Source organism: Synechococcus sp. MU1651 (genome assembly GCF_023630635.1).
In the GTDB taxonomy this organism is placed as follows: domain Bacteria; phylum Cyanobacteriota; class Cyanobacteriia; order PCC-6307; family Cyanobiaceae; genus Parasynechococcus.
This window is the reverse complement of the sequence record NZ_JAKUHJ010000007.1, coordinates 1-55,693: the sequence shown is the minus strand read 5'-3', so window position 1 is coordinate 55,693 and position 55,693 is coordinate 1. Positions and strand designations below refer to the sequence as shown.

The 55,693-nt window shown below is 59.7% G+C and carries 61 protein-coding genes and 1 tRNA gene (1 of these 62 cut by a window edge); 35 read left to right on the top strand and 27 right to left on the bottom strand.

All coding sequences use genetic code 11. The features are described 5' to 3' along the window. Window positions 1-628: the 3' portion of a 3-methyl-2-oxobutanoate hydroxymethyltransferase gene (panB, locus tag NCN05_RS07600; RefSeq protein ID WP_250397615.1), read on the top strand. 188 nt of this gene lie to the left of the window's left edge; only the last 628 of its 816 coding nucleotides appear in the window; the start codon falls outside the window, past its left edge; the stop codon is at window positions 626-628. Here panB and hemW read toward each other — a convergent pair. Next, window positions 540-1,745: a radical SAM family heme chaperone HemW gene (hemW, locus tag NCN05_RS07595; protein WP_250397614.1), complete on the bottom strand. Its 1,206-nt coding sequence runs from the start codon at window positions 1,743-1,745 to the stop codon at window positions 540-542. The two genes, panB and hemW, sit on opposite strands and share 89 nt — an antisense overlap. Window positions 1,746-1,784: 39 nt before the next feature. Here hemW and NCN05_RS07590 point away from each other — a divergent pair, with 39 nt between their 5' ends. The 5 genes from NCN05_RS07590 (at window position 1,785) to cbiB (ending at window position 6,488) form a co-directional block, all read left to right on the top strand. Then, window positions 1,785-2,942 carry a PIN/TRAM domain-containing protein gene (locus NCN05_RS07590; RefSeq protein WP_250397613.1) on the top strand — a complete coding sequence of 386 codons (1,158 nt, stop codon included), beginning with the start codon at window positions 1,785-1,787 and terminating at the stop codon, window positions 2,940-2,942. 24 nt (window positions 2,943-2,966) lie between these two features. Continuing rightward, window positions 2,967-3,635 carry an ATP-dependent Clp protease proteolytic subunit gene (locus NCN05_RS07585; protein WP_114988632.1) on the top strand — a complete coding sequence of 223 codons (669 nt, stop codon included), beginning with the start codon at window positions 2,967-2,969 and terminating at the stop codon, window positions 3,633-3,635. 53 nt (window positions 3,636-3,688) lie between these two features. Next, entirely contained in the window at window positions 3,689-4,291 is a 603-nt protein-coding gene (locus NCN05_RS07580; protein ID WP_226425644.1) for an ATP-dependent Clp protease proteolytic subunit, read from the top strand. Between the two features lie 62 nt (window positions 4,292-4,353). Beyond that, window positions 4,354-5,349: a ketol-acid reductoisomerase gene (ilvC, locus tag NCN05_RS07575; RefSeq protein ID WP_114988451.1), complete on the top strand. Its 996-nt coding sequence runs from the start codon at window positions 4,354-4,356 to the stop codon at window positions 5,347-5,349. Window positions 5,350-5,468: 119 nt separating this feature from the next. Beyond that, window positions 5,469-6,488: an adenosylcobinamide-phosphate synthase CbiB gene (gene cbiB, locus NCN05_RS07570; RefSeq protein WP_250397612.1), complete on the top strand. Its 1,020-nt coding sequence runs from the start codon at window positions 5,469-5,471 to the stop codon at window positions 6,486-6,488. A 7-nt stretch (window positions 6,489-6,495) separates the two neighbouring features. Here cbiB and NCN05_RS07565 read toward each other — a convergent pair whose 3' ends face one another. Both NCN05_RS07565 and NCN05_RS07560 read right to left on the bottom strand, forming a co-directional pair. Continuing rightward, window positions 6,496-7,254, bottom strand: coding sequence for an undecaprenyl-phosphate galactose phosphotransferase family protein (locus tag NCN05_RS07565; RefSeq protein WP_250397611.1), 759 nt, complete (start codon window positions 7,252-7,254; stop codon window positions 6,496-6,498). A 31-nt stretch (window positions 7,255-7,285) separates the two neighbouring features. Next, window positions 7,286-8,515, bottom strand: coding sequence for a glycosyltransferase (locus NCN05_RS07560; RefSeq protein WP_250397610.1), 1,230 nt, complete (start codon window positions 8,513-8,515; stop codon window positions 7,286-7,288). A gap of 64 nt (window positions 8,516-8,579) precedes the next feature. On the opposite strand from NCN05_RS07560, the gene NCN05_RS07555 reads away from it, so the two are divergent. Together NCN05_RS07555 and NCN05_RS07550 are read left to right on the top strand one after the other, a co-directional pair. Continuing rightward, window positions 8,580-8,849, top strand: coding sequence for a DUF8674 family protein (locus NCN05_RS07555; RefSeq protein WP_502988808.1), 270 nt, complete (start codon window positions 8,580-8,582; stop codon window positions 8,847-8,849). Between the two features lie 161 nt (window positions 8,850-9,010). Then, window positions 9,011-9,559, top strand: a complete 549-nt coding sequence (locus NCN05_RS07550) for a DEAD/DEAH box helicase family protein (protein WP_250397608.1) — start codon at window positions 9,011-9,013, stop codon at window positions 9,557-9,559. A gap of 64 nt (window positions 9,560-9,623) precedes the next feature. On the opposite strand, the gene NCN05_RS07545 is transcribed toward NCN05_RS07550, so the two are convergent. The 6 genes from NCN05_RS07545 to hisF all read right to left on the bottom strand — a co-directional run bounded on the left by NCN05_RS07545 (window position 9,624) and on the right by hisF (window position 14,469). Next, window positions 9,624-9,710: transfer RNA gene (locus tag NCN05_RS07545), tRNA-Ser, on the bottom strand. 25 nt (window positions 9,711-9,735) lie between these two features. Beyond that, on the bottom strand, window positions 9,736-11,631 hold the full coding sequence (locus NCN05_RS07540; protein ID WP_284500443.1) for a ComEC/Rec2 family competence protein: 1,896 nt from the start codon (window positions 11,629-11,631) through the stop codon (window positions 9,736-9,738). 6 nt (window positions 11,632-11,637) lie between these two features. After that, on the bottom strand, window positions 11,638-12,528 hold the full coding sequence (gene glyQ, locus NCN05_RS07535; RefSeq protein WP_250397606.1) for a glycine--tRNA ligase subunit alpha: 891 nt from the start codon (window positions 12,526-12,528) through the stop codon (window positions 11,638-11,640). A gap of 42 nt (window positions 12,529-12,570) precedes the next feature. Then, window positions 12,571-12,921 (bottom strand): hypothetical protein, encoded by a 351-nt coding sequence (locus NCN05_RS07530; RefSeq protein WP_250397605.1) that lies wholly within the window; start codon window positions 12,919-12,921, stop codon window positions 12,571-12,573. A gap of 79 nt (window positions 12,922-13,000) precedes the next feature. After that, window positions 13,001-13,702 (bottom strand): bifunctional demethylmenaquinone methyltransferase/2-methoxy-6-polyprenyl-1,4-benzoquinol methylase UbiE, encoded by a 702-nt coding sequence (ubiE, locus tag NCN05_RS07525; protein WP_250397604.1) that lies wholly within the window; start codon window positions 13,700-13,702, stop codon window positions 13,001-13,003. After that, entirely contained in the window at window positions 13,699-14,469 is a 771-nt protein-coding gene (gene hisF, locus NCN05_RS07520; protein ID WP_186509032.1) for an imidazole glycerol phosphate synthase subunit HisF, read from the bottom strand. Before hisF ends, ubiE begins: the two co-directional genes overlap by 4 nt. 56 nt (window positions 14,470-14,525) lie before the next feature. On the opposite strand from hisF, the gene petP reads away from it, so the two are divergent. Genes petP through NCN05_RS07505 form a run of 3 tightly spaced genes read left to right on the top strand, consistent with a single transcriptional unit; the run spans window position 14,526 to window position 17,745 of the window. Further along, window positions 14,526-14,741 (top strand): cytochrome b6f subunit PetP, encoded by a 216-nt coding sequence (gene petP / locus NCN05_RS07515; protein WP_114988478.1) that lies wholly within the window; start codon window positions 14,526-14,528, stop codon window positions 14,739-14,741. 11 nt (window positions 14,742-14,752) lie between these two features. Next, window positions 14,753-15,706, top strand: coding sequence for a chlorophyll synthase ChlG (gene chlG / locus NCN05_RS07510; RefSeq protein WP_250397603.1), 954 nt, complete (start codon window positions 14,753-14,755; stop codon window positions 15,704-15,706). Next, the gene (locus tag NCN05_RS07505; RefSeq protein WP_250397602.1) at window positions 15,703-17,745 is read left to right on the top strand and encodes a transglycosylase domain-containing protein; all 2,043 of its coding nucleotides are present in this window, start codon (window positions 15,703-15,705) and stop codon (window positions 17,743-17,745) included. Before chlG ends, NCN05_RS07505 begins: the two co-directional genes overlap by 4 nt. A gap of 9 nt (window positions 17,746-17,754) precedes the next feature. Here NCN05_RS07505 and NCN05_RS07500 read toward each other — a convergent pair whose 3' ends face one another. Both NCN05_RS07500 and NCN05_RS07495 read right to left on the bottom strand, forming a co-directional pair. Then, window positions 17,755-19,092, bottom strand: a complete 1,338-nt coding sequence (locus tag NCN05_RS07500; protein WP_250397601.1) for a 16S rRNA (cytosine(967)-C(5))-methyltransferase — start codon at window positions 19,090-19,092, stop codon at window positions 17,755-17,757. 3 nt (window positions 19,093-19,095) lie between these two features. Beyond that, window positions 19,096-19,464 carry an MGMT family protein gene (locus NCN05_RS07495; RefSeq protein ID WP_250397631.1) on the bottom strand — a complete coding sequence of 123 codons (369 nt, stop codon included), beginning with the start codon at window positions 19,462-19,464 and terminating at the stop codon, window positions 19,096-19,098. A 95-nt stretch (window positions 19,465-19,559) separates the two neighbouring features. Here NCN05_RS07495 and trmH point away from each other — a divergent pair, with 95 nt between their 5' ends. Together trmH and NCN05_RS07485 are read left to right on the top strand one after the other, a co-directional pair. After that, complete coding sequence (gene trmH / locus NCN05_RS07490; protein WP_250397600.1) at window positions 19,560-20,249, top strand: tRNA (guanosine(18)-2'-O)-methyltransferase TrmH; 690 nt, start codon at window positions 19,560-19,562, stop codon at window positions 20,247-20,249. A gap of 63 nt (window positions 20,250-20,312) precedes the next feature. Then, window positions 20,313-20,486 carry a hypothetical protein gene (locus NCN05_RS07485; RefSeq protein WP_250397599.1) on the top strand — a complete coding sequence of 58 codons (174 nt, stop codon included), beginning with the start codon at window positions 20,313-20,315 and terminating at the stop codon, window positions 20,484-20,486. A 2-nt stretch (window positions 20,487-20,488) separates the two neighbouring features. Here the strand turns inward: NCN05_RS07485 and NCN05_RS07480 are convergent, their stop codons facing one another. Further along, window positions 20,489-20,704 (bottom strand): hypothetical protein, encoded by a 216-nt coding sequence (locus tag NCN05_RS07480; protein ID WP_114988483.1) that lies wholly within the window; start codon window positions 20,702-20,704, stop codon window positions 20,489-20,491. Between the two features lie 19 nt (window positions 20,705-20,723). Continuing rightward, window positions 20,724-21,596, bottom strand: a complete 873-nt coding sequence (locus tag NCN05_RS07475) for an ABC transporter permease (protein WP_250397598.1) — start codon at window positions 21,594-21,596, stop codon at window positions 20,724-20,726. 29 nt (window positions 21,597-21,625) lie between these two features. Between NCN05_RS07475 and NCN05_RS07470 the strand changes: the two genes are divergently transcribed. The 9 genes from NCN05_RS07470 to NCN05_RS07430 all read left to right on the top strand — a co-directional run bounded on the left by NCN05_RS07470 (window position 21,626) and on the right by NCN05_RS07430 (window position 32,740). Next, window positions 21,626-21,916, top strand: coding sequence for a hypothetical protein (locus NCN05_RS07470; protein ID WP_250397597.1), 291 nt, complete (start codon window positions 21,626-21,628; stop codon window positions 21,914-21,916). 332 nt (window positions 21,917-22,248) lie between these two features. After that, complete coding sequence (locus NCN05_RS07465) at window positions 22,249-22,875, top strand: type IV pilin protein (RefSeq protein ID WP_250397596.1); 627 nt, start codon at window positions 22,249-22,251, stop codon at window positions 22,873-22,875. Window positions 22,876-22,943: 68 nt separating this feature from the next. Then, a complete protein-coding gene (locus tag NCN05_RS07460) occupies window positions 22,944-24,584 on the top strand; it encodes a DUF7305 domain-containing protein (protein ID WP_250397595.1) in 1,641 nt (546 codons plus the stop codon). Between the two features lie 3 nt (window positions 24,585-24,587). Further along, a complete protein-coding gene (locus NCN05_RS07455; protein ID WP_250397594.1) occupies window positions 24,588-25,190 on the top strand; it encodes a type II secretion system protein in 603 nt (200 codons plus the stop codon). Then, window positions 25,191-26,891 carry a prepilin-type N-terminal cleavage/methylation domain-containing protein gene (locus NCN05_RS12525; protein WP_284500435.1) on the top strand — a complete coding sequence of 567 codons (1,701 nt, stop codon included), beginning with the start codon at window positions 25,191-25,193 and terminating at the stop codon, window positions 26,889-26,891. A gap of 145 nt (window positions 26,892-27,036) precedes the next feature. Beyond that, window positions 27,037-27,693, top strand: a complete 657-nt coding sequence (locus NCN05_RS07445) for a hypothetical protein (protein ID WP_250397593.1) — start codon at window positions 27,037-27,039, stop codon at window positions 27,691-27,693. Between the two features lie 40 nt (window positions 27,694-27,733). Beyond that, window positions 27,734-28,708, top strand: coding sequence for a cyclic nucleotide-binding domain-containing protein (locus NCN05_RS07440; protein WP_250397592.1), 975 nt, complete (start codon window positions 27,734-27,736; stop codon window positions 28,706-28,708). Beyond that, entirely contained in the window at window positions 28,705-30,612 is a 1,908-nt protein-coding gene (locus NCN05_RS07435; RefSeq protein ID WP_250397591.1) for an ATP-binding cassette domain-containing protein, read from the top strand. The genes NCN05_RS07440 and NCN05_RS07435 overlap by 4 nt, the downstream gene beginning before the upstream one ends. Before the next feature lie 4 nt (window positions 30,613-30,616). Further along, on the top strand, window positions 30,617-32,740 hold the full coding sequence (locus NCN05_RS07430) for an ATP-binding cassette domain-containing protein (protein WP_250397590.1): 2,124 nt from the start codon (window positions 30,617-30,619) through the stop codon (window positions 32,738-32,740). 34 nt (window positions 32,741-32,774) lie between these two features. Here the strand turns inward: NCN05_RS07430 and lepA are convergent, their stop codons facing one another. After that, window positions 32,775-34,595: a translation elongation factor 4 gene (gene lepA / locus NCN05_RS07425; RefSeq protein ID WP_250397589.1), complete on the bottom strand. Its 1,821-nt coding sequence runs from the start codon at window positions 34,593-34,595 to the stop codon at window positions 32,775-32,777. Window positions 34,596-34,666: 71 nt separating this feature from the next. On the opposite strand from lepA, the gene NCN05_RS07420 reads away from it, so the two are divergent. Beyond that, the gene (locus tag NCN05_RS07420; protein WP_136987605.1) at window positions 34,667-34,987 is read left to right on the top strand and encodes a DMT family transporter; all 321 of its coding nucleotides are present in this window, start codon (window positions 34,667-34,669) and stop codon (window positions 34,985-34,987) included. Window positions 34,988-34,990: 3 nt separating this feature from the next. Here the strand turns inward: NCN05_RS07420 and NCN05_RS07415 are convergent, their stop codons facing one another. Beyond that, window positions 34,991-36,499, bottom strand: a complete 1,509-nt coding sequence (locus NCN05_RS07415; RefSeq protein WP_250397630.1) for a malate:quinone oxidoreductase — start codon at window positions 36,497-36,499, stop codon at window positions 34,991-34,993. Between the two features lie 80 nt (window positions 36,500-36,579). On the opposite strand from NCN05_RS07415, the gene NCN05_RS07410 reads away from it, so the two are divergent. The 5 genes from NCN05_RS07410 to NCN05_RS07390 all read left to right on the top strand — a co-directional run bounded on the left by NCN05_RS07410 (window position 36,580) and on the right by NCN05_RS07390 (window position 38,559). Further along, window positions 36,580-36,825: a NifU family protein gene (locus NCN05_RS07410; RefSeq protein ID WP_011128549.1), complete on the top strand. Its 246-nt coding sequence runs from the start codon at window positions 36,580-36,582 to the stop codon at window positions 36,823-36,825. Further along, window positions 36,822-37,124, top strand: coding sequence for a gamma-glutamylcyclotransferase family protein (locus tag NCN05_RS07405; protein WP_284500439.1), 303 nt, complete (start codon window positions 36,822-36,824; stop codon window positions 37,122-37,124). Before NCN05_RS07410 ends, NCN05_RS07405 begins: the two co-directional genes overlap by 4 nt. A gap of 104 nt (window positions 37,125-37,228) precedes the next feature. After that, window positions 37,229-37,951, top strand: coding sequence for a GAF domain-containing protein (locus NCN05_RS07400; protein ID WP_250397587.1), 723 nt, complete (start codon window positions 37,229-37,231; stop codon window positions 37,949-37,951). Between the two features lie 83 nt (window positions 37,952-38,034). Next, complete coding sequence (locus NCN05_RS07395; protein WP_250397586.1) at window positions 38,035-38,268, top strand: hypothetical protein; 234 nt, start codon at window positions 38,035-38,037, stop codon at window positions 38,266-38,268. A 126-nt stretch (window positions 38,269-38,394) separates the two neighbouring features. Then, window positions 38,395-38,559 (top strand): hypothetical protein, encoded by a 165-nt coding sequence (locus tag NCN05_RS07390; protein ID WP_250397585.1) that lies wholly within the window; start codon window positions 38,395-38,397, stop codon window positions 38,557-38,559. 539 nt (window positions 38,560-39,098) lie between these two features. Here NCN05_RS07390 and NCN05_RS07385 read toward each other — a convergent pair. Continuing rightward, entirely contained in the window at window positions 39,099-40,259 is a 1,161-nt protein-coding gene (locus NCN05_RS07385; RefSeq protein WP_250397584.1) for a hypothetical protein, read from the bottom strand. Between the two features lie 202 nt (window positions 40,260-40,461). Here NCN05_RS07385 and NCN05_RS07380 point away from each other — a divergent pair, with 202 nt between their 5' ends. Continuing rightward, window positions 40,462-41,616, top strand: a complete 1,155-nt coding sequence (locus tag NCN05_RS07380; RefSeq protein ID WP_250397583.1) for an aminotransferase class V-fold PLP-dependent enzyme — start codon at window positions 40,462-40,464, stop codon at window positions 41,614-41,616. Between the two features lie 34 nt (window positions 41,617-41,650). On the opposite strand, the gene NCN05_RS07375 is transcribed toward NCN05_RS07380, so the two are convergent. The 3 genes from NCN05_RS07375 to yidD are packed head-to-tail and all read right to left on the bottom strand — an operon-like array spanning window position 41,651 to window position 43,743. Then, window positions 41,651-43,156, bottom strand: a complete 1,506-nt coding sequence (locus tag NCN05_RS07375) for a UDP-N-acetylmuramoyl-L-alanyl-D-glutamate--2,6-diaminopimelate ligase (RefSeq protein WP_250397582.1) — start codon at window positions 43,154-43,156, stop codon at window positions 41,651-41,653. A 36-nt stretch (window positions 43,157-43,192) separates the two neighbouring features. Then, window positions 43,193-43,465, bottom strand: coding sequence for a glutaredoxin family protein (locus NCN05_RS07370; protein ID WP_250397581.1), 273 nt, complete (start codon window positions 43,463-43,465; stop codon window positions 43,193-43,195). Next, window positions 43,465-43,743 (bottom strand): membrane protein insertion efficiency factor YidD, encoded by a 279-nt coding sequence (gene yidD / locus NCN05_RS07365; protein WP_250397580.1) that lies wholly within the window; start codon window positions 43,741-43,743, stop codon window positions 43,465-43,467. The genes NCN05_RS07370 and yidD overlap by 1 nt, the downstream gene beginning before the upstream one ends. Before the next feature lie 76 nt (window positions 43,744-43,819). Here yidD and rpsD point away from each other — a divergent pair, with 76 nt between their 5' ends. Then, on the top strand, window positions 43,820-44,428 hold the full coding sequence (rpsD, locus tag NCN05_RS07360; RefSeq protein ID WP_011363781.1) for a 30S ribosomal protein S4: 609 nt from the start codon (window positions 43,820-43,822) through the stop codon (window positions 44,426-44,428). Between the two features lie 61 nt (window positions 44,429-44,489). Further along, window positions 44,490-45,110 (top strand): DUF4079 domain-containing protein, encoded by a 621-nt coding sequence (locus tag NCN05_RS07355; RefSeq protein ID WP_250397579.1) that lies wholly within the window; start codon window positions 44,490-44,492, stop codon window positions 45,108-45,110. On the opposite strand, the gene NCN05_RS07350 is transcribed toward NCN05_RS07355, so the two are convergent. Next, window positions 45,107-45,673 (bottom strand): Maf family protein, encoded by a 567-nt coding sequence (locus NCN05_RS07350; RefSeq protein ID WP_250397578.1) that lies wholly within the window; start codon window positions 45,671-45,673, stop codon window positions 45,107-45,109. The genes NCN05_RS07355 and NCN05_RS07350 overlap by 4 nt on opposite strands. Here NCN05_RS07350 and NCN05_RS07345 point away from each other — a divergent pair. Genes NCN05_RS07345 through NCN05_RS07330 form a run of 4 tightly spaced genes read left to right on the top strand, consistent with a single transcriptional unit; the run spans window position 45,672 to window position 49,067 of the window. Then, entirely contained in the window at window positions 45,672-46,115 is a 444-nt protein-coding gene (locus tag NCN05_RS07345) for an Npun_F0494 family protein (protein WP_115132843.1), read from the top strand. The genes NCN05_RS07350 and NCN05_RS07345 overlap by 2 nt on opposite strands. A gap of 23 nt (window positions 46,116-46,138) precedes the next feature. Then, complete coding sequence (locus NCN05_RS07340; RefSeq protein ID WP_250397629.1) at window positions 46,139-47,608, top strand: cobyric acid synthase; 1,470 nt, start codon at window positions 46,139-46,141, stop codon at window positions 47,606-47,608. Next, the gene (locus NCN05_RS07335; protein WP_115008710.1) at window positions 47,605-47,844 is read left to right on the top strand and encodes a 2Fe-2S iron-sulfur cluster binding domain-containing protein; all 240 of its coding nucleotides are present in this window, start codon (window positions 47,605-47,607) and stop codon (window positions 47,842-47,844) included. The genes NCN05_RS07340 and NCN05_RS07335 overlap by 4 nt, the downstream gene beginning before the upstream one ends. After that, entirely contained in the window at window positions 47,841-49,067 is a 1,227-nt protein-coding gene (locus NCN05_RS07330; RefSeq protein ID WP_250397577.1) for a chloride channel protein, read from the top strand. The genes NCN05_RS07335 and NCN05_RS07330 overlap by 4 nt, the downstream gene beginning before the upstream one ends. Here the strand turns inward: NCN05_RS07330 and cbbX are convergent. The 7 genes from cbbX to NCN05_RS07290 all read right to left on the bottom strand — a co-directional run bounded on the left by cbbX (window position 49,021) and on the right by NCN05_RS07290 (window position 55,645). Further along, a complete protein-coding gene (cbbX, locus tag NCN05_RS07325) occupies window positions 49,021-49,926 on the bottom strand; it encodes a CbbX protein (protein ID WP_115008708.1) in 906 nt (301 codons plus the stop codon). The two genes, NCN05_RS07330 and cbbX, sit on opposite strands and share 47 nt — an antisense overlap. Further along, on the bottom strand, window positions 49,910-50,161 hold the full coding sequence (locus NCN05_RS07320; protein ID WP_115008707.1) for a 4a-hydroxytetrahydrobiopterin dehydratase: 252 nt from the start codon (window positions 50,159-50,161) through the stop codon (window positions 49,910-49,912). The genes cbbX and NCN05_RS07320 overlap by 17 nt, the downstream gene beginning before the upstream one ends. A 34-nt stretch (window positions 50,162-50,195) precedes the next feature. Beyond that, a complete protein-coding gene (locus tag NCN05_RS07315) occupies window positions 50,196-51,335 on the bottom strand; it encodes a CO2 hydration protein (protein ID WP_115132847.1) in 1,140 nt (379 codons plus the stop codon). Further along, entirely contained in the window at window positions 51,332-52,822 is a 1,491-nt protein-coding gene (locus tag NCN05_RS07310; RefSeq protein WP_115008705.1) for an NADH-quinone oxidoreductase subunit M, read from the bottom strand. Before NCN05_RS07310 ends, NCN05_RS07315 begins: the two co-directional genes overlap by 4 nt. Window positions 52,823-52,832: 10 nt before the next feature. Next, window positions 52,833-54,677: an NAD(P)H-quinone oxidoreductase subunit F gene (locus tag NCN05_RS07305; RefSeq protein ID WP_115161380.1), complete on the bottom strand. Its 1,845-nt coding sequence runs from the start codon at window positions 54,675-54,677 to the stop codon at window positions 52,833-52,835. 111 nt (window positions 54,678-54,788) lie between these two features. Then, complete coding sequence (gene csoS1, locus NCN05_RS12520; RefSeq protein ID WP_284500434.1) at window positions 54,789-55,340, bottom strand: alpha-carboxysome major shell protein CsoS1; 552 nt, start codon at window positions 55,338-55,340, stop codon at window positions 54,789-54,791. Between the two features lie 53 nt (window positions 55,341-55,393). Then, window positions 55,394-55,645 (bottom strand): carboxysome peptide B, encoded by a 252-nt coding sequence (locus NCN05_RS07290; RefSeq protein WP_011363752.1) that lies wholly within the window; start codon window positions 55,643-55,645, stop codon window positions 55,394-55,396. Window positions 55,646-55,693 lie beyond the last annotated feature (48 nt).

Here is a 55,693-nt window from a genome sequence, read left to right as displayed (position 1 = left end):
CCATCACACCCAGGCAGTCGCCCGGGGATTGACGGCCATGCCGGCCGATCAGCCCCTGCTGGTCTGTGACCTGCCCTTTCTCAGCTACCAGTGCGGCGAAGACCGCGCCGTGGCTGCCGCAGGGCGTTTGTTGAAGGAGTCCAGCGCAGCGGCGGTGAAATTGGAGGGGGCGGAACCCGAGGTTGTCGCCGTAATCGACCGTCTTGTGCGCATGGGCATTCCCGTGATGGGGCATCTGGGCCTCACCCCCCAGGCCGTGCATCGCCTGGGGTACAGGCGCCAGGCCACGGACGCCATCAGCCAGGAACGCCTGGTTGATCAGGCGCGCACCCTCGAGCAGAAGGGCTGCTTCTCCCTGGTGCTGGAACATGTTCCTGCCGAGCTGGCGTGCCGGGTGCAGCAGGCGCTGACCATCCCGGTGATCGGCATCGGGGCAGGTGACGGCTGCGACGGCCAGGTGCGCGTCACCGCAGACCTGCTGGGACTCACCGCCAAACAACCTCCCTTCAGCCCAGCGCTGGTGGATGGCCGCCACCTGTTCATCGACGCGTTGAAGGGTTGGGTCCAGCAGACCCGGAACAACACTCTTCCCACCACAGAATCACCTCAATTAGCACCTGATTGCTGAGGGCCATGCCCTCAGGGTCGGTGAGGCACCAACGGCCTGCCCGCTGCTGCAGCCATCCACGCTCAACGAACGGTTGCCAGCGACGCACAAGGGCATCGGCATCAAGACCTTGAAGGGTCACCCCTTCCCGGCGCCGCAGACCCACCAGCAATTGATCATCCAGGGGGAGTCCAGCCACGGCGACTGATTCCTCAGGAGGATGATCCAGCCATTCCGCGTAGGCGGCGCGGGTGCGGGGTCGCGCCAAACGCACCCCCCAGGGTGCTGATGTCGCTCCCATGCCAAAGCCCCACCAACCGGCACCGCTCCAGTACACCCGGTTGTGACGGGAGGCATGGCCCGGACGGGCGTGGTTGGAAATCTCGTAGCGGCTGAGTCCAGCAGCCGCCAGCCGTTGCGTGGTCCGCTCCATCAAGGCAACGGCTAGGTCGTCCTCCGGCAGCTGCAACAGGCCAAGCGTTCGTTGGCGATCAAACACCGTGCCTGGCTCCACCGAGAGGTCGTAAATCGAGAGATGGGGAGCCTGACTGGCAATGGCCTGATCCAACTGCGCATCCCACCCGACCAGGGTCTGGCCCGGGAGGTTCTGGATGAGATCGAGACTCCAGGACCGAAGCGCGCCATCGCGCCAGGCCTGAACCAGCCAGTCGATCGCCGCATGGAGGTCGCTCTGGCGATGCCGACGCCCCAGCTGCTCGAGCACCGCATCATCAAAGCTCTGCCCCCCCAGGCTGATGCGGTTCACGCCATGGGCCAAAACGGAGGCCAACTGCGCGGCATCAAAGGTGGCCGGATCCATTTCCAGGGTGATTTCCGCACCGGGTTGCAACCCGAACTTCTCCGCCAGCGCATCCAGCAATCCACCGATCTGATCCGGGCACAACAGCGATGGCGTTCCCCCGCCGACATACACCGTGGACAAGGGAGGACCCCCTGGGGCAGAGGCGATTTCCCGATGCAGCAGGCTCAGGTATTCACGGATCGAGCGACTGCCAGGCCCATCCTCGGCGCGGGCCTGATCCCCCAGGGGAACCACGGCGAAATCGCAGTAGTAACAGCGCCGGTGGCAGAAGGGAATGTGGAGGTAGGCGCTGCGGGGCGGGATGGGATAAGGCATGCTTCTGGCATCCGGATCGAGCTGCCACGACCTGAACCCATGGTGGATCCGCTCATCCTGCTTCTGTTTGTTGTTTCCGGTGCGGCTGCCGGGTGGATGGGGATTCACTTGCTGCCCGACGGCCTGGTGAGTGCAACCACCAATGCTGAACAGTTGCGTCTCCAGCTCAGCGGAGCTGGCGGTGGCATTGGCTTGATCGCAGGCCTGGTGTTCAAAAAGCTGCGGGTGCGCCTGATGCAACAGGTGCGCACCATGCCCACCGATCTGCTGGTTAGCCGGGCTGTCGGCCTGATCCTGGGGTTGCTGGTGGCCAACCTGCTGCTGCTGCCTGTTCTGCTGCTTCCGTTCTCCGGAGGAATTGTTCTGCTCAAACCCCTTCTGGCGGTGGTGAGCAATGTCTTTTTTGGAATTCTCGGAAGCAACCTGGCTGAAGTTCACGGCCGCACGCTGCTGCGCCTGTTCAATCCCGCGAGCACGGAGGCGCTGCTGGTGGCTGATGGGGTGCTGACCCCCGCCACGGCCAAGATCCTGGACACCAGCGTGATCATCGATGGCCGGATCCGCGGCATGCTCGCCTGCGGATTGCTGGAAGGGCAGGTGATCGTTGCCGAATCGGTGATCGATGAGATGCAGCAGCTGTCGGATTCCACCAACATCGAAAAGCGGGCCAAGGGCCGACGTGGCCTGAAGCTTCTGAAGGATCTGCGGGAAACCTACGGGCGGCGGTTGGTGATCAACAGCACCCGTTACGACGGCAAGGGAACGGACGACCGATTGCTGCAGTTGGCATCCGACACTGGCGGCACGCTGGTGACCGCAGACTTCAACCTGGCGCAGGTGGCCCAGGTCAAAGACCTGAAGGTGATGAACCTGAGTGAGCTGGTGATCGCGTTGCGGCCTGAAGTGCAACCCGGCGACGAGCTCAAACTCAAGATCGTGCGAGAGGGCAAGGAGGACAGCCAGGGTGTCGGCTACCTCGATGACGGAACGATGGTGGTGGTCAACGAGGCGAAATCGCTGATCGGCCAACGCAAACCTGTGGTGGTGACCGGTGCCCTGCAAACCCCAACCGGCCGCATGGTGTTTGCGCGGTTGGACGAGAACGATGCATCAACCGACACCAAGACTTCAACCAAATCGAAAAGTCAGGGAAAACCGGCCAAAACCAGCAACCGCAAGCCCGCTGACCCCGGCTAGGCTCGCCCCACCGCGATGGTGGAGATGACAACTTCGGCCCCGTACTACGGCGACAGCGCCGTGATGCGCACACCACCTCCAGACCTTCCCTCACTCCTGCTCAAGGAGCGGATCGTCTACCTGGGTTTGCCCCTGTTCTCTGACGACGACGCCAAACGTCAGATGGGCATCGATGTGACTGAGCTGATCATTGCTCAGCTGCTTTATCTGGAGTTCGACAACCCAGAGAAGCCTATTTACTTCTACATCAACTCCACTGGCACCAGCTGGTACTCGGGTGATGCGATCGGTTTCGAAACCGAAGCCTTCGCCATCTGCGACACCCTCCGCTATGTGAAGCCTCCGGTGCACACCATCTGCATCGGCCAGGCCATGGGCACCGCGGCAGTGATTCTTTCGGCAGGGACCAAAGGTCAACGGGCCGCACTGCCTCACTCCTCCATCGTTCTGCACCAGCCCCGCAGCGGCGCCCGCGGCCAGGCCACGGACATCCAGATCCGGGCCAAGGAAGTGCTGCACAACAAGCAGGCGATGCTCGAGATCCTCTCCACCAACACAGGTCGTTCTGTGGAGGAGCTGAGCAAGGACTCCGACCGGATGAGTTACCTCACCCCGCAACAAGCCGTTGAGTACGGACTGATCGACCGCGTGCTTAGCAGCCGCAAGGACCTGCCTGGCAATCCCCCCGTCTGACCGACGGCATCAGACCCAACCCTCCTGCCCTTCCTTCATCAACGTTCTGAACCATGCCGATCGGTACCCCCAGCGTTCCCTACCGCCTGCCCGGCAGCCAGATGGAGCGCTGGGTCGACATCTACACCCGTCTCGGGGTGGAGCGGATCCTCTTCCTTGGCTCTGAGGTCAATGACAGCATCGCCAACAGCCTGGTGGCCCAGATGCTCTATCTGGACTCGGAAGACAGCAGCAAGCCGATCTACCTATACATCAACTCCCCCGGCGGCTCCGTCACGGCTGGACTGGCGATCTACGACACCATCCAGTACGTCAAGAGCGAGGTGGTGACCATCTGCGTTGGCCTTGCTGCATCCATGGGTGCCTTCCTTCTCGCGGCTGGCACCAAAGGCAAGCGGGTCGCCCTGCCCCACAGCCGGATCATGATTCACCAGCCCCTTGGCGGCACCAGCCGTCGCCAGGCCAGTGACATCGAGATCGAAGCACGGGAGATCCTGCGGATGAAGGAGATGCTCAACCGCTCCCTGGCCGACATGAGTGGCCAGAGCTTCGAGAAGATCGAGAAGGACACCGACCGGGACTACTTCCTCAGCGCCGAAGAAGCCAAGGAATACGGCCTGATCGACCGCGTCATCTCCCATCCGAACGAGGCCTGAACCGAACGGGGCAGGCCGCTGCGTAAGCTCGTCCACTGCAGTGTTCCGCAAGCCCGCCCCGGATGGCCCAGCTCTTTTACGACTCCGACGCCGATCTCGGTCTGCTGAACGGCAAGACCGTGGCCATCATTGGTTATGGCTCCCAGGGTCATGCCCACGCTCTGAACCTGAAGGATTCAGGCGTGAACGTGGTGGTGGGCCTCTATGACGGCAGCCGCTCCGCCGAGAAAGCCAAGGCGGACGGCCTTGAGGTGCTGAGCGTGGCCGATGCCTCAGCCAAGGCCGACTGGATCATGGTCTTGCTGCCCGACGAATTCCAGAAGGACGTCTACGAGAAGGAAATCGCACCCCACCTGAGTGCAGGCAAGGTGCTCAGCTTCGCCCACGGCTTCAACATCCGTTTCGAGCTGATCAAGCCTCCCGCCGATGTGGATGTGGTGATGATCGCCCCGAAGGGCCCTGGCCACACCGTGCGTTGGGAGTACCAGAACGGCCAGGGCGTGCCCGCCTTGTTCGCCATCGAACAGGACGCCTCCGGCAACGCCCGCGGCATGGCGATGGCCTATGCCAAGGGAATCGGTGGCACCCGTGCCGGCATTCTGGAGACCAACTTCAAGGAAGAGACCGAAACCGACCTGTTCGGTGAGCAGGCTGTGCTGTGTGGCGGTCTGTCTGAACTCGTGAAGGCTGGTTTCGAAACCCTGGTGGAAGCGGGCTACCAGCCCGAACTGGCTTACTTCGAGTGCCTGCACGAGGTGAAGCTGATCGTGGATCTGATGGTGAAGGGAGGACTGACCTCCATGCGCGATTCGATCTCCAACACCGCGGAGTACGGCGACTACGTCAGCGGTCCCCGTCTGATCACCGCCGACACCAAGGCCGAGATGAAGCGCGTTCTGGCAGACATCCAGGACGGCACCTTCGCCAGGAACTTCGTGGCCGAATGCGAAGCCGGCAAGCCAGAGATGAAGAAGGTGCGCGACCGTGATTCCCAGCATCCGATCGAGAAAGTGGGCAAAGGCCTGCGCTCGATGTTCAGCTGGCTGAAGGACGCCTGATCCAGCGCAAGCGCTGAACAGCAGGTGGCATCAAACACCATCACTCAGCTCACCCCCCGCTCTGTTGCCCTAACGGCGCAGAGCGGGGATTTTTGTTGGTTTCTGGCCACGCCCCTCCCATGAGCTCAGAAGCGATGGGAGGCCTGCTGGTGATTGGGGCAGCACTGCTGGATCAGTTGATCGGTGACCCGCGCCGGTGGCTCCACCCCGTGGTGGTGATGGGATGGAGCATTCAGCAGTTGCGCCATTGGATCGAGCCATGGGCGGGGGACCATCCGATCAAGCTGCGGATCGGGGGAGGCCTGATCAGCCTGATCGTGGTGCTTGGCAGCGTTCTGACGGGCTGGTGCCTGGAGCGGCTGCTATGGCTTCCCTCCCCATGGGGATGGCTCAGCATTCCAGTACTGACCCTGAGCCTCGCCAGCGCCCTGGCGGCTCGCAGCCTCAAGGACAGTGTGCTCGCCGTGGTGGATGCACTGCCCTCAGCAGCGGAGGGGGATCTCGAACCAGCCCGCCGGAACTTGAGCTGGATCGTTGGACGCGACGTTCAGAGTCTGGATCGCACGGGACTGCTCAGGGCCGCAGCTGAAACAGCCTCAGAAAATGCTGTGGATGGCGTGTTCGCACCACTGTTCTGGATGGGGATCGGTTCCCTGCTGTGGATGGTCTTGCCCTCTGGCCCTGGTCCGCTGGCGCTGGCCTGGGGCTTCAAGGCCAGCAGCACGCTGGATTCCATGCTCGGGTACCGCAGCGGCAGGCTGCGCTGGTTGGGGACAGCCGGCGCTCGCCTCGATGATCTGCTCACCTGGCTGCCCTGCCGTCTGGTCATGCTGACGCTGCCCCTGGTCTGCCCACCCTGGAGACAATGGGCGCAACGGGTGCAGGCGGCAGAGCGGGATGGCTCTGCGGATCCATCCCCCAATGCAGGTCGTTCAGAAGCGATCTACGCCCACTGCATCGGCATCCAACTTGGGGGCGAGAACAGGTATGGAGAGCGCTTGGTGCAGAAACCTGTGCTTGGGACCGACCAACCAAAGGCAAACGAGCTTTCGGTCAGAGCTGTTCTGAAGGCATCAAGCCGACTGGAGATCGTCTGGCTCAGTGGTCTTGGGATCATCCAATGGACCATGAGCCGCTGAACACAAGTCAGTAAGCACCGCGATCCATCGGCAGGAGCAACACACCAAATGTGCGCAGGATGATGGCAAAGTCCAGGCCGAACGAACGACCACGGGCATAGGCCAGATCAAGCTTGACCCTTTTCTTGTAACTCAAGTTATTTCTGCCACTCACTTGCCAAAGGCCGGTCAACCCAGGGCGGACTGAGGCAACTTCATCCATGTAAGGGCCATAACGAACGAGTTCTTTCTCGACGATTGGGCGTGGACCGACCACGCTCATTTCCCCACGAAGAACATTCAAGAACTGTGGCAGCTCATCAAGACTCGAGCGGCGCAGGAAACGACCCAGGGGAGTGATTCGGGGATCACGTTTCAATTTGAAGTCGCGCTCGAACTCAGCACGCAGCGAGGAATCTGCCTCCAGAACACGCGCAAGAACGGCATCCGCATCGGCCCGCATGGTGCGGAACTTGATACATCCAAAACGCTGGTAGTTCCGGCCCACCCGACGCTGAACGTAAAACACAGGCCCCGGTGAACTGAGCTTCACCAATCCCGCCAGAAGCAGCAACAACGGAGAACCGATGCTGAGTACGGCGAGAGAAAAAACAATGTCTCCGCTGCGCTTAAAGACTCGGCCCCAACGGTTCTGATGGCGAATCAGCGTGCCGGTCGACAGATCCGATGGCGGAGCTGAAATCAGCGCAAGGTGAGGCTTGTACTTGCCACGGCGAGCTGCACGCCCTGCGGACTGAATCAAGGATGGCCGGGAGGCCGAGGTCAAAGGCTCAACTTGGGACTCACCACACTCAACGTCACAGGTGCAGCCCTGACATCTCCGTAGGGTCACTCGCTGCAACGGCACAGCCCCGCTGATGGTCGCTCCAGGCTGCTCGCAGAGCCGATTCAAAACGCGCCGCAAAGGCTTCCGGCCTGAAGCGCTCGGCCCACGCACGAATGGCCTCTGCATCCAGAGAACGCCAAATGCGTTCTTGTTCAAACCACTCCACGGCCTGCACCAACGACTCGACACTTTGTTCAGGGAACAGCACCCCAGTGGGCTCAGGAATCCCTGCAGCCGCACAGCGCACCGTGTCCAACAAACCACCCCGCCCCAACCCAATCACCGGAGCTCCGGACGCCATTGCTTCCACCGGAGCAATGCCGAAGTCCTCCAGGCCGGCGTAGACAAATGCCCGACAACGGGCCATGAGCTCTTCCACCTGCTGCTGGGACTGACGGCCGAGCAAGGTGACCGTGGGACCAGCCAGAGCTTCCAATCGCGCCTTCTCCGGACCATCACCCACCACAAGCAGGGGGAGACCCAAGCGGTTGAAAGCTTCCACCACAAGATCCACCCGCTTGTAGGGAACCAAACGGCACAGGCAGAGGTAGACGTCGTCTCGATCGGCATTCCAGCGAAAGCGCTCCACCTCCACTGGGGGATGGATCACGCTGGCCTCCTGCCCCCAGTACTTGCGGATTCGACGCGCCGTGAAACGGGAGTTGGCAATGAGGTGATCGACCCGCTGAGCACTGAGTTGGTCCCATTGCCGCAGAGCATGCAACTGCCAGCGAATCAAAGGACCCAAACCACGCCGAGCCAGCGCCGAACGCTGCAGGTAAGCGTGCATCTGGTCCCAGGCGTACCGCACGGGTGTGTGTACATAACTGATGTGCAGCTGGTCCGGAGCCGTCAGCACACCCTTGGCGACCAGATGGCTGCTGCTGATCACCAGCTCAGCTGCGCCGAGATCGATCTGTTCGATGGCAAAGGGCAGCAGCGGCAGGTACTGCTGAACATGGCTGCGCCCCCACGGCAGGCACTGAATCGGGCTGGTGAGGACGTTTCGTCCATGCAACCAACTGCCCGGCCGTCGAGATTCGGCATCGATCAGGGCCGCCATCTGCGGCTCGCAGCCGAGGCTGCGCAGCAGGGAATCAAGCTCTTGAACAACCTGCTCTGCCCCACCGACAGAACGAGGCGAGAACCACTCATGAACCAGAGCGATGCGCTGCGGGAGGTGATCCGAAGCCGAGGACATCCCTCTGGATTAAGCGAACGCTACGAAGTCTCTCAGCTCATTGCAGGAGCAGGCCAAGATCACGATGCTGGTGCTCATGTCCAGCACGAACATCACCATCAACATCCTCCTGGAGGAGGCGTTGAATGAACCGGACATCGGCACAACGAGCCGATTCCGTTGGCATGCCACAGCGGTGGGGATAGCGGCACTCTGGATTGACAGCGCTCCGCCATCAACACCGCCTTTTGAGGACGCACTCAAAGAAGGCCTCAATGTGGGGCTCGACCTAAGCCGAGAGGAACGAGAATTTCATCAAGTGGAACAGGGACTGGTGCTTTTGTTCCACTCCTGAGCAGTTCAAAATAAGCACCGAAAGAACCTGGAGAGAAACCCTGCTGTAGCGCTCGAAAAGATACGCACAGGGATTGAACTCCTCCGGCATGCAAGATTGCCTCGGGCGACGCGACAAGCGACGAAATGAGGGGGAGCAACAAGGGCCGTCGGGCTCGCCACGTGATTGTGATCGCGGGCGCATCTGGCTCCGGCAAGACGGAGCTGAAAAAACTGAGCCGGACACCTCTCGATGCATTCACCTTGAGCGTCCTCAACCATCTGGGCTGTGATCCGAATCAACGCCTGAAACGCTCCACAGTTGAACGAATGCAGCGGCTCATGGATCCAGCCAATTACAAAAAACGGAAAACTCGAAAGCTGCAACACTGCCTGCTGCTTCACATCGATCTAACGAGCATCAACCACAACAACAATTTGAAGCTGTTGCGGGAGATCTCGAAACGAACCAAACGGATCGATGTAATCACCCTTTACACCTCACCGAAAGAATGGCGACAACGCATCTTTGATCGGCTCCACACGGAGAATGAACCATCAATGAAAGCAGCGCTGATTGCTCTTTCAGCAAAAGTTAGCAACAGGATTTCTGATTTTCTATATCACAGGGAATACAGAAATTGGCTCGCAGAAGCTACAAACTACAAAATGCGAAGTTGCTGTCTGATCAATACATTCAACGAATCTTTCCTGCAGTCAATACCCAACTAACAAAAGCTCGATACAGATACTGAGCTCAGATTGTCCTAGCGGTCAGCATTGGTTGATTCAAAAACGGAGAGGGTGGGATTCGAACCCACGAGGGTGTTACCCCTACACGATTTCGAGTCGTGCGCGATCAACCGGACTCTGCCACCTCTCCACACGCCCTCAGGCGTCCCCGCAGTTTAAAGGCCGACGACCCGGGAACCCGCTCCATGCTCCAGAAGCCAGCGACGCTGTGGTTTGGAAGGTTTGAAGCCCAGCCATATTCCGGTAAAAACCTGCTGGGGAGCTGATCGCTGCTGATCCTGCAGTGTCCACAAGGCCTGAGGGCTAGGAAACAACTGCCAGCGCTGACGCCCCACCCGCATCACCAGTGCTCCAGAGCGCTGCTGCAGGCGTTGCACCGACAAGCCAGTGCTCCGCAACACCTGCCCAATGGCGATGGGAGACCGACCTTGCTGGGGAGCCTCAACGCGGTGGGCCAGCGCTTGCCAGCAGGCCAGCACGTCTGTGGCCACAGGATCCAAAAGCAGCACCCAGTCCAGACGGGCGTGGCCGTGCACAGCGGCGAGCTTCTTGGCCATCCGGCAACTGCGCGCATCGCCATGGGTGCTCACCAGAGCGGCACGCCCACGATGGCGAGCCAGCAACCAGTGACGATCAAACCGCTCCACCGTCACCAAACCATCGCCCAACTGCACGAGGCCGTGGACGAGCATGGCGGTTGCCAGGGGGATCAACGACCAGCAGCGGCGACAGGGCCCTGCCCCCAGCAACCAAGGCAGCAAGCCCAGCACCAGCAGGGCAATCACCCACATCTGGGGACGTCCGGTGAGCAGTTGAGCCCCAGGCCAGTGGCTGATCCAGCTGGCCATGGTGATCACCAGGCCCGCCAACTGATGAACAGGCCACAGCAGCAGGGGCAGCACAGCCGTAGGCCCCACGAGAACCAACAGTGCCGAGAGCATGGCCAGCAGAGTGAGCGGCGCCAGCAGCGGGGCAACAAGAAGATTCGCAACCAGGGCGTACAACGGCATGGCACCGAAATGGAGCAACTGCAGCGGCAGCGTCCAGAGCAAGGCCGCCACAGGGATGGACAACGCTGCTGCCAGGCCCTGGCAGCGATCCGGCAACCACGCTTGAACAGCCTTCTCGAGGCGAGGAGCCGTAAGGATCAGCCCAGCTGTGGCCGCCGCACTGAGTTGAAAACCAATCGATAAAGCCCAGGCCGGGCACAACAGCAACATGCCGCTGAGCGTCAACAACAACACACCGACGGGACGGCTGTGATGACCTGCCTCACGAATCAGCAAGGCCATCGCAGCCATCAGCACCGCCCGCACCACCGATGGCTGGGCTCCGGCAAGGCAGAGAAACAGCAGCAGCGCCGTGGCCGCCAGGGGAAGCCGCAGGCCAGGAGGCCAGCGGCGGGCCAGCATCAGCACACTGCCGAGCAGTACGGAGAGGTGAAAACCCGATGCCGCCAGGGCATGGGACAAGCCGGCCATGCGGAACGCCGCTCGGATGTCTTCCGGGAGCTGCACCTGGGCGCTGCCCAGCACCAGAGCAGCCAGGAAACCGCCCCGCCCCGGCCCCACGGCCTGTTGCAGCCGTTGAGCAACATCGCGCCGCAGATCAGCCAACGGCGTCCATGGACGCTGCAGCACTTCGATGCTCTCGACACGCAGCTGACTCCAACTGCCTTGGCGGGCTAGACGTTCTGCCGATCCCGGCAACAGCGGGTGTACCGCTGGCAGCGGACGCCTCAACACCCCCGTGGCCTGGACACGCCAGCCCTGGAGCAGGGGTGCAGGGCACTCAGGCAACTGCAGCTCGGTTCGCCCGTCGACCCGACGAGCATCGATCCGATACAGCTCCAACAGACCGGAACACCCCGAGGGAAAACGGCGCACATCGGCAAGCAAGCGCCCGCTGATCGCCACGGCCGCCGGTGGCGTCTGGATCAGGCGAGATGGATCGGATCGGCTCGGCGTCGGCGCCCCCCACAACACCCCTCGAAGCACAAGGAGCGCCAGGAGACAGAGGGCAATGGCATCAGCAGAACGACGTCGACGCAGAAACCATCAGGCCGCTGTCTCGAGAGTTCCCCCTTTCATGAGCGGGAAACCAAGGGCCTCCCGTTCCGCCAGCCAGGCCTCGGCCACCTTGCGGGCCAGGTTGCGGATCCGACCGATGGTGGCGGTGCGCTCCGTCACGGAAATCACGCCACGTGCCTCCAGCAGGTTGAAGGTGTGGCTGCACTTCAGAACGAAATCCAAGGCCGGTGCCGGCAGCTGCTTCTCGATCAGATCTGCCGCTTCCGCTTCATAGATGGCGAACAACTGCTTGAGCCGCTCGGGATTGGAGGCCTCAAAGTTGAAGTGGCACTGCCCCTTTTCAAACGGCAGCCAGATCTCGCCATAACTGCGCTCGCTATTCCAGCTGAGGTCCCAGATGCTTTCCACGTCTTGGAGATACATCGCCAGCCGCTCGAGCCCGTAGGTGATCTCAATCGAAACGGGCTTGCAATCGATGCCGCCGCATTGCTGGAAATAGGTGAACTGGGTCACCTCCATGCCGTCGAGCCACACTTCCCAGCCCACGCCCCAGGCGCCGAGGGTTGGGGACTCCCAGTTGTCTTCGACGAAACGGATGTCGTGGTCAGCGGCCTTGATGCCCAACGCCTCCAATGACGCCAGGTAGGTCTCCTGGATGCCATCTGGGGATGGCTTGATCAGCACCTGGTACTGAAAATAGTGCTGGGCCCGGTTGGGGTTGTCGCCATAACGGCCATCGGTGGGGCGACGGCAGGGTTCGGGATAGGCCACGGCCCAGGGCTCCGGGCCAATGGCCCGGAGCACCGTGTGGGGGCTCATGGTGCCGGCACCCTTTTCGGTGTCGTAGGGCTGCAGCAACAGACATCCCTGGTCTGCCCAGAACCGGTTGAGCGTGCTGATGATGTCCTGAAAATGCACTGGGCCGGGGCGTCCTGGGTTCCGATTCTGCCCAGTGGCCGGTCAGCCCTCCAAAGCCAGGCAACGGTGCAGGTGCGCGATGGCGTGATGGCGATGCGGATTGTTGCCGCTGGGACCAATCATTCCGAGCCAGAAACTGCCATCCCCCTGAAAGACCAGGACTGGCTTTGCACCGCCCTTGCCATGGCAATCCAGCAAGGACATGCAGAGCTTTTCAGCCACCTCCGGTCCTTTGGGGCGCTGGCGCAGGCGACGCAACAGTGGATCCACCTGCGAGAAGGAGACGAAACAGGTGCGGTCGGAGTCGGTGATCAGGATCAGGCCATCCAGCCACTGCACTTCCTGAAGCAGCTCTTCAATGCGGGGCAGCAGCTTCGGCAGCGGAAACGCCAAACCGGAACCTCCCCTTAACGTTCTCTTCAGCTTTCCTACGTCAGCAGCGGGGCGTGTCGCAAGCGACGCAGGCGAAGATTCATGCCCTAAGGATCAAAACGCCCATCTGCCCGGCCACGAGCGAGCGGTGGTTCGCTTCGGCAAATCCCGCCTGCCGTGCCAGCCGCTCCTGTTCAGGCCCCGCAGGAAAGCGCTTAAGGCTTTTCTCCAGGTAGGCGTATTCCTCCCGTAAGCCCACAGAGGCGGCAGCGGGCACCACCAGGCGACGCAGATAGAAGCGCTGAAAGGCAGCCGCCGCGCCGCTTTGGGGCAGACGATTGAAATCCAGCACCCCGGCACGCCCGCCGGGCTTCAACAGCCGGCGAAGTTCCTTTAGCCCCTGAAGGGGGTCCGCCAGATTGCGCAATCCGTAGGCCATCACCGCACCATCCACGCAGGCAGTGGGCAAGCCGGTTTGCAGAGCATCCCCCTGCTGGAAGGTCACCGGCAACCAGGGCTGCTGGCGCTGGCGCTGGCGGGCGCGCTCCAGAGGAGCAGCGGCGGCATCGAGACCAGTAACAGCACCAGCGGGGCGAACACATCGCCCCAGTTCCAAGGCCAGGTCCCCCGTTCCGCAGCACAGATCCAGCCAATGCTCGCCAGCCATCGGCTTGAGGGCGCGCACTAATTGACGTTTCCACTGGCGATGCAACCCGAAACTGAGCACATCGTTGAGGCGGTCGTAGCGGGGAGCGACAGCGTCAAACAGCTGTTCCACCGCCGCGGGATCACCAGGCTTCATGGACGGATCGTCAGGCCACGGGAAAGCAGATCTTGCTTGATCTGTTCCACGGTGAGAACTCCGTCATGCAGCAACGAGGCCAGCAAAGCTGCGGAAGCATGGCCTCCCTCGGGGCCCACGTCCAACGCCTCAGCGATGTGATCCAGGCAACCCGCACCACCGGAGGCGATCACCGGGATGGGGACCGCATCGGCCACGGCCCTGGTCAGGGCGAGGTCGTAACCAGCCTGGGTGCCATCACCATCCATCGAGGTGAGCAGGATCTCTCCAGCCCCGAGGCCAGCCACCCGCTGGGCCCACTCCACAACATCGAGGCCCGTGTTCTCGCGGCCTCCCTTCACGTACACATCCCAGCCGCCGGCATCGCGACGACGGGCATCAATGGCCACGACGATGCACTGGCAACCGAACTGATCGGCCCCCTCTCGCACCAGCTCAGGCCGCCGCACCGCCGAAGAGTTGAGGCTCACCTTGTCGGCACCGGCCCGCAACAACTCGGTAATTCCCTCAACGGTGCTGATGCCGCCGCCAACCGTGAAAGGAATCGTGACCGATTCAGCTGTGCGACGCACCATGTCGATCAGGGTGCCGCGCCCCTCATGGCTGGCTGCGATGTCGAGGAAAACGAGTTCATCCGCCCCTGCCCGGCTGTAACGGCAAGCCAGCTCCACTGGATCGCCGGCATCGCGCAGGCCAACGAAATTGACACCTTTCACCACCCGTCCTCGGGCGACATCCAGGCAGGGAATCAGACGCAGAGCAACCATCGATTCGGCGCAAAAGCGACTGTTAAGGTTGCGCCACTCTCCAAGCCTCGCAGGCCATGTCCCAGGCTGACGCCATCTCGATCGGCTCCAAGGTTCGCGTGACCCGCGTGCGTGATCGCATTCCCCAGGCCATGGTTGACCTTCTCAAGAAGGACGCCAACGGCACGGTGAAGGATTTCCGCACCGTCGACGGCAAAGGAATCGGTGTGGTTGTTGAGCTCAGCGATGGCTCCACCAGCTGGTTCTTCGAAGACGAAATTGCCGCAGCCTGAGGACTGTCTCTGTGAGCGACGCGCGTCAGCTGCTTGGGATGAAGGGTGCCTCGGGCACCACCAACATCTGGAAGCTGCGGCTGCAGCTGATGAAACCGGTCACCTGGATCCCCCTGATCTGGGGGGTGATCTGTGGTGCCGCAGCCAGCGGCAACTACGAGTGGCGTGTGGACCACGTGCTCGCAGCCTTCGCCTGCATGTTGATGAGCGGCCCCTTGCTGGCGGGCTTTACTCAGACCATCAACGACTACTACGACCGCGAGATTGACGCGATCAACGAGCCGTATCGGCCGATCCCATCAGGCGCAATTCCCCTGGGCCAGGTGAAGCTGCAGATCTGGGTGCTGCTGATCGCCGGTTTGGGCGTGTCCTACGGACTCGACCGCTGGGCCGGCCACACCACCCCCGTGGTGTTTCTGCTGGCGTTGGGTGGCTCGTTTGTGAGCTACATCTATTCAGCACCTCCGCTGAAGCTGAAGCAGAACGGTTGGCTGGGGAACTACGCCCTCGGCGCCAGCTACATCGCCCTGCCCTGGTGGGCCGGCCAGGCCCTGTTTGGGCAGTTGACCTGGGGCACTGCACTGCTCACCCTGGCCTACAGCCTTGCGGGTCTTGGCATTGCTGTCGTCAACGACTTCAAGAGCGTTGAGGGCGACCGTGAACTCGGGCTTCAGTCGTTGCCGGTGGTGTTCGGCATCAAACGCGCCAGTTGGATCAGCGCCGCGATGATCGATGTGTTTCAGCTGGCGATGGTTGCCGTCTTGATCGGGATCGGCCAGCATTTCGCAGCGGTTCTGCTGGTTCTCTTGATCGTTCCCCAGATCACTTTCCAGGACATCTGGCTGCTGAGAGACCCCGTGGCCTTTGACGTGAAATATCAGGCCAGTGCCCAGCCCTTTCTGGTGCTCGGCATGTTGGTGACCGCTCTGGCCGTGGGCCATAGCCCCTTGACCCAGGTGATGTGAACCGTTCCCGCCTGCACTGGGCACTGATCGCTGGCACAGCAGCTGCAGTGGGCGTGGGCGCTGCTCTAAGCATGCGCGCCCTGACGGAACTGGTGGATGCCACCCTCCCGGATGCCCGGGGGATTGCCAGTTTCAATCGGCCGGGAACGATCACCCTGCTCTCCACCAACGGCAAGGTGATCCAGAAGCTGGGGCCAGCGACGCGGGAGAAGGTGAAACCCGGTGCGATGCCGCCAACGGTGGCTGAGGCTTTCATCGCCGCCGAAGACCGTCGTTTCTATCAGCACGACGGTGTGGATGGCTGGGGCATCGCCAGGGCCATCGTCACCAATGTCCGCCAAGGCGCTGTTCGGGAAGGGGCAAGCACCATCACCCAGCAGCTGGCTCGAACCGTCTTTTTGAGCCAAGACCGCACGATCACCCGCAAACTCAAGGAAGCGGCTCTGGCCATGAAGCTGGAGCGCCAGCTGAGCAAGCAGCAGATCCTCGAGCAGTACCTCAACTACGTCTACCTGGGCTCCGGCGCCTATGGCGTTGCCGATGCGGCCTGGATCTACTTCTCCAAAACCCCGGAGCAGCTCACGGTTCCTGAAGCAGCCATGATCGCTGGGCTGCCCCCGGCGCCATCGTTTTATTCACCCCTGGTGAATCCGGATCTGGCCAAAGAGCGGCGCTCGATCGTTCTTGATCGCATGGCCCAGGCCGGATTCATCTCTGCTAGCGAGGCAGAGCGCGGTCGCACCAGCCCTCTTGGACTGAAGCCCGCAACACCCAAGTACTTCAACAGTTCAGCGCCTTACTTCACCACCTGGATTGCCCAGGAGCTGCCCAAATTCCTGACGCCCGAACAACTGGAAGTGGGCGGGGTCAAGGTGCGCACCAGCCTGAATCTCGACTGGCAGAAGAAAGCTCAACAGGTAATTCGAGCCAATGCCCCCTTCAACACCGAGGGCGCGATGGTTTCGATCGATCCCGGCAACGGACTGGTGCGGGTGATGGTGGGCGGCAAGGATTTCTCCAAGAGCCAGTTCAACCGCACCATCCTGGCGCTGCGCTCTCCGGGCTCCACCTTCAAGCTGTTTCCCTACGCCGCGGCCATTGATCGGGGATTGAAGCCCGAAACCAAAGTGTTCGATGCCCAGCGGTGCTGGAACGGCTACTGCCCCAAAAACTTTGGCAATAAGTACTACGGCAACATCTCCCTGGCCGATGCCCTGAAGAACTCACTCAACACGGTGGCGGTTCAACTGCAGGACATCGTTGGATTTGATGCCGTCATTGAAGTTGCCAACAACTTCAACATCGGCACCGAGCGACCTCTCGGCAAGTACTACCCCATGGCCATCGGGGCCTACGAGCAAACCATCCTCGACATGACCGCCGCCTATGCCGGCATGGCCAACCGCGGCGTGTTCTTCACACCCAGCCCCTTTGAGGAAATCCGTGGACCGAAGAATGAGCTTCTCTGGAGCAGGCGCCTGAGCGACAACCGAGGCAAGCGGGCGATTGATAGTGATGTGGCAGACACCATGAACTGGATGCTGCAGCGGGTGGTGACCGGCGGAACCGGCATCGCCGCCAAACTCGACGATCGACAGGTGGCCGGCAAAACGGGAACGTCAGAGAACACCCGTGATCTCTGGTTCATCGGCTCGATTCCTCAGCTCACAACGGGCGTCTGGTTCGGATACGACGACGACCGCGCCACCAAGAGCACCAGCGGTGAGGCGGCATGGGCTTGGAAGCAATTCATGATCCAGATCAAGGACGAGATCCCCGTCCGCAACTTCCCCGACAAACCCAAGCTGAAACGCGAAGTGCGCTTGGCTGTTGACCCGAAAACGATCGCCAAACCACCGAAGACCAAACCAGGGCAGGAGAAGGGGAATGGCAGCGGCGATCCTGATGGAGCTCAACCGACGGAGCTGCCCGCGCTCACTCCCTTGACGCCTCCGCCTCGCCAGACCCCCTATCTCTGGAGAAACAGCACGCCAGGCAGAAGCGTCGATCGACAAGGACGTCGCTGGAACCGGGATTGATCCAAGGCCTTAAGCCCGCTTCAGCACAGCCGAATAGAAGCCATCTCCTCCTCTTGCTTGATCCGGCCAGAGCTGGCTCTCCTGCTCCAGGCAGAGCGATGGATGTCGCTTCAACAACGCCTGGATCTGTTTCTGATTTTCATCGGGATGAATGGTGCAGGTGGCGTACACCAACACGCCTCGAGGAGCCAACAACGGCAAAAGTCCGTCCAGGAGAGCCTGTTGTTGGGGCAAAAGGCCACGAATGGATTGGGGCGTCACCCGCCAACGGGCGTCGGGGTGACGGGCCAGGGTTCCCAGCCCCGAGCAGGGGGCATCAATCAAAATGCGCTGGAAGGATTCACGCCAGTGGGGGCGCTGCTCCAAAAGATTGGAGGCATCCGCAGCCAGAGCATTAATGGAAGCGAGGCCCAGCCGGGCGGCATTGGCCGCAACGCGCTTGAGCCGTCCGGCTGAACGGTCCACAGCCCAGATCTCCGCCTGATCTCCCACCAACTCCGCCACATGGGTGGCTTTTCCCCCCGGAGCAGCGCAGGCATCCAGGATGCGATCTCCCGGCTTGGGATCGAGCAGAGGTGCAATCCACTGCGCCGAACAATCCTGCACACACCAATGGCCCTCGGCATAACCCGGCCAGTGGCGCAGATCGCCGCTGTGGCCTGAGATGCGCAGGCCGTCAGGACAACCAACGATGGACTCACTGTTGATGCCAGACGCGGCCAGATCCTGCTGCACCTGCGAGGGGCTCGAGCGCAACCGGTTCACCCGCAGATCCAGATCCGGCACCCGGTTGCAGGCGCTGGCCACCGCCGCGGCCCCTTCAGCCCCGCGCCACTCGATCAACAACTGGGTGAACCAATCCGGCAGGGAATGGGCCTGGGCCAGCTGAGCCGGCTGATCGTTGGGCAGTGGCAGGGTTTCGCCGGCCTCACGCGCCCGCAGCGCCGCCCGCAGAACCCCATTCACCACAGGGGCCAGCCGGGCCAATCCCTTGCTGGTTTTGGCCAATTCCACAGCGGTGTTCACCGCTGCTGAATCTGGAATCCGCTCCATCAACAGCAGTTGATAGAGCCCCACATGCAACAGCCAGCGCAACTTGGGCGGTTGCTTCTCGGCCGGCACCTTGCCCAGCCGATCCAGCCAGGCATCGAGAGTGCGCCGTTGGCGGATCGCCCCATAGGCCAGCTCGGTCACCAATCCCCGATCCGAAGGCTTGAGGTCCCGCTCCCGCAGCACCCGCTCCAGCGCAACATCGGCATAGGCCCCAGCCGCAACCGCCTGCAACACATCCCAGGCGAGACGGCGCGGCAGCAGTCCAATCGGAGCCGAATCAGACAAGAGCGACACGAATCAATCCCCAGCATGGGCGTCCGGGTGCCAGAGGAACTGACGCAGCGGCAAGCGTCCTTCCTCATCCACCGGAATGCCCTCAGCCAGCAGAAGATCACGCTGGATCCAGTCACTGCCCTCACGGCTGAGGCTCATCGAAATCCGGCCCTGAGCGTTCACCACGCGGTGCCAGGGAACGCTGGACGGGAGCTTGAGCCGGCGCAAGGCCCAACCCACCTGACGCGCACAACCAAAGGCACCGATCAAATCAGCGATCTGGCCGTAGGTTGCCAAGCGACCGTGGGGGATGCGGGCCACCTGGCTCCAGACACGCTGATCAAACGTGCCGCCGGAGACGTACGGTTCAACGGAGGGATCCTCGGGCGGGATCTGAATGGCGACGGAAGCGCTGACTTCTTGATTGTCGTTCCAGACCCCAAAGCATGGAAGGACCCCACCTGTTGCTCTCTCCCGACTGACCGCCCATGCCCCTGCTGCCGCGACGGTTTGAGCGGCTGAAATCCGTGCTCAACCACCGCATGGCGGATCTCACGGTGCTACTCGAACACGTGGAGAAACCGCACAACCTCTCCGCCATCCTGCGCAGCTGTGATGCCGTCGGGGCGCTGGAGGCCCACGCGGTGAGTTTTGACGGGCGACCACGCACCTTCAACAGCACGGCCCAGGGCAGTCAGAAATGGGTGCCTCTGCACGACCATCCCGACACCGAAACAGCCATCCGCCATCTCAAAGCGAAAGGATTCCGACTCTACGGAACCCATCTCGGGGTGGATGCCAAGGACTACCGGGAGTGCGACTTCACCGGGCCCACCGCCTTCGTGCTCGGGGCCGAGAAATGGGGGCTGACCGATCAAGCCCGGGACCTGATGGATGAAGCGCTGTTCATCCCGATGCGAGGCATGGTTCAGTCCCTGAACGTGTCAGTGGCCACCGCAACCCTGCTGTTTGAAGCGCTGCGCCAACGCCAGGTGGCCGGACTGGCTCCAACCCAGGGCGAAGGCTTGAAGCCAGAGCAATACCAGCAGTTGCTGTTGGAGTGGTCCTACCCCGAGGTGGCCCGCTGGTGCCGGGAGCAGGAACGGCCTTACCCCGCCTTGAGTGAGGAGGGGGAGCTGATGGAGGAGTTGCCGCGAACTGTGAAGCTGCGCTGCTGATCCAACGGAAGACTTGTATCTGCTTGAACCCTGGGCCATAACCAAAGCAGCGGATTGTCAGCAATGGACAACAAACAGCTGCACCAGTACGCGGTCACCTATCACTGCGGCAACGAATGGGGCGAAGAAATGCTCCAATCCGACGATCTCAGCCATGCCGTGGAAGCGGCCCACGCCATCTTCCCCAGCTCCTGCCGGATTTCGATCCGTGAGGTGAAGGCACAGAAACCAGCCTGAATTCAGCGCGGTCGCCGCGGCACTCCAGGCAACTGAACCGCGGCGATTAACACCGCCGTTTCCAGCAGCAGATTTCGGCTGACCAGCACCACCACCAACATCAAGGTGGTGGCCAGGATCCGCTCGAGCAAGGCGATCACGTCATCGGTGCTGTCGCAGCTCTTTTTCCAGAGCAGCGCGGCCATGCTCAGCAACAGCAAGCTGATCCACCAGGCCATCACACCCGTGCCGATGGGGTCAGTCTGACGCGGGCCGGGCTTCTGCGCCGCTCACCCAGGCCTCGATGCCTTCGCCGAGGAAGGACAGCCCCAGCACCAGCACAAACATCGCCAGGCCAGGGAACAGCGCAGTCCACCACACCCCTGTGGGCACTGCGGCAAGAGCCAGGTTGAGATCACCACCCCATTCAGGCACGGTCTCCGGCAGACCCAGGCCGAGAAATCCCAATCCACCCAACACCAGCACTGCATCAGCGGCATTGAGGGTGAGCAGCACCGGCACGGAGGTGATCACATTGCGGAACAGGTAGCGCCGCAGGATCCAGAGCGGCCCCGCCCCGAGGCTCTGGGCCGCCTCCACAAACAGCTCGCTCTTCACCTGGGCGGTTTGATTGCGCACCACACGGAAATACTGCGGCACGTACACCACACATAGGGCGGCGGCGGCATTGGGAATGCCCTTGCCCAGCAGAAAGGCCAACACCACCGAAAGCAACAACACCGGCAGCGTGTAGAGCGTGTCCATCAGCAGGACCATCAGGCGATCGACAGCGCCGCCGAAATAACCACTCACCATGCCCAGGGGCACACCAACCAGCAGGGCCACACCCACCGCAAGCAACACCACCTGAAGCGCCACTCCACTGCCGGCCATGGTGCGCACACACACATCCCGGCCGAGCCGGTCGGTGCCGCACCAATGGGTCCAGCTGGGAGCGGAGTAGATCGGATTCTCCAGGCCGGCATTGGCGTCCGGAAGGACGCCAGCACTTACCAAGAACGGCGTGATCAAGGCCACCAGCAGGTAAATCCCCACAATCACCAGGCCCCAGAGGGCCATGCGGGTGGAGAGGCTGCGGGTCACGGGCAGGTTGGCCTCAGGCAGATGCATTGTCTCCCGAACCGCGGAAGAATGAAGCCATGGCGCCCCGATACCGCTGGCGACAACAGCTGCTGGGCAGCCTGCAAGGCCGGCTGCAGCTGGCTCCCTATTTGATGGTCTTCCTCGGCTTCACCGGGGCCTCATCGGTGGGCCTGTTGATCGATCAGCGCAATCTGCTGGCCAACGACCAGCAGTTGGCCCGCCAAAGCATCGAGCTCTACGACAAAGCCATCCTTGGCATGCAAAACGACCCAGCCCAGTTTAAAAGGCAGTTGCTGTTCCACTCCAGCGCCAATATCACAACTCTGATGGAAGAAAAGAAAAATTAAATCAACCAGAGGCTCAACAAACAGGGGAGCCAATAACGCCTTTAAATACAGCCAAATCCAGGAATGGAGCTTATAACAAGATTATATATTTAAATTACAAATACACACACAAAAAAGCAAGGCTTGTTTGGCAATTATGTACGCGCACTAAACGTATTTTCACAAAGCCTTCAAACGCCTGGACAAGCAAGGGGTGCAAGGAAACCACTCAAGAAAATCAACTCGAAAAGATTTAATCAAAAATTAACAAGCAAGATTGTCGAAACGCAGAAGCACAGCCAATATAAGAACTGAAAATTCTCCTCCAAATCACGGAAACACCGAGGTCAACCATGGCAAAGCTCAACGGGCGGCTAATCCTCCAGCTGCTAAAGCGCAAGTCAAAGTCAAACCTACTGAGCCGAGGCTTCACACTTGTGGAGCTAATGGTCGTGATCGTGATTGTTGGCATCCTTTCAGGCATTGCACTACCCAGCTTCCTTAGCCAACAAAATAAAGCTAAATTAACCGAGGCAAGCACAAAGCTTTCGGCAATCCTGAAAGCAGCTCACGCTGAGTACCAGTTCGGCAGTAATGAAACTGATGCAATTACCATGGGGAATGATTCGGCGGATAAAAACAGTCAATCTGGACGTTTTCGCTATGCGGTCACAGATATTAACGGAAACAAAATTGCGGCAGGGCCTCTCCCAGGGGGAGGAATCTTGACTGCCACGGCAGACCCTCACGATAGGGGGGGTGGTAACAAGCCTGTGGATTATGATGAGGGATTAGAAGCATCCGCGAAGATAAAAGTTGGGCAAGGCCAAAACCAACAGGAAGTTGATGGAGTAGTTTTTGGTTGCATCAACCTAAAAACAGGAAAAATAGACATTGATTCGACATTCAAAACAAACGCTGATGTTCGGTTTGATGGCAGAGGAGCGGATGCCGTCACAGCAGCCCTTAAATGTAGTTAACACAATTTGGCTGTAAATCGGGTCGCTGCACAAGAAGCGGCCCATGACTGCGTCTTTAAAACAGCCTGATGCAACCAAAAAGCAAAAAAAGAAATGCAGAGAAGAAAAGTCAGCACAGCATAAGTAGCATTAAGCTGAGGTTTGCTTCACAAAGCGAAAGAGGGTTTGCCCTACCAATTGTTCTAATTGTGGGCCTTTTTATGCTCATTAGCGGGTTTACGCTGAGCATGCAAACATTCCGGTCCCTATCCACTGCAAGAAAAGGCACTCATCAGCAACAAGCGCAGTACATTGCAGAGACAGGGATTGCAGAAATCATTGAGCAACTAAACAGCAACTACAGATACTTAATGGTGAATTGCTATAAAAGAAATCAGGACGCGATATTTGACCCGCTAAGCATTTGCGGAAGCAGAGACATAGGTGGATGGGGGCAAAATGAATCTCCCTTACCTAGAACACCCATGGCAGCATGCCTTGGCAACAACAATGGAAACGAAAGAAACTTCTCTAACTATTCCGAAAATATAATTCTAGAACAAGAAATAGGGCAAGCCAATGGAGGAGTAGACAACAAATCGATTAAAGGAAAGTGGCAGCTTGAAACCTATTCCTTCTACGGGAATCACGCGAACGGCGGGAAAGGAATCATTCAAGTTCGAGGAACAAGGACAAATCGCGACAATCAAGTATTAGCAACATCAGTAATTAACAAAACGATTCTAATCAAAAGCAAACCCTGCTCTCGAAGACTTTTAGACGAGTTTGATCCGAACCATTTTCCCAGCCTTCTCGCAAGAACCATTGATATTGGATCGGATGATGTAATAGGGAAGAATACGGCCAATGTTTACTGCACAAGCTGCGCCAGCAATGAGGATATCAATAGGTCAAGAGATAGCGTTATTCAAGGAAAGATAAATTTGGGTATGGTAAAACTTCCAGATGTCCCTCAATTCCCAGCTGAACTGAAAGAGTTTGTTTCGCTTGGAAATATTGAAACAGAGGGGGAAGAGTCAGTCGAAATCAAATCACCCAATGCAGCCTTAACAGCTTTTGATCCGATTTGTGACGGATGTGAAGGAACAACACACATCAGACCCGCTGCTGGAAAACCCATGTGCATTACAGACAAGCAAAAACAAGTACATTGCTTAATCAACAACATTAATCTCCAAGGGAGTGAAAATCTTTCAATTCAAACAGACCAAGGAGTACGACCAGTATTCATATATCTTGAAGGCAATTTAACAACCAATTCTAATTCTCACATGATCAATCAGGATGGAAATGCCAACGATCTCATAATTAGTGGTACAAGCACAGGCTGCATGGGAAATACCACTCAAACAATTCAACTCACAGGAAGCAATACTCTCAAGGCTTTTATTTTTGCACCGTGTGCAAGCTTACAAATTAATGCAGCGCCCAATCTCGAAAATACTGCTGAATGCTTAACCAGACAAGAGCAGTTTGTGGCCTTCGATAATCAATCTAATAGGGATCACGATGGGGAGTGTAAGTCGGGCGACCTAGATGGTGCTGCTTGGATCGGAGAATGGGTATCTGATCCATTGAATTCTTCCGGAGAACTTACAGTTCCCAGCAATCTCTCGGAACAACTTGTAGAACGGCTTGGTCCAAGCTTCTCAGTAGGGCCAAGTGACTACGTAGCTGTTGGAACAATTGATTGGACAACGTCACGTTAAAAGATGAAAGTAAAACAAGCTTGTTGCTGTTGCGATGATCAAACAAAAGTCAGGAATGGCTTCACCATTGTCGAACTTCTTATAACCTCTCTCTTGCTTGGAATATTAAGTACGATTGTCGTCAATAGTTTTGGACAACAGACGCAACAGGCGCGCGAAAGAGAAGCAATTCAAGCACTGATTACGTATGCAGAAATGACAAAAGTTAGAAGTTTAACCGACGCAAAAACCTGCATAATGTTAGTCGATCATGTAGAAGCAACTATAGAAATCAGCAATCAACGTGAATGCAGCGGCATTGGATCAAGCAATTTCTCTGAAGGCATTGACACAACAGATGGTTGGAAGATATGTGGCACGAGTAATCCCTTAAACTATGAAATGAGATGCAGCAATGAAGTCGACGGAAGCGATATCAACAACGAAGGCAATCCTTTGTTGTCGACCCGTGTATTTTTTACTCCTACAGGGATGGTATCGCAAGGGGCTCTTTTTAAAATCATAAACACAAAAAAACAACGTGGGTACTGCGTTGCGATCACAAGCCCTGCAGGAATAATACGTCAAGGACGAGTAATTGAAAACAACTGCAGTTTTCCTGAGTGAATGAAGAAACCTATTCCCGACATGACTCAAGACAAGGGTTTTACTTTAATTGAACTGCTCATGGCTGCGGCACTTGGCGTGATAACAACGTTAATGGCGGGCCAAGTTATGGTTAGCCAAATTGAGTCAACTCAACGGATTCACCGTCGAGACAGAATACGCAGCGATTGGGCAAATGCCAATAGATTTATAACAACAGAAATCAATCGCTCGCAATATGCAGTGGATGAGATCAGCAATGAAGAAGCTGAGAATTGTGGCATCGAACCTCAGCAAGCGAGGCTCGCACTGCATTTTACAAAAGAGCAGAACCTAAAACCGTCAATTTATTATATCTCGACGAATGATCCTGCCTGGGAAGGAATATTATTCAAGAGGTGTGGTCCATCGTTCGACCACTCTGGAAATTACAGAAGAGAATTAGAAAATGGAATAATCATCAATGGATTAAAAGATGTAGAAAGAGGATATGTCCAGACGATCGCAAACAAAAAACTTGTTAATTTTGAAATTACACTCAAAGATCTTGACAATAAAACATACAATGTACAGGGTTCAGCCAGATCACGTATTCAAACAGTCATTACCCGTCCCGGAGAACAACGTGTTTGCAATCAAGATCATCGGAATAACATAAACGGCATCAAAATAAATCTCACTTCAGGCTCTGATGATTTCACACCGGATCAAAATCGCATGCAGTGGAGTCAAGAAACAGATGGTGACGTGTTGATCTGTGGCTTTGGCGGTGGCGACAACATTCATGGAGGAGACGGTAATGATCAAATTGAGGCCGGCGGAGTTGAAGGAAGTGAACTCTTCGGCGGTGATGGTAATGATCGAATCTTGGGAGGTGCTGGAAACGACACCCTTCAAGGTGGAGAAGGGGATGACACACTAATTGGAGGATTGGGAGATGATCTTCTCGAAGGAGGCTTAGGAACAAATTACTATCTTCCAGGGATCGATCAAAACAATTCGTTCTGCGAACACGACCGGATCGTAGGAACTAGAGATGGTTATGACATCATCTTTTTAAAAGAGAATAAGGATCAATATTTACAATCAAATAACTGCAATAGCTCGAGCTGTCGTATTTCAAAGGTTCAAGAAAACAATAGAAAATCAGTGGACATCATAGAGGGAGATCTTTTAGTCTTCAATGATCAGAGATTAGAGCTGTTACCTGGAGAAGCCGAAAACCTAGAACCTCCAGCACCTGGTCCATGCACTTTGGCAGTTGAGATTCAAGAACCACCAGAGCCAGCTGAAGACCCACGTTGGGAAGCCTTGAGAGCAACCTCAGAAATTTTGAAGGGGATTCTCCGATCAGGCATTGGTATTTTTGATAGAAACAACAGAGAAGAAACATCAGTACTCCTGGTCAACAGATTACAGGAAACAATTGATTCTTTACCGGAAGATATTAGCAATCAGATCTGCATTCTCAGCCATCCGGATCACTGGATATCGAGATGGGGAACTGTTGGTTTTATGTATCGTCCAAGAATCAATGACACATGCGAGTGGGGGGGGGAAGCATTTGGGGGATATGGATACATTGGGTTTTGGGCACATACAGATATGCGAGTACCCTCCTATGACGGCGCGCGTATTACCAAAGAAGGAAACAGAAACTATCACTGCAGCAACTTAAGAGCTATGAACTTTAGAACAGGATCTGAGAGGGACTCATGCTAAAAACAACATAGCAGTAACCCCAACGAAACAGCATTCATCTACTCCACACTATAGTCAATAGCAGGCCAGAAAACAGAAATACCAAGAACCTAATGACAGATATCCCAGTTACATCTAAAATTGTTGTATCGAAGGGATTCATGGGATGACCAGCTCTATCTCGATAACATTCCAATTTGTCGATCTTAATAAATCATCCGATCGAGACTGGGCCAAAGAAAAAATATCTGCTACAGGAGAAAAGAGCTTTCACCAAATCAATGGAGAGCGTCTTTCTACCCATGATCTGCTTAATGCACTGAATGCATTTGATAACGAAAATGAATCCTCAGATTTAAGTATTGACCAATTAGAACAAATTACAGGCGGTGTCGGCCTACCGGAAGCCCTGGTTTCATCAACAATACTGATGGCAATGGTGGCAGGTGCGAGCGGAATGTTTGTCAACAGCGTTGGAGCTGTTGGCGACAGCCAATCACAGGATTTGATCAATACAACCATACATTCCAATATCGAGTCTGTACGTCACCAGCTGACCAACCATAATTACAATGAAGCTACAGGAATGTATAACCCTCAGGTTGAGTCAGGTGCCATCGGGGAGGACTTCGTTCAGAGTCTGAATTTGATAGACGCAAACCCGGAGCGCAGCGGCATTCAAACCAATCTGCAGATTGGCAATGAAAACATCATTCGCACTATTGAAGCCGACGGAAATGGGATCACAGTGACCTACAGACACGGAGGGAACGATGTGCAGTCAACCTCGATGGTGGCACCTGCCTCAGGTTGGCTCTCCTAAAAAGCGCGTTAAAACAGTGTCTAGAGGCTAATGCCAAGCGATGGGGGAACAGCTCCGAGACATACTTTTTGGTTCAGATTTTTTTGCATGGGCTGAGCGAACGCAGTCGGCATCAGTGCTAAACAAAGAAACAACACTGATCGAAGAGGGTTCTGAAGGGAAAGAGCTGCTAATCCTTGTTGAGGGCAGTGCAAATGTCACTAGCGAACAAAGAGATGGTGAAGCACTCGAAATAGCAGCACTCGATGCACCTGCCTTATTCGGGGAAATGTCTTTTTTACAGGGCCGAGCCACTGTTGCTAGTGTGATGGGAAGTACTGGCAGCCGTTGGCTTCGGATCCCTTTTGAAAACCTTCGCAAAGCAATCGGCAGTGATCCTGAACTTGCTGCTGACTTGTATAACGTTCTCGCTCGAAAACTCTCTCTGCAGCTTCAAAGCCAGAATGCGATGGTGCACCGCTGGGCCACTAGTGAAATTGAGCCACTTCGCAAGGTATTGCTTGTTTTTGCAGAACTCAATGATCTCGATATCGACTGGATGAGCCGGCATGGGAGCGTGATGAATTATCAAAAAGGAGAATCATTCATCGAACAAGGCCAACAGCTAAATCAGATCTGGGTGGTGCTCACCGGAGAAGCCAAGATTGTTTTGGTGACGTCGAACCACGAGGAGGAGGTGGGAAGCTCCCGCCGAGGCGAACTCCTGGGAGAAATGGCATTACTGAATCAAAACGGAGTTGCAACTGCACGCGTCGTGGCACAAAACTCCATGCAGCTTCTCGCTCTCCCTCATGAACCATTGATTCAACGGATGTCGACCGACTCCGCCTTCCGAGAGCGATTTCAGCGGGCCTTAGCAATGTTGTTGTCCCATCGATGCCGAGACCAACTGATGCGACATGGACTAGCCAGTCGAGCAGCCGCCAATGAAGCCATCAGCTTCGACACCCTCGAAAACATCAGCCAAGCTGGACGCCGCTTCGATTGGTTGTGCCGTCAACTCGCAACGGCATGAGCCAAACAGCTGTTCAGGTTCAGCGCTTGTTGCAGAACTGGACTGACGGTGAATTCAGCACGGCTTCCCGTTTGCTCTGGCAAGCGGGGCTCCCGAGTCGCATGCTCCAACTCCCGCCCGATTGGTGGAACAGCTCCTGCGCCATCGATTCAGGGCTCTGGCTGGTACGGGAACGCAGTCCCTCGGCCCGGATCTGGCTGGTGAATCAAAACGACGCCACCCTCCAGCTGACTTGGCAGCCAATCGGATCCGAGCACGCCACTCCTCCAGCTCCTGAGCAACTGGACCGCGATGTACTGAGCCTGTGGCCTGGCCATCAACAGCTCCCCCGGTTCTGGTCACTACCCAGCTCCGAATCGGCCGCCCTCATCATCGAAGGGATGCTGTGGATCGGCCTGGCCGTCCTGCTCATTCAGGGGCATCCCGGGGCATTGCTGATGCCCGTTCTGATTCTGCTGCTGCGCAGTCACCACAGCCCGTTGCCATCGTCTCTTCGCGCCACTCAGTTGGCGGTGGCCGCCCTGCAGCAGTGGCTCCGACTTCCCCTGCGCACCGTGGTGCAGCTGCAGAACAACCTGGGATCCGGGTTGATCCAACTGCTCCTGCAGGCAGGTCAACGGCAACCGGAGGTTCTACGCGGTCTGCTGATCCCGCTGGTCACTCTTACTGGTGCCACGCTGCTTCTGCTCTTGATCCAGCCGCTGCTGGGTCTGGGGCTGCTGGGGCTTTGTTTCCTCTGGCTGCTGTCCCATGCCGGACTGATCTGGAGCAACCGCGCGCTGATCATTCACCGCGACCAGGCCTTCGAGCGGGCTGATCAACGCAGCCTCGCCCTGCTGCGCATCAACGCCAGCCTGCGGCTGGCCGCCGCAGAAGACCATGCCTTGTCGTTCTGGAGAACGCCCCAGCAGGAGGGCCTGCTTTGGCAGCGCCGCCTGGATCGCAACCGCACGCTGGCGCTGCTTTGCGCCTTGTTCTGCACAGGCGCCTCCATTTGGTTGGGCCTGAACGGCAGCAGGCCGCTGCAGGTGCTGCCGCTGATCGCCTTGCAACTGGCCAGCAGCCAGCTGCTCAGTCACCAGATTCAGAACCTGGTCAGCCTGCAGTTGAAATGGAAGGCCGGCCAGGGCCTGTTGGCCAGCACGCCGGAATGGCAGCCCGGTGCCACTGACCCCGGTGCGCTCCAGGGCGCCATTGACTTTGAGGCGATCAGCTACCGCTACAGCGAGCGCAGCTCGTGGGCACTGCAGGATCTGAGTGTGCAGATTCCTGCCGGCAGTTATGTCGCCCTGGTGGGACCCACCGGGAGCGGTAAGTCGACCCTGCTGCATTTGTTGCTGGGCTTCGCGGAAGCGCAGCACGGGGTGTTGCGCTTTGACGGCACCGATGCGCGCCTGCTCCAGCAGGACCAGCTGCGGCCGCAGATCGGAGCGATGCTCCAGGACGGACGTCTGGTGGGACACACGATCTGGGACGTGCTGGCCGCCGGAAGGCCCCTGACGATGACCGCGGCGATGGAAGCCCTCGATGCCGTGGGCTTCCTCGACGACCTCAAGACCCTGCCGATGGGGCTCGAGACGCCACTGCCTGGGGAGGGACGGCAACTCTCCGGCGGCCAGCGCCAGAAACTGGCGATTGCCCGCGCCTTGATCGGCCAACCAAAGCTGCTGCTTCTTGATGAGCCCACCAGTGCCCTCGACCCAAGAAGTCAGGCGACGGTGCTCAGCACCCTGCGCCAGCTGCGCTGCACCCGACTCCTGATCGCCCATCGGCTCAGCACAGTGAAGGAGGCCGATCTGATCCTGGTTCTGCAGAACGGAGAACTGGTGCAGCAGGGGGATTACGTCAGCCTGGCCGACAGCAATGGCGCCTTCCGCGCGCTGATGCAGCAGCAGGGGGTCTGAGCCGATGGGGCTGTTCCGCTACCGCGCCCTGCAGGCCACCAGCCAGGGCAACGAGGGGCTGACCCCGTTCCAGCGCCAGCGCGAATCGCGGCTGGACGCGCTGCGACGACTGGGCCCGGAACTGGTGGAGCTGCTTCAGCTGGACTGGCAGCAACGCCAGAGGCGTACGCCGGAACTGCGCCAGCTGGAAACCACCGAATGCGCCGCGGTATGTCTGGCCATCGTGCTGCGCCACCACGGACGCATCGAACCGATCAGTGCCCTGAGGCGTGCTTGCGGTGTCTCCCGCAACGGCAGCAGCGCCGCCCAGTTGGTGCGCGCAGCCCTGAGCTACCAGCTCGACGCCAAGGGGATGAAGCGGGGACTCAACAGCCTGGAAGAAGTGCCTTGCCCTGCGGTCCTGTTCTGGGAGTTCAACCACTTCGTCGTCCTTGAGGCGATCACCCCCCAGGGCATCTGGGTGAACAACCCCGCTACTGGCCGCCTCTGCCTGACACCCGAGGAGTTCGATCGTTCCTACACCGGGGTCGTGATCAGCATGCAGCCCAGTGCTGACTTCCAACGGGGTGGGCAGCGGCGCTCTCCGGCCCGTGAACTGCTCCGGCAACTCCAGCGCGTGCACCCGTCCCTGGCCGTCAGGCTGCTGATCTGTCAGGGGGTTGCCGTTGCCCTGGCGGTCCGGCTGGCCACCACAGGCAACACAACCGTGCCTCCGACACTGCTGATGGGCCTGGTGCTCGCCGTCGCCGTGATGCCTGGTCTGATCGCGGCGGTGCGCCGGACGATCACGGTCCGCAGTGGGGCCCGCATCCAACGCCAGATGCTGCAGATGCCGGAATGGGCGCTGCAGCAGCACGCGCTGCGGGAACTCAGCAGCCGTCACCAGGGTCTGCGGCGCATCAGCGACGTGATCGGCGATGACCTGCTGTGGCAGCTACCAGCGGTGATGGCCCTGCTGATATGGAGCGGATGGCAACTCAGCGCCCAGCCCCTGCTGGGAACTCTGGTGCTGGGCGGCACACCGGTATTGCTGACCCTGCTGGTGCTCGACCACAACCTGCACCGCCCCCAGGACAACCAGACCGTGCGAAAGGCGAGCCGAGCCCGGCAAAGCCTTCAGCAATCTCTCGAGGATCCCCGCACGATGAAATCGCTGGCCCTCGAGCGGCGGGTGCTGCAGCGCTGGAGTGGTCTCCAGGCGGAAGCCACGGCAGAGCGACTGCAGCAACTGCGTCAGGCCCGGTTGACCGGTTGGCTGCCGACTCTGGTCGGCTGGGGGCTGCCCGTGCTGATGCTCAGCCTTGGTGGCCTGCGCCTGCCGGTGCTGATCCCGGTGCTGCTGTGGTGGTGGGTGCTTCACCGGCTGCAGCGGCAACAACAGCACTGGCGCGGGATTGGAGAGCCCCTCGATGGTCTCGCTGCCCTGGACGATGAACCCACCGATGCCCTGTTGCTCAGAATGAAGGATCCAGCCGTGGAGCTCTCCATGGGCCCGGCGATTGGGGTGGAGTTGCAGCAGCTTTGCTTCGGACATACGCCCGGCAAGTCGCCGCTGCTCCACAGCATTGATTTGACGGTGGCTGCCGAGGAATGGGTTGCGATCACCGGCCCAAGCGGCTGCGGCAAAAGCACTCTGCTCAACCTGATCGCCGGCCTGCTGCAGCCCGATTCAGGCCAGGTGCTACTGGACGGGCAGCCGCTGCTGAGCCTGACGCACAAACAGCGCAGCCAAGCTGTAGCGATGGTGCGTCAGGAGGATGCACTGCTGGATGTGAGCCTGCGGGAAAACCTCACCCTCTGGGATCCGAGCATCACCGATGAAGCGTTGCATGCGATCTGCCACGACCTGGGGCTGGACGCGGTGCTGCAACAACTGCCCCAAGGGCTGGATACGGTGCTGGATCCCGGCCGCTTCAACCTCAGCGGCGGCCAGCGCCAGCTACTGAATCTCGGTCGGGTGCTGCTGCAGAACCCCCAGCTGCTCCTCCTCGATGAAGCCACTTCAGCGCTGGACAGCAGCAGCGAAACGAAGGTCTATGAACTGCTGCGTCGTAGACATTGCACGGTGGTGATGACCGCCCATCGCAGTGGCAGCATCAAGCGAGCAGACCGGGTGTTTGAGCTGTAACCACCTTGCAAAGGCCTAGAGCAAGTAGCCAGACCTAGCTCCCGCCTCCATCATTCAGCTTCAACACCGCCATAAAGGCTTCCTGGGGCACATCCACCTTGCCCATGGCCTTCATCCGCTTCTTGCCCTTGGCCTGCTTCTTCAGCAGTTTCTTCTTCCTTGAAATATCACCGCCATAGCACTTGGCCAACACGTCTTTGCGGATGGCACTGATGCTGGTGGAAGCAATGATCCGGCTACCGATCGAAGCCTGAATCGGAATCTTGAACTGCTGGCGGGGAATCAGTTCCTTGAGTTTTTCCACCAAGGCCTTACCCACGTTGTAGGCCTTGTCTTGATGGACGATCGTGGTGAGGGCATCGGCCCGCTCACCGTTAATCAACACATCCAGCCGCACCAGCTGGTTCTTGCGATAGCCAATCAGGCTGTATTCCATCGAGGCATAGCCCTGGGTGCGCGTCTTCATCTGATCGAAGAAGTCGGTCACCACCTCCGCCAACGGCAATTCGTAGATCAACGTCACCCGATCGGTGGTGATGTACTTCATGTCGATGTAGTCACCGCGGCGTTCCTGGCACAGGCCCATCAAGGCGCCGTTGTAATCGTTCGGCGCGTAGATCTCCATGCGCACATACGGCTCTTCGATCGACTCGCGCTTCTGTGGATCCGGAAGTGTGGCGGGGTTGTCCACCATCACCTCTGAGCCATCGATCATGTTCACCTTGTAGATCACCGATGGCGCGGTGACGATCAGATCAAGGTCGTACTCGCGCTCGAGCCGCTCCTGCACGATCTCCATGTGCAGCAGGCCAAGGAAGCCGCAGCGGAAGCCAAAGCCCATGGCGCTGCTGGTTTCCGGCTCGTACTTCAATGCCGCATCCGAAAGCTGAAGCTTGTCGAGCGCATCACGAAGATCCGGGTACTGGTCAGCCTCGGTGGGGAACAGGCCGCAGAACACCATCGGCTTGGCCTCGGTGTAACCGGGCAAAGGCTCATCCGCTGGTGCATTCACCAGGGTGATCGTGTCGCCCACACGGGCATCAGCCACCGCCTTGATCGAGGCCGCCAGGTAGCCCACCTCACCGGCGTGGAGCTCATCCACCTTCTTCTGATCCGGCGCCATGATCCCGATCTCATCGAGCTCATAGGTCTTCTTGCTGGCCATCAACAGCACTTTGTCTTTGCAGTTGATCCGGCCGCTCATCACCCGGAAGTACACAATCACGCCCCGGTAGGGGTCGTAATAGGAGTCGAAAATCAACGCCTTGGTGGGCTCCTCCACCGCATCCTTCGGCGGGGGCACCCGGTCCACCACCGCCTGCAGGATCTCGGGCACACCCATGCCGGTCTTGGCCGAGCAGGGGATGGCGTTGCTGCAATCGAGGCCGATGATCGCCTCCACTTCCTCCTTGATCCGATCCGGATCCGCACCGGGCAGGTCGATCTTGTTGAGCACCGGAATGATCTCGAGATCGTTGTCCAGCGCCAGATACACGTTGGCCAGGGTCTGGGCTTCCACGCCCTGGCTGGCATCCACCACCAGCAGCGCCCCTTCACAGGCTTGAAGGCTGCGGCTCACCTCATAGGAGAAGTCGACGTGGCCGGGGGTGTCGATCAGGTTGAGGACGTACTCCTCCCCATCGGCCGCCGTGTAGTTCATCCGGGCGGCCTGGAGCTTGATCGTGATCCCCCGCTCCCGCTCCAGATCCATGTTGTCCAGGAACTGCTCCTGCATGTCCCGGTTGGCCACGGTGCCCGTGTCCTGCAGCAAGCGGTCGGCCAGGGTCGACTTGCCGTGGTCGATGTGGGCAATGATGCAGAAGTTGCGGATCCGTGAGACGGGGGCGTCGGTCATGCAGCGGCGGAATCCCGTCTCGGGTCCAGAAAGCGTCGTTGTCACAATCCTAAGGAGCGGCACCAGTGGTCATGAGCAATCCCTGGACCCTGCTGCTGCTGGCGATCAGTGCTGAGGTGATCGGCACCTCCTGCCTGCGGCTTTCGGAAGGCATGACACGACCACTGCCCACCCTGCTGGTGTTCAGCGCCTATGCCCTTGCGATGGCCCTGCTCTCCAAGGTGGTGCTGAGCATCCCCCTGGGAATCACCTATGCCCTGTGGAGCGGCATCGGCACTGTTGTGATCGTGCTGGTGGGCCGGTTTGCTTACAGCCAGATGCTGCAGCCCGCCCAGTTGATCGGCATCGGCCTGATCACCGCCGGAGTGGTGTTGGTGAATCTGGGGGAATGACGCTCAGGCGCTGAGTCCCAGAAGGGCATCGCTGCGTTCCCGCATCCGGTTCAGCACCTGCGGATCCTGCTGCGGGTCTTCATGGATGCCTGGCAACAGCGCTTGCAGGCGCTGTTGCCAGGCGTCGCTGTCGAGCCGTTGCTTGAAGCAGCGCTGCAGCACCTCCAACATGATCGTCACCGCTGTGCTCGCTCCAGGGGAGGCCCCCAGCAACGCCGCCAGAGAGCCATCACCGGAAGCCACCACCTCGGTGCCCAGCTGCAGCCGTCCGCCCTGCTTGCTGCGTTTGATGATCTGCACCCGCTGGCCCGCCACCGAGAGGGTCCAGTCTTCAGCTCGAGCGGTGGGCATGAACTGCTGCAGCGCCTCATGCCGCTCCGCAGGGTTTTGGCGCAGCTGATTGATCAGGTACTGCACCAGTTCGAAATTGGTGGCCCCCACCTGCAGCATCGGCAGCAAATTGGTGGCCCGCACGGAAGCAGGCAGATCCAACAGGGAACCCTGCTTGAGGAACTTGCTGCTGAAGCCGGCAAAGGGGCCGAACAGCAGCGAGCGTTTGCCATCGATCCAGCGGGTGTCGAGGTGGGGCACCGACATCGGTGGGGCTCCCACCGCCGCCTTGCCGTAGACCTTGGCCCGCTGGCGGTCGGCCAGCTGGGCATCACCGCAGACCAACCAGAGGCCGCTCACCGGGAAGCCCGCGAAATCAGCCGCCTCCGGAATCCCGGAGCGTTGCAGCAGCGGCAGAGCACCACCCCCGGCACCGAGGAAAACGAAAGGAGCCCGCACTTCTTTTTTGCCGGAGGGCCCCTTGAGCACCACGCGCCAGTCGGCCTCGGTCATGTCGCTGCGGCGCAGACGTTTGAGGTCTTGCACCTGAGTGCCGTACTCCACGCTGAGCGCTCCGCTCTGCTGCAACGGCATCAAATAGGCCCGGGTGAGGGTGCCGAAATCCACGTCGGTGCCCCGATCGATCCGGGTGGCCGCCACCGGCTGCTTGAGATCGCGGCCCGCCATCACCAGGGGCATCCATTCGGTGAGCTCGCTCTGGTCTTCGCTCCAGCGCATCCGCGCAAAGGCCGGCAGGTCCTTCAGCTGGCTGAAGCGCTGACGCAGAAAGGCGATGTTCTCCGGCGTCCACACGGCACTGATGTGAGCCGCCTGGTGGAGAAAGCTGCTGGTGTCGAGGTCGCCCCGCTCCTGCAGCGAGCTCCAGAACTCCAGGCTGCGTTCAAACGAGGCATTGATGGCCACCGCTTTGGCCGTCGCGACGGTGCCATCCGCCTGCATCGGGGTGTAGTTCAGCTCGCAGTTGGCGGCATGGCCGGTGCCGGCATTGTTCACCGCTGCGCTGCTCTCCAGAGCAGGCGCTTCAAGGCGCTCCACCAGAAGAATCCGCAGCTGCGGGTCGAGTTCATGCAGCAGCACCGCCAGGGTGGCGCTCATGATTCCGGCGCCCACCAGCACGGCGTCGTAACGGGCCTCTGGGTTGAACGAACCGTCGTGCTGCACCGGAGCTGGAGGGTTAACCGCTCTCGTCACCCTATGGGGCCACTCCGTAACCTTGGGGCCTTGACGTCTGGTTCATCCCGATGAGCACTGAAACCATGGCCCTCACGCTGGAGAACGTGGAGAAGGTGCTGGATGAACTGCGCCCCTTCCTGATGGCCGACGGCGGCAACGTTGAAGTGGTGGAACTGGACGGCCCGATCGTGAAGGTACGCCTGCAGGGAGCCTGCGGCAGTTGCCCCAGCAGCACGATGACTTTGAAGATGGGCATCGAGCGCAAGATGCGCGAGTCGATCCCCGAAGTGAGTGAAGTGGTGCAGGTGCTCTGAAGCGCCTCTTCGTCTACGGATCACTCAAAAGCAACGGCAGCGCCCATCACTTGCTGAAGGGCGCCAAACGAGACCGCGACGGCATCGTCGATGGCTTCATCGCTTGCCAGCACCGGGGCTACCCGATGCTGCAGCAAGGCAATGGGGCCATTTCAGGAGAGGTGTACTGGGTGCCCGAGCCTTGTTGGCCCGCCTTGGATGATTGGGAGGAGGTGCCTGAGGTGTATCAACGCAGCAGTGTGACCCTTAGGGATGGCCGCAGCGTGTGGCTCTATGAAGCAGCCCCAAGAATTAATTAATCGAAGAAAGTAAAATCCACACAGCGAAATTTTTCGCACTGCACATTTACAGAAAATAAATAAATGATGCCTTAGACCATTGACATACCAAGTGAGGTGGGCCGATGCAGGCAGCACCCAAACCGATCAACGAAGCAGCCAGGCTGAGATCACTCAGTGAATATCGAATTCTGGGAACGAAGCCTGAACAAGCTTTTGACAACATCACCCGGATGGCCTCAGAGATCTGCCAATCTCCGATTGCCCTGATCTCCTTGGTGGACGAGAAGCGTCAGTGGTTCAAATCGAAGGTAGGCCTTGAGGCCAGCGAAACCGAGCGGGATATCTCCTTCTGTGCCCATACGATCCTCGATTCCAAACCTCTGGTGGTGGAGGACGCGCTGTTTGATGAGAAATTCCGAGACAACCCCCTCGTTCAGGAAGAACCCCACATCCGGCTTTATGCGGGCTTCCCCCTGAAAACAGACATCAACCACCGCATTGGAACGCTTTGCGTGATTGATCGCATTCCCAAATCACTCACGAATTCGCAGTACAAGGTGATGGAAGGCCTGGCGGAACAAGCCACCACACTTCTGGAACTCAGACGCCGATCCCTGGCCCTGATGGATGAGTTCTGTCAGATGCATCACGCCCAAGGCTTAATCACCACCTGCAGCTACTGCAAATCGATACGCGACAGCGAGGGGTTCTGGCAGCCGATCGAACGATTCCTGATGCAGCACAGCACACTGAATTTCAGCCATGGCATCTGTCCGGACTGCATGAACGAGCACTTTCCCGACGTGCAAAGCAGTCGAGCGGAGTCGTCGAACAATCAGCAGTGAGGCAACTGGAACTGGGCGCTTGGATCAGCCCAATCTCAGACTTGACATCGCCGGAAAATAAAAGGTAGTTCCAGTCATGCGTCATGCGTATTGCAGATTTTCTGTATCGCAAGCTCGGGCTGAATATCTTCAAGGCCGCACCACACCTAAGGACACAAACACCTGAGGTTCCAGCCCCCGCCGAGGATGAGCCGGAACCTCTGGAGCAACCAACCCCGATCAACACATCAAGCACCGATGTGATTCACATCGGGCCACGGGGTGGTCGCTACAAGGTGGATGCCAATGGCCGCAAGGTCTACCTCAAAGCCAGTTGATGTCGTCCAAACCGACAGATTGGACGACAAGCTGGGTTGAAATACTGATCAATTTGGTTCGGTAGCAAACACAACCACCATCCATTCAGCCTGCACGACAAAGTTGAATCAGGTCGGGAGCTCAAGGTGAACGCTGGTCCTGCTTGCCCCATCCGCTTTGGCACCACCAACAATCAAAAGGAATCGCTCGCCGATCAATGCCTCACGGCAGCTGAGATCGAATGGCGTCGTTGGTCGGGTTGGCAGATGGAACGAACAGCTGCAAAACAACTCAAGAAAAAGTGGGCCTGACGCAAGGCTGAGTGAGGCGTTATGGCAGGGTTCGGTGACCTGCCGAAGCCTATGCTCAATCGTTCCCCGTTGCTTAATCGGCGTCGCACCCAGGCCAGCCAGGTAGATGATTTGGCTCTCTGCCGTGCCACCGCGCACCCTGGCCAGCAGAACGTTCTGATCGGGCACAGCGTCAGCTGAGGTGCCTTCGAATTGCCGGGGAAGGCCATGCCGGCATCCAGCGCTTTGACCCGGCTCTTAAACAATCACTCAGCAGGCTCACCGTTTAAGGCCTGGCTGCGACCCGATGCCACTGCCAACGTGTTGACACCGATCCTTTGGCTCACGCCATTGCCGTGACCATGCGCGACCTCTGCCCTGCTCTGCAGAACAAGACATATTTCAACTAGAAAGCACTACTGTTTAGACAAGATCAGAACACTTGAAGCTCCGTGGTTTTCAACAAAGAGACAAGGAAGCTTTAGTCACAGAATTTGGTCGCGAAAGTCAGCAGAACAACAGATGAACACAGGCAGCAACCCGTAAAAATGCTGTGTCCGCTAAAACATGGTGAGGGTGGTAGCTACCAGGTTGTAATCCCTTGCGCCAAGGATATTACTGCTCTCCGCCAGCACTAGTTTCCACTGATTGGGGCCAACAGCGACACCAGTTGGATCGAGATAACTCATAGATGTAGGCGCAAGATTTTCGGGATTGACATCCCAGCTGAGTCCATCTTCCGAAGTGGCGACAAAGATACCTTGAGGTTGATCTGGAACAGTCTCTGGCGTAGAAGACATCACAGCGATCCAATCATTCGGCTCAGCTTGTAGTACCTCAAAGTCAACATAACCACCAGTAGTTCGTTGGCCTTTATCCATCGTGAACGAGGTCCCACCAATATCAGTAGACGTTGCGCTTACAATCCATTCCCGATGCTCTGAACCACCCGCTGGTGGATCCTGAACCCAATACAAACGTACACGCCCATCAGGAAGACGAACAGCATCCGGAACACCCCAGGCATTCGATCCACCATCAGAGAATCCAGTTGTAATGGGGTTACTGAGAGTCAACCAATCCTCAGAAATCTCAGCCGTAAAAATTTCTTTTTGATTTGTCGACGGATTATGCTCGACGTAATAAGCGCGTCGGACTCCATCACCAGATTCCACAACTGTCAGATCTGAGATTCGTTCAAGCGAACCTCGATTAGTCAACTGAAGCCCGGTGAGGTCATCAATCTTGGTAATTCCATCTGATGGATAGGCAAGCTTGTAACCGTTACCTGAGGCCTCGATATGCGGACTGACTCCAGGAGTATTGAGACTGAGAATATCATCCAACTGCCAGGCTATTTCCGATGATCCCGATTCCTCTGACTTACCTGGCACACTTGTGTCGGGCTTTATTTTTAATTTATACTTATTATTATTTGAATTCACCTCAAGGTCAAATAATTGCTCATCGGGCGAGAAGTCAACTGGTTTTCCTTTTTTATTCTTAAAATTAGATTTTCCTCCATTCTCATCAGAAATCACAACACTCAAAGGAACAGTTTCACCCTGGTAATCATCGGGAATCTTTTCAACAGAAAGGGTAAACTTATTCTTTTTTAGCTTATCAGTCTTTCCAATAGTTTCACCATCAGCCGTTTGAAGCTGAATTGAGAGACCCTTAGCCTTCGACAGCTTCTTAAAAAGGCCTTGGATCTTCAACACGGCTCAAGTCGAGGCAATGCATTACAAATTTGGCAAGAGGGCAAACAAGCGCCTCTAATTAACGATTTTCTTAACATTCACCTGCCCATCCCGCCGCCGGGCAATTGCTTTACTTAAAAAAGAAAACTTACAAAAAACTTAATTTAGATACACCTACTTTTTAGCCAAAAACCAGATGAAGACAAACAATTTACGATCACTGATGCCAGCTCTGGCTAACAAGATTTACTTCAACTACGGCGGCCAGGGTCCTTTGCCCACTCCATCCCTGGAGGCGATCACCGCGAGCTGGTCGCGCATTCAGGAGTTGGGGCCGTTCACTGCAGATGTTTGGCCCTACATCGCCAAGGAGGTGAACAACACCCGCCGCCTTCTGGCCCAGTGCTGCGGTGTTCCGCCCCACCGGCTTGCCCTCACCGAAAACGTCACCAGCGGCTGCGTGCTGCCGCTCTGGGGGTTGCCCTTTACCGAAGGGGACCGGCTGCTGATCGGCGACTGCGAACACCCCGGTGTTGTGAGTGCCTGTGTGGAACTGGCCCGGCGCCAGAACCTCGCCATCGATGTGCTGCCGGTGAAGCACTTGCGGGGTGATCAGACCCAATGCGATGCCGCCGTGGTCGAGGCGATTGAGCGAACCCTCACCCCCCGCACCCGTCTGGTGGTGCTGAGTCATCTGCTCTGGAACACCGGCCAGGTGATGCCGATTACCGCCGTCGCCAAGCAACTCCATCAACACCCCCAACAACCTTTTCTGTTGGTGGATGCAGCCCAAAGCTTTGGACAGATCCCCGTCGAAGACGCCGCTGCAGCAGCGGACATCTATGCCTTCACCGGGCACAAGTGGGCCTGTGGACCGGAAGGCCTGGGGGGCGTGGCGCTTTCAGAGCGTGTGGTGGCCGAGGCGTCTCCAACCGTGATCGGTTGGCGCAGCCTGCGTGATGAAAGCAAGGTGGATCTGAGCAGCACTGATCTGTTTCATCACGACAGCCGCCGCTTCGAAGTGGCCACCAGCTGCGTTCCCCTGATGGCCGGCCTGCGCTGTTCACTGCAACTGCTGGAGAACGCGGGTTCAGCCCAGCAACGCTGGGACCACATCCGAAGCCTCAGCGGCAAGTTCTGGCGGGCACTCCAGGGGCTGGAGGCCGTCAAGCCCCTGCTGGAAGTGCCGCCCGCCAGCGGACTGGTGAGCTTTCAGATCATTGGCGATGTGTCCCCTGCAGAGCATGTGAAGCAGCTGGGGGGCCAGGGGCTGTGGATTCGCGATCTGGCAGACCCCAGTTGCTTGAGGGCCTGCACCCACATCACCACCACAGACGACGACATCAACGCTTTGGAGGCCGCGATCAGCGCCCTTTGATCGGCTCAGATCAACCGCGTCAGAGCACCTTGCTTCAAGACAACCGCAAACGCAGGGCGCGTTCCGCTTCCTCGCGATCGTCGAAGTGCACCTTTTCGGTGCCGAGAATCTGGTAATCCTCGTGCCCCTTACCGGCCACCAGCACCAGATCGTTCGGCTCTGCTTCGGCAATGGCTGAGGCAATCGCCTTGGCTCGATCACCCTCCACAAGCAAATCGCTATCGGCCGGGATCCCCGCCACCACGTCATCCAGGATCTGCTGAGGATCCTCGGTGCGGGGGTTGTCTGAGGTGACCACCACGCGGTCTGACAGGCGTGCCGCAATCGCCGCCATCTGCGGACGCTTGCCCCGATCCCGATCACCACCGCAACCGAACACGCAGATCAGCCGCCCGGTGCAGAACGGACGCGCTGCCGAAAGCGCATTGTCCAGACCATCGGGAGTGTGAGCGTAATCCACCAGCACTGGGGGCAAATTCGCTGCATCCACCCCGTTCAGGATCACCCGCTCCATGCGGCCGGGCACGCCACCGAAACGGCCGATGGCCTCCAGCAACACCGGCAAAGGCAGCTGCTGCTGAAGCAGCACCCCCACCGCCTGCAGCAGGTTCATCAGGTTGAAGCGACCCAACAAAGGCGAACGGAAACGCCCCTCACCTACAGGGCTGATCAAGCGACCCTCCACCCCAGCAGCCGTCATCTGCAGGTCACTCATGTGCAACTCGGCCGAGGGATCCTCAAGGGAGCTGCGCCAACAGGCGGCCCCAAGCCGTTCGGCCAGGCGCGCCCCCCAGGGGTCATCGCTGTTGACCACCGATCGCACGCCGTCGGCAAGCAACAAAGGATCTGAAAACAGCGACGCCTTGGCCTCGAAGTAGTCCTCCATCGAGGCGTGGTAATCGAGGTGGTCCTGGGTGAGGTTGGTGAACACGGCGCCCGCGAAGCGGCAGCCCGCCACCCGCTGTTGCGCCAGGGCGTGGGAACTCACCTCCATCGCCGCCAGGCCGCAACCGGCGGAGGCAGCCTCGGCGAGTTGCCCCTGCAGGCGGTCGGCAAAGGCCGTGGTGTGGGTGGCCGTGATGCTGTGGCCCGGCCAGCGGTTCACCAACGTGCCGAACAAGCCCACCGATTGGCCTGCTGAAGCGGCCAGATGCTCGATCAAATGGGTGGTGGTGGTTTTGCCATTGGTGCCGGTCACACCAATCAGGGCCATGCGCCTGCAGGGGTGATGCCAGTAGGCCGCAGCGATCTCACCGATCCGACGCGCCACCGACTCTTGGATCACCACCACGGGGTCAGCAGCAGCTGGCGGTTGCGCAGCAGCGGCTTCAGCTCCAATCACGGCAGCGGCGGCCCCGGCCTCAAGGGCTTGGGCCCAGAAGCTGCCTCCATCCACCCGTTCGCCCGGGAGACCGAGAAACAAGGTTCCAGGGCCGACGCGACGGGAATCGGTGGTGATGGCCTCCAACCCAGGGTTCACCAGCCCCGGCGGCACTGCGATGCCTGCGTCTCTCAACAGGGCATGCAACACCTGCGTCATCCCATCTCCCCTGTGCTTGGTGGAGTTTTAAGCCGTTCAGAGCGCCGCGGACAGACAGCGTTGCAACCAATTCAACAGTCCCTCACCCGTGAGCCGCGGGGAAACCCGGGGAAGCTCAGACCCATCGAGCGCGAGCACAGGCACCTCAAGGTCGTAGCGCGCCTTCAGCTCCTGGGGGGTGCCGGACGCATCGATATCGATCACGGTCAGCTCGATCGAGAGCCCCAGGAGATCGAGGTCGCGCAAGCGGGATTCCAGGCCTTCGCAGAGGCAGCAACCGGTACGGCTGTAGAGGGTGAGCTGCTTCATCAATCGGGCACCGGGTCACAGCCGCAGGGCGTGAAGGGATGACAGCGCAGCAGCCGTTTCACGGTGAGCCAGCTCCCTTTCCACGGTCCATGCTTCTGGATGGCCTCCAGGCCATAGGCGCTGCAGGTGGGCGTGAAGCGGCAGCGAGGCCCGATCATCGGGGAGATGAAACGCCGATAAAACCCAATCCCTGCCAGGAGAACAGCCGCCAGAGCCTGGTTCAACGCCTGTCGCAGCGTGGCCATAGGGCCGCCAGATACAGTGGCAGATTCGTGCATCACGGCAGATGCCTGGAGCTGTTTCGGTTCCAGCATGCCCAACAACAGCACGAACTCAACACACACCTTCCCACCTATGTCTCGTTACCGCGGCCCTCGCCTGAGGATCACGCGGCGCTTGGGAGACCTCCCCGGTCTCACCCGGAAGGCCGCCAAACGGTCCTATCCCCCCGGTCAGCACGGCCAAGCCCGTCGCAAGCGCTCTGAATACGCGATCCGTCTCGAAGAGAAGCAGAAGCTTCGCTTCAACTACGGCGTCTCCGAGCGTCAGCTCGTGCGCTACGTGAAGAAAGCGCGCGCCCAGGAAGGTTCCACCGGAACCAACCTGCTCAAGCTGCTCGAGAATCGTCTCGACAATGTTTGTTTCCGCCTCGGCTTCGGTCCCACCGTGCCCGGCGCCCGTCAACTGGTGAACCACGGCCACGTCACCGTGAACGGTCGTGTGACCGACATCGCCAGCTACCAGTGCAAGCCCGGCGATGTGATCGCCATCCGCGAGCGCAAATGCAGCAAGAAGCTGGCTGAAGCCAACCTCGAGTTCCCCGGTCTGGCCAACGTGCCCAGCCACCTCGAGCTGGACAAGTCCAAGCTGAGCGCCAAGGTCACCGCCCGTTGCGAACGCGAGTGGGTTGCCCTGGAGATCAACGAACTGCTGGTGGTGGAGTACTACTCCCGCAAGGTCTGATCCAGATCCGCAGTTCACAACCCCACGATGCGCAACCCTGGGTTCAGGGTTGCGTTTTTTTTTGGCTGATCCCCAGGCACTGCAGTCGCTCACCGGCCACGACTGGCTGGGATTGATCCACCCCGTGTTGATGATCCTGTTCGTCTACCCGGTGGTGGGCGCCACGATCCGGCTGGGAATCCTGGCGCGGGAAAAGCGGCTCAAGATCAACCCAATTGCCGACACGGTGCCGGTGGAGCATGCGCAGCATGGGGCCTGGGTGACCGGCGGAGTGCTGGTGGCAGTGCTGATCGGCCTGGGCCATAGCCTCTGGAGCAGCCATCCCCTGGGTCTGATCGTTACCGGCAGCGCCGTGCTGTTCAGCTTCGGGCGCCTGCTAATGACCCGGCTGGTCTGGCAGCGCTTTCTCTGGGCTATCGCCAGTGCCTGCGGCCTGCTTCTGCTGGGGCTGCATCCGGCCGTGGAGCGGTTCAGCGATGTTCCCTGGAGCCCCCTGTTCTGGCAGTCCCATTTCTGGATGGGACTGTTGCTCACGGCGCTGTTGCTGAGCTCAACGGCGCTGCAGCCCTTGATTGGTCATTCCGTGCAGGCCAGGCGCATTCACATCAGCAGCAATCTGCTGGTGGCTTTGCTGCTGGCCATGCAAGCGATCTCGGGAACGCGAAATCTGCTGCTGCACTAAGCCAACGCTGAAAGCTGCTGACGCAACCAGGGAAGGCTCAGGCCGATCACGTTGGAATAACAGCCATCCAAGCCATCGATGCAGAGGCCGCCGCGGCCCTCGAGGGCAAAGCCACCAGCGCATTGCAGCGGTTCTCCACTGGCCACATAGGCCTCGATCTCGGCCTGGCTGAGCGAGGCAAAGCGCACCACCGTTTCCACGCAGGCCATCAGCTCAGGTTGTCCGCGACGGATCAAGCAATGGCCCGTCAGCAGTGATCCGCAGCCGCCAGCCATGCGCTGCCAACGCTCGATCGCTTCGGCTGGCCCTGAGGGCTTGCCGAACACCTGCCCTTCAAAACTGAGCACCGAATCACAGCCCAGCACAGCCGTGATCTCGGCATCGCCCACCGGGTCAAGCGTCTGGGCAACAGCTGTGGCCTTGGCCTGAGCCAGCAGTTTCACCAGCTCTGCGGGCTCCGCATGCTGGATCTGGTCTTCATCCACACCGCTGACGCGCACCTGATGCGGGATTCCCGCTTGTTCCAGCAAACGGCGACGCGCCGGCGAGGCGGAAGCAAGCATGAGCACGGGAACACACCGCAGAACAACGCTCCGTAGGCTGCCAGGGACGGAAGGCTTCGCCATCGCTCACCCCACCGACCTGCTGGATCGACGCAGCCGTGACCGGGCCTGCCGGGCCATGGGATGCCTGCCCTTCTCTGAAGCGCTCTATCGGGATCTTCAGCAGCAAGGCTTGGATGCCGGCGACCTCTGGAGCGAACCCAGCCGCTACGGCCGCAAAACACGCTGGTTCCGCAACAGCGAAGCCCTCGAAGACGACCTGCGTTGGCTGATCAGCGTGGGCGTGCTGCGCCGGGAAGTGGATGGACAGGGGCTGACCAGCCGCTTCAGGCTCACGCCCCTGGGTCGCCAGCTGCTCGATGACGACCCTGCACTCCTGCAGCGTTCGATTCCGGTGTTGGAGCGTCTGCGTCACAGCCTGCGTCGGCACTGGCCGCTGTGACCGGCACCACGCCGCGACCCCTGATGGTGCTGGGCACCTCCAGCGGTGCCGGCAAATCGCTGATGACGGCGGCGCTGTGCCGGGTGCTCCAACGCCGTGGGGAACAGGCGTTGCCCTTCAAGGGCCAGAACATGAGCAACAACGCCTGGGTGGATGCCGATGGCGGGGAGATGGCCTACTCCCAGGCCATGCAGGCCTGGGCGGCGGGCCTTGAGCCCTGCTGCGCCATGAACCCCGTGTTGCTGAAACCCCGGGGAGACAGCACCAGTGAGGTGATCCATGGGGGCCAGAGCGTGGGGATCGCCCGCGCCGAGCACTACTACCGCGACTGGTTCCGCCCCGGTTGGCAGGCGATCCGCAGCGGGCTGATGCAGCTCCAGCAGAAATGGCCTCAAGGCCGGCTGGTGCTGGAGGGGGCGGGAAGCCCGGTGGAAGTGAACCTGCAGCGCCGCGACCTCACCAACCTGCGCCTGGCCCAGTACCTGCGGGCCAACTGCCTGCTGGTGGCCGACATTGAGCGCGGCGGTGTCTTCGCCCAGATCGTTGGGACGCTCGCTTTGCTGCGCCCGGTGGAGCGCCCGCTGATCAAAGGCATCCTGATCAACCGCTTCCGCGGCCGTCGGGAGCTGTTTGATGAGGGTCGCCAATGGCTGGAAGCCAACACCGGGGTACCGGTGCTGGGGGTGATGCCCTGGCTCAACGAGCTGTTTCCACCCGAAGATTCCCTCGATCTGCTGGAACGCAAACCCACCCGCGGGGCCGCCGATCTGGAGATCGCTTTGCTGCGGTTGCCCTCCTTGAGCAACTTCTCCGATCTCGATCCGCTCGAAGCCGAAGCCAGCCTGAAGCTGCGCTGGATTCAACCCGGGGAACCCCTGGGTGAGCCGGATGCGGTGATTCTTCCGGGAAGCAAGCAGACGCTGCGGGATCTCGAAGCGTTGAACAGCTCTGGACTGGCCGATCAACTCAGGGCCTACGCCCAGGCTGGGGGGTCCGTCCTGGGCATCTGCGGCGGCATGCAGATGCTGGGCAAAACGTTGGACGATCCGGAGGGACTGGAGGGCACCGATCAGCGGGGACCCCAGAGCGGCTTGGGCCTCCTGCCCCTGGACACCACCTTCAGCGGCACGAAACGGCTGAGCCAGCGCAGCATCGATGGCCTCTGGCCCATGGAAACACCGCTGAAGGGTTTTGAACTGCACTACGGAACGACCACCCCGGATCCCGGTCTTCAGCCCCTGAGCAGCGACCCTGGTTTGGGGTGGTGGGCTCCCGGCCCGAAGGGTTCGAGCGTAGTGGGCACCTACCTGCACGGCTTGCTCGACAACGGCCCCTGGCGACGGGCCTGGCTCAATCGGCTTCGCGAGCAGCGGGGATTGCAACCGCTGGCCAACGATCCCAAGAACCACAGCGCCCACCGTGATCTGTTGCTCGATCGCCTTGCCGATGCCTTCGAGCAACATGTGAACCTTGCTCCATTGCTCCAGCCATGACGTCGATTCCTGTGCGCTGGCCCGATGGGCGCATCACCCACGAAACCATCGGCGAGGACTGGTTGGTGGCCGCCAGTGGAGCGGGCATCAGCATTCCCACCGGCTGCCTGGGGGGCAGCTGCGGGGCCTGCGAGATCGACGTCAACGGCAAGACGGTGCGCGCCTGCATCAGCACCGTTCCGGCGTCGAAATCAGCGAAACTCAGCGTCGAATTCGCCACCGACCCGCACTGGTGACTCGCCTTCGCCTCAGCCTGATGGCCCTGCTCACCGGCACCCTGAGCAGCGCCGGTGTGGCGGTTGTGATGGGCTGGATCGGCGGCTTAAGCCAGCGGCTCTGGGGAGATCCGGTGCTCGAAGGCTTGGATCGCAGCCTTCCCCTGGGATGGTCGCTGCTGATCTGCGGCGGCAGCGGCTTGATCCTCTCGCTGCTGCATCGCCCCGGCCCCACCACATTGCTACCGGAGCTGCGGGACACCCTGAGTGATCTGCGTGATCCAGACCAGGCGCCGAAACGCGATGAAGCTCGCGGCCTTCTCGGAGCGGCGCTGGCCCAGGTTGGGGGAGGTTGCATCGGACCTGAGGCCCTGATGAGCCGCATGGCCGCCCTGGTCAGTCAACGGATCTGGCGTGGTCGTGACCAGAAGCTTCAGGAAGCAACAGTGGCAGGCAGCCTCGCCTTTTTCGGAGCTCCACTGCTGGGGGGTGCTGTGGTGGGCGAGGTCACTCACCCCAAAAACCGCAAGCAGGCCTTCCTCGACCGCTGGTTGCCGGGCAGCCTTGGCGGTGTTGCCGGTTTTGCCGCCTTCAATGGCATGGGAACCGCCAGCGGTGGATCGCTGCAACGGCTTCCCTACATCTGGCCCAGCAACCTGGGGGAAGATCTCGGCAGCCTCAGCGCAGGCCTGTTGGGGGGACTCATCGGTTGCGGCCTGGGTTTGTTGTTTCTGCAGTGGCGAGGCTGGCTGGAGCAGCGCCAACTCCTGGCCCAATGGCCCTGGTGGCCGCTGCTGACCGGCCTGCTGTTGGGGGCCTGCATGCACTGGTTGCCGTTGGTTCCCTTCGCCGGGGAAGAGCAGCTGCGGCCCCTGCTGGAAGGCCAGAACTCAAGTGGGGCCTGGGTTCTGCTCCTCTCCTCGATCGTGAAACTGCTGATGCTCGGCCTTTGCCTGGAAACAGGCTGGCGCGGAGGGGTGTTCTTCCCCTTGTTCCTGGTGGCCTGCGCACTTGGGATGGGACTCCACCTGCTGCTGCCCGATCTGGGCAGCCTGGGCAGCTGGTGCGGCGCCCTCACAGGTGCGTTGTACCGCTGCGTGCTTCCTGCACCCTTGGCGGTTCTGGTGCTCGGGGTTGCCCTCCTGCAGGGTCACGGCACAGCCGGCCTACTGGTGGGCCTCGGCATGGCGCAGCTGATCAGGCGCCGTGCTGAGCGGGATGGTGGCCCTCCACTTCGCCCTTGAACACACGGCTGGCCCGGATGTCGGCCTCCTCAATCGTGATGAGATCCTGCTTGGTGAGGGCTTCTCCCATCCGCGAAAACAACCGGTTGGCCTGGCGCAGACGGGCCCGGTCCAAGGCATTGCGAACCGAGCGCGCGTTGGCGAAGAAAGGCAGCTGACGCCGACGCGAGACGTAGTCGGAGAACGCCGTCTCGGCCTCGGCACTGAACTGGTAGTGCTGGGCCTCGAGGAGCAGGCCTGCAATCGCCATCAGCTCGTCGTCGCTGTAGTCGGGGAAATCGAGATGGTGCGCCACCCTTGAGGACAGACCTGGATTGGAGCTGTAGAAGGTCTCCATCCGATCTCTGTAGCCCGCAAAGATCACCACAACGTCGCTGCGCCGGCTCTCCATCTCCTGCAGGAGAATCTCGATCGCTTCGGCGCCGTAATCGCGTTCGTTGTCTGGCTTGTAGAGGTAATAGGCCTCATCGATGAACAGCACGCCACCCTGGGCACGCTTGAGCATCTCCTTGGTTTTCGGGGCGGTGTGACCCACGTACTGACCCACGAGATCGTCGCGGGTGGCCGTCACCACATGACCCTTACGGAGGTAACCCAGGCGATGCAGGATTTGCGACATCCGCTGCGCCACGGTGGTCTTGCCCGTGCCGGGATGGCCGGTGAACGACATGTGCAAACTGGGCGCGGTGCTGGGCAACTCCAGTTGCTGCCGCGCCTGATCCACCAGCAACAGCGCTGCGATCTCTCGGATCCGCGTCTTCACCGGCGCCAGGCCGATCAGTTCACGGTCCAGTTGGTCCAACACCTCAGCCACACCGGAATCGGCATAGGCCGAAGCCAGATCAACTGAGGAGGGCATCGATCTCTGCGGCAAAGGCACGATCGGCTTCGCTCAGCTGGGCCTCGGGGCCATCATCCTCCGGCCGGATCGTGATGTTCACGTAGGTGCGCCCAAAGCTGATGTCAGGAAAGCGCTGGGTGGCCTCGCTGTGGTCGCCGAGCTTGTCGAGAAAATCCCTGGTGGCGTCGTAGCTCTCAAACTCGAAACGACACTCGAGGCATACGGGTCGTTTCCGCTCCTGCCACTGATTCATCAGAGTCCCCGTTCAGCCTGAACCTGCTGGAAACCTAGAGGAGCGCCACCCGCTGACAGCCCATCAAGCGCCCAGACCAGGCCTCAGCGTAGGCCCGATTGGCGGCCTGCTGCTCGGGGTCATCGGTGTCCAGCGGATGCGGCATCGTGCCGGCGATGGCGGCATTGGTGACGCAGAACATGGACTTCTGGAAGCTGACGCAGATCTGCACGTGCACATCCGTTTGGCCTCGACCGTTGTCGTCGTACCAGAGGCTCAGTTCCTCGGGCAGGTGGCGGTACATGTCCTGCATGCAGAGGCTGGGGGGAATGCCCGCACCCATGCTCGGAATCGGGTCGGCGTAAAGGGCGCCGTACTTGAAATCACTGATGTCCGGTGAAATCTGCCGAGCCTGGGCGTTGTACGACACCGTTCCAAGGAAGGGCATGCCGCGGAAGAAAACGGCCTCCACGTAGGGCACCGCCACATCCACCAGAAAGGTGAGACCCGCCTCAGGGGGAAGCACCCAGATCTCTTCACCACCGATCGTCACCTTGTATTCAATCGGGCTTCCGGCCGCCGCCACCAGGCCATCGCGGATGTGATGCACCACATCGTTGACGCAGGTGACTTCCTTGATCGCGTAGCGGCGGGCCAGGTCGACAAAGATGTCGCTCATCACGCGCCAGAACAGACCGAGGCAATAAATCGTGGTGAGCGAACGGATGGCCTCGGGGGCGAAATCGGGATAAAGGCGGTTGTTGAGGGCCAGCAGAGGGTCCCGCGCCGACTTGCGCTTGATGATCCGCTGGCAGGCCTCGGCGAACTCAGGCGTGTCGAGGTAGGCATCCAACCCGCCGGTGCCATGCCAGAACATCGCCTTCTGGCAGTACTCGGCGTACTCAAAGTTGATGCGATCCCCCATCAGATGGGTCCAGAGGCGCTTGAGGTTGAACCCCTCATGAAAGAAGCGGAACACCGGGAAGGGATTGAGCATCTGCTGCTCGCCCTGATCCACCAGGTTCTTGCTGTAGGCATCGAGAACAAGCCCATAGCTCTCGAGCACATTCACCACCTGCAGCAGATGGTCGGGGGTGTCCTTGAGCAGCGGCGTGTCGCTGAGCAAACGACGGATCAACTCCTCCTGATCAGGAAGCACCGGAGGTTGAACGGGGGATGCGGATGTCGGGGTCATGACAGATCTCCAGTGATCAGGCTGAGGCCCGTGGTGGCCGCCTCACTGAGGTTCGACAGCAGCTCCGGAGCAAGGCCAAGCACCAGCACACCGAGGCTGAGGGCGATGGCCGGGGCCTGCTCCCGCAGCGCCACGCGGTTGAGGATACGGGGATTCACCACCTCGCCGGGGGCGATCGCAAGGCGACCGAAGAAGGCGCGATTCACCAACAGCAGGAAATACACCGCCGTCAGTCCCGATCCCACCATGGAAAGCAGCGTGGCCAGGGGGAAGGGCTGAAGGCTGCCGCGGAAGATCAGGAATTCGGAAATGAAGCCGGCCATGCCAGGGATTCCGGCACTGGCCATCACCCCGATGATCATCAGAGATCCAGTGAGCGGCAGGCCGCGCTGGGGGTTGAGCAGGCCACGCAAGACGTTGAGGTCGCGGGTGCCGGTCTGGGCGTAAACGACACCCACCACCAGGAACAGCACGCCAGAGATCAGGCCGTGGCTCACCATCTGGAACAGGGCCCCCATCAACCCGAGCGGCGTGGCGGCAGCGGCGGCCAGCAGCACGTAGCCCATGTGGCCCACCGAGCTGTAGGCCACCATGCGCTTCATGTCGGTCTGGGCAATCGCCGCAAGGGATCCGTAGAGCACTGAGATCGCAGCCCAGCCGGCCAGCCAGGGAGCAGCCACCTGCCAGGCGTCGGGGAACAAACCAAGGCAGAAACGCAGCAGGCCGTAGGTGCCCAGCTTGAGCAGCACACCTGCCAGAAGAACCGACACCGGTGTGGAGGCCTCGGTGTGGGCATCCGGCAGCCAGGTGTGGAAGGGGAAGAGGGGGATCTTGATGCCGAAGCCGATCAACAGAGCACCCATCAGCAGAAGCTGGGCGGTCATGCCCAGTTCACCGGAAAGGATCGGCCGCAGGCTGAAGTCCATGGTTCCTGTGACCAGAGCAATGCCAAGGAAGGCACCCAGGATCAGCACGCCTGAGACGGCGGTGACAATCAGAAACTTCGTGGCGGCGTAGGCCCGGTTGGCACCACCCCATACAGCGATCAGCATCCAGAGGGGGATGAGCTCCAGTTCGTAGAACAGGAAGAAGAGCAGAAGGTTCTGGGCCAGGAAGGCACCATTCACCGCTCCGGAAATCACCAGCAACAGGGCGAAGTAGACCCGGGGGCGGTTTTCGATCGTGCGCGACGCGATGGCCGCCACCAGGCAGAGCACCCCATTCATCAACACCAGCGGCAACGACAAACCGTCCAGCGCCAAGGCGTAATCCAGGCCAATGGCATGCACCCAGCGGGCCTGTTCCACCAACTGCAAACCTGCGTCGGCGGCATCGAAGGGCAGCAGCAGGGCGAAGCTCGCCAAGCACTGCACCACCAGCAGCACGATGGACACATCGCGCAGGCGTGCACTGGACGGGGATCCCGGCCAGAGGATCAGAGCCAGAGCCCCGAGGAAGGGAATCAGAAGCAGGAGGGAAAGAAGCATCTCGGGGCGATCAGGTGAGGAACCAGCTCACCGCGGTGAGGAAAAGAACGATGGCTAGGAGCACCGTCAGCACGTACGACTGGCTCTGGCCGCTGACGCTGAGCTTGAGGCTGTCGGCACTGGCAAGGGAGAAGCGCGCCACTCCATTGAGAAGACCATCCACCACATTTCGGTCGAACCAGGAGGCCAGGCGAGAGAAGCCAGCCACCACGTTGACGATGGTGAGGCGATAAAAGCGCTCGGTGTAGAAGTCGTAGGCCAGCAGGTCCTGCCACCAGCGCAGCACAGGATTCAGCGAGCGGGACCAGGCCTTGCTCAGGGGGAGAACGGCACCAGCGAGCAGCCCCAGCAGTCCGCTTCCCACCACCAGAGCTGCTGCCCAGAGGGGGAAGGCCAACAAACCATCGAGCGACTCAAGCCGCACCAGCAACAGCGGGGTGATAAGCACGATCACGGTGAGCGCCACCATCGGGAACGCCATCTGCCAGTTCACCTCGGCAGCCCGGCGGGACTTGATCAGGGAATTCCCCATGAACACATGGCGGAACACCCGCACCAGACCCATGGCAGTGAGTGCGTTGGTGAGAAGGAACACCGCCATGAACGGAACCGAGCGCACGCTCAGCAGCTCAATCGATTGGGCCAGGGCCAGGAAGCCACCCAGGGGCAGGAATCCCACGAGACCAGCACCACCCACCAGAAACGCCGTGGTGGTCGCCGGCATGCGGCTGCCCAATCCCCCCAGCTCGGTGATGTCCTGACAGTTGGTGGAGGCAATCACGCCGCCAATGCTCATCGACAGCAGCGCCTTGGACACGGCATGGGTGAACAGCAGCAACAAGGCCAGAACAGGGATCTGCAGCGCAATGGCAATGAAGACAAGGCCCATGTGGGCCGTTGTGGAATACGACAGCGTGCGTTTGATGTCCACCTGAGCCAGGGCCACCAAAGAGCCACCGATCGCACTGATGCTGCCGATCACGAGCATCACGCCGATGGCGATGGGAGAGAGCTGAAGGATGGGCATCACCTTCAGCAGCACGATGGCGCCGCAGGTCACCACCACCGAGTTCCGCAGAATCGAAGCAGGGTTCGGACCCTCCATGGCTTCGTCCAGCCAGAGGTGCATGGGGAACTGGGCGCATTTGCCCGTTGGGCCTGCAACCAGGCCCAAACCCAACAGCGTTGCCGCCAAGGGAGAGAGGGTGTCTTGAGCAGCCCAGGCGTAGAGGTCGTTGAACCCCATCACCCCGGAATAGCTGCAGAGCGCCACCACACCCATCAGCAGCAGCACATCACCAACGCGCTTGGTGAGGAAGGCATCCCGGGCTGCTGTGACCACCAGGGGTTGGGCGTACCAGAAACCCACCAATAAATAGGTGGAGAGCGTCAGCATCTCCAGCAGGAAATAGCTCTGGAACAGGGAGTCGCTGAGCACGACACCACTCATCGCACCCTCGAAAAAACCGAGCAGCGCAAAGAAGCGGGCCAACGCCCATTCCTTGTCCATGTAGCCCAGGGAATACACCTGCGACAGCAAGCTGAGGCCCGTGATCAGTTCCAGGGCCACCAGGTTGGTGAGCGACAGGCTGAAGCTGATGTTCAGCTCCAGATCAGCCACACTGAGCCAGGGGAAGGCCAGATCCACCGGCCCTGATTGGTACACCTCCTGCAGGATCAGGCTTCCGTGGGCGAAGGCCAGCAGGGTGAGAAGAATGTTGAGGTAGGCCGCCGGTCGATGGGCATCTCGGCGGAACCAGCCACAGGCCCAAGGGAGAGAAACCAGCATCCCGATGAACCCATAGAGCGGGATCAACCAGGCGGTCTGGATGGGAAGCGAAAGCTCCGGGGTCAAAACGGCGAGCGGGATGGTGATCGAGCTGGTCGCTGGTTGGCCGGCGAATCTAGGAGCCGGTCAGGAGCAAAAGGGCTCTTTGTGAACGGCTGTGAGGAGGCTTTTATGCAATTAGCTGCGGCGAGCTGCACCACTGCCGGCCAACACCGGCTCCACCTCTTTATGAGGACGGGCAATGATGTGAGCTGCGACAAGGCCGTCGCCCACGCGCTCGCAGGCATCGGCACCGGCACGCACAGCGGCATTCACTGCACCGGTTTCGCCACGCACCATCACCGTGACGTAGCCACCACCCACGTACTCACGGCAGATCAGGCTCACCTCAGCAGCCTTGGTCATCGCATCGGCTGCCTCAATGGCAGGAACCATGCCGCGGGTTTCGATCATGCCCAGTGCCACACCGGGAACGATGGGGGAAGGGGTGGAAGCGGGCTTGGTCACGGCTGAGCCGCCTCCGGATCCGGTGTTGGAAGCGCTGCTGCGACGCGTTGTGGTGGACGCGCGACGGGTGGTTGAAGCAGGAGCTGCCTTGGCGGGAGTCGACGCGGGAGCAGGAGTGTTGGCCACAGGTTTCACGTCCACGGGCTTCACATCCACAGTCTTGTTCGCCGCGGCGGTGCTGCGGGTGGTGCGACGACGGGGGGTGGGGGAAGGAGTGGCCATGGATTGGTAGGTGTGGAAGCGGAACGGAAACGGCGGAGGGAAGTGAAGGATCCCTATCCGTCCGGATTCCAGAAATCGATGATGCCACCGATGGTGAGATCGGTGAGAACGGTGTTGTCAGGGCAGGCATGCCGGGCAGCCGAACCGCTGGCGGTGAACACCCAGTTGCCCTCACGGGCACCCACGGGATCAACAGCCACCAGCTTCTTGCCCTTGTTGTTCTTGAGAATGCGCAGGTGCATGTGATCAAGACCGGCAACCCGGTAGGAGCAGACCAGCGTTCCCATCACCTGCATGATCTCCATCAGCTGGCCTTGCCTCCCGCGGGTTTGCTGGGGCTGGGGGATGGAGAG

Coding starts and splice junctions, on each gene's coding strand:
- hemW (WP_250397614.1), bottom strand. CDS start 1,745: ATGCCTTATCCCATCCCGCCCCGCAGCGCCTACCTCCACATTCCCTTC.
- NCN05_RS07590 (WP_250397613.1), top strand. CDS start 1,785: ATGGTGGATCCGCTCATCCTGCTTCTGTTTGTTGTTTCCGGTGCGGCT.
- NCN05_RS07585 (WP_114988632.1), top strand. CDS start 2,967: ATGACAACTTCGGCCCCGTACTACGGCGACAGCGCCGTGATGCGCACA.
- NCN05_RS07580 (WP_226425644.1), top strand. CDS start 3,689: ATGCCGATCGGTACCCCCAGCGTTCCCTACCGCCTGCCCGGCAGCCAG.
- ilvC (WP_114988451.1), top strand. CDS start 4,354: ATGGCCCAGCTCTTTTACGACTCCGACGCCGATCTCGGTCTGCTGAAC.
- cbiB (WP_250397612.1), top strand. CDS start 5,469: ATGAGCTCAGAAGCGATGGGAGGCCTGCTGGTGATTGGGGCAGCACTG.
- NCN05_RS07560 (WP_250397610.1), bottom strand. CDS start 8,515: ATGTCCTCGGCTTCGGATCACCTCCCGCAGCGCATCGCTCTGGTTCAT.
- NCN05_RS07555 (WP_502988808.1), top strand. CDS start 8,580: ATGCTGGTGCTCATGTCCAGCACGAACATCACCATCAACATCCTCCTG.
- ubiE (WP_250397604.1), bottom strand. CDS start 13,702: ATGAAGCCTGGTGATCCCGCGGCGGTGGAACAGCTGTTTGACGCTGTC.
- hisF (WP_186509032.1), bottom strand. CDS start 14,469: ATGGTTGCTCTGCGTCTGATTCCCTGCCTGGATGTCGCCCGAGGACGG.
- petP (WP_114988478.1), top strand. CDS start 14,526: ATGTCCCAGGCTGACGCCATCTCGATCGGCTCCAAGGTTCGCGTGACC.
- trmH (WP_250397600.1), top strand. CDS start 19,560: ATGCCCCTGCTGCCGCGACGGTTTGAGCGGCTGAAATCCGTGCTCAAC.
- NCN05_RS07485 (WP_250397599.1), top strand. CDS start 20,313: ATGGACAACAAACAGCTGCACCAGTACGCGGTCACCTATCACTGCGGC.
- NCN05_RS07480 (WP_114988483.1), bottom strand. CDS start 20,704: ATGGCCTGGTGGATCAGCTTGCTGTTGCTGAGCATGGCCGCGCTGCTC.
- NCN05_RS07475 (WP_250397598.1), bottom strand. CDS start 21,596: ATGCATCTGCCTGAGGCCAACCTGCCCGTGACCCGCAGCCTCTCCACC.
- NCN05_RS07470 (WP_250397597.1), top strand. CDS start 21,626: ATGGCGCCCCGATACCGCTGGCGACAACAGCTGCTGGGCAGCCTGCAA.
- NCN05_RS07465 (WP_250397596.1), top strand. CDS start 22,249: ATGGCAAAGCTCAACGGGCGGCTAATCCTCCAGCTGCTAAAGCGCAAG.
- NCN05_RS07460 (WP_250397595.1), top strand. CDS start 22,944: ATGCAACCAAAAAGCAAAAAAAGAAATGCAGAGAAGAAAAGTCAGCAC.
- NCN05_RS07455 (WP_250397594.1), top strand. CDS start 24,588: ATGAAAGTAAAACAAGCTTGTTGCTGTTGCGATGATCAAACAAAAGTC.
- NCN05_RS12525 (WP_284500435.1), top strand. CDS start 25,191: ATGAAGAAACCTATTCCCGACATGACTCAAGACAAGGGTTTTACTTTA.
- NCN05_RS07445 (WP_250397593.1), top strand. CDS start 27,037: ATGACCAGCTCTATCTCGATAACATTCCAATTTGTCGATCTTAATAAA.
- NCN05_RS07440 (WP_250397592.1), top strand. CDS start 27,734: ATGGGGGAACAGCTCCGAGACATACTTTTTGGTTCAGATTTTTTTGCA.
- NCN05_RS07435 (WP_250397591.1), top strand. CDS start 28,705: ATGAGCCAAACAGCTGTTCAGGTTCAGCGCTTGTTGCAGAACTGGACT.
- NCN05_RS07430 (WP_250397590.1), top strand. CDS start 30,617: ATGGGGCTGTTCCGCTACCGCGCCCTGCAGGCCACCAGCCAGGGCAAC.
- lepA (WP_250397589.1), bottom strand. CDS start 34,595: ATGACCGACGCCCCCGTCTCACGGATCCGCAACTTCTGCATCATTGCC.
- NCN05_RS07420 (WP_136987605.1), top strand. CDS start 34,667: ATGAGCAATCCCTGGACCCTGCTGCTGCTGGCGATCAGTGCTGAGGTG.
- NCN05_RS07410 (WP_011128549.1), top strand. CDS start 36,580: ATGAGCACTGAAACCATGGCCCTCACGCTGGAGAACGTGGAGAAGGTG.
- NCN05_RS07400 (WP_250397587.1), top strand. CDS start 37,229: ATGCAGGCAGCACCCAAACCGATCAACGAAGCAGCCAGGCTGAGATCA.
- NCN05_RS07395 (WP_250397586.1), top strand. CDS start 38,035: ATGCGTATTGCAGATTTTCTGTATCGCAAGCTCGGGCTGAATATCTTC.
- NCN05_RS07380 (WP_250397583.1), top strand. CDS start 40,462: ATGCCAGCTCTGGCTAACAAGATTTACTTCAACTACGGCGGCCAGGGT.
- NCN05_RS07375 (WP_250397582.1), bottom strand. CDS start 43,156: ATGACGCAGGTGTTGCATGCCCTGTTGAGAGACGCAGGCATCGCAGTG.
- NCN05_RS07370 (WP_250397581.1), bottom strand. CDS start 43,465: ATGAAGCAGCTCACCCTCTACAGCCGTACCGGTTGCTGCCTCTGCGAA.
- yidD (WP_250397580.1), bottom strand. CDS start 43,743: ATGCACGAATCTGCCACTGTATCTGGCGGCCCTATGGCCACGCTGCGA.
- rpsD (WP_011363781.1), top strand. CDS start 43,820: ATGTCTCGTTACCGCGGCCCTCGCCTGAGGATCACGCGGCGCTTGGGA.
- NCN05_RS07345 (WP_115132843.1), top strand. CDS start 45,672: ATGAGCACGGGAACACACCGCAGAACAACGCTCCGTAGGCTGCCAGGG.
- NCN05_RS07350 (WP_250397578.1), bottom strand. CDS start 45,673: ATGCTTGCTTCCGCCTCGCCGGCGCGTCGCCGTTTGCTGGAACAAGCG.
- NCN05_RS07340 (WP_250397629.1), top strand. CDS start 46,139: ATGGTGCTGGGCACCTCCAGCGGTGCCGGCAAATCGCTGATGACGGCG.
- NCN05_RS07335 (WP_115008710.1), top strand. CDS start 47,605: ATGACGTCGATTCCTGTGCGCTGGCCCGATGGGCGCATCACCCACGAA.
- cbbX (WP_115008708.1), bottom strand. CDS start 49,926: ATGCCCTCCTCAGTTGATCTGGCTTCGGCCTATGCCGATTCCGGTGTG.
- NCN05_RS07320 (WP_115008707.1), bottom strand. CDS start 50,161: ATGAATCAGTGGCAGGAGCGGAAACGACCCGTATGCCTCGAGTGTCGT.
- NCN05_RS07315 (WP_115132847.1), bottom strand. CDS start 51,335: ATGACCCCGACATCCGCATCCCCCGTTCAACCTCCGGTGCTTCCTGAT.
- NCN05_RS07310 (WP_115008705.1), bottom strand. CDS start 52,822: ATGCTTCTTTCCCTCCTGCTTCTGATTCCCTTCCTCGGGGCTCTGGCT.
- csoS1 (WP_284500434.1), bottom strand. CDS start 55,340: ATGGCCACTCCTTCCCCCACCCCCCGTCGTCGCACCACCCGCAGCACC.
- NCN05_RS07290 (WP_011363752.1), bottom strand. CDS start 55,645: ATGGAGATCATGCAGGTGATGGGAACGCTGGTCTGCTCCTACCGGGTT.